This is a genomic window from Pseudomonas sp. B19125, assembly GCF_044218855.1.
GTDB lineage: Bacteria > Pseudomonadota > Gammaproteobacteria > Pseudomonadales > Pseudomonadaceae > Aquipseudomonas > Aquipseudomonas edaphica.
Map to the genome: position 1 here is coordinate 3,843,952 of NZ_CP162589.1, position 57,671 is coordinate 3,901,622.

The 57,671-nt window shown below is 58.5% G+C and carries 45 protein-coding genes (2 of these 45 only partly in view); 23 read left to right on the plus strand and 22 right to left on the minus strand.

Going from position 1 to position 57,671, the window contains the following annotated elements; genetic code table 11:
* From AB4P96_RS17410 to AB4P96_RS17425, 4 genes are all read right to left on the minus strand, one after another.
* Nucleotides 1-342 carry the 5' portion of a Rieske 2Fe-2S domain-containing protein gene (locus AB4P96_RS17410; RefSeq protein ID WP_236460695.1) on the minus strand. The gene continues 1,035 nt to the left of window position 1, outside the view, so the window shows 342 of its 1,377 coding nt (coding positions 1-342); its start codon is at nt 340-342; its stop codon lies off the left edge, out of view.
* Nucleotides 343-449: 107 nt separating this feature from the next.
* Entirely contained in the window at nt 450-1,397 is a 948-nt protein-coding gene (locus AB4P96_RS17415; protein ID WP_170038301.1) for an AraC family transcriptional regulator, read from the minus strand.
* Between the two features lie 216 nt (nt 1,398-1,613).
* Entirely contained in the window at nt 1,614-3,422 is a 1,809-nt protein-coding gene (locus AB4P96_RS17420) for an ABC transporter ATP-binding protein (protein ID WP_170038465.1), read from the minus strand.
* Nucleotides 3,423-3,611: 189 nt separating this feature from the next.
* A complete protein-coding gene (locus tag AB4P96_RS17425) occupies nt 3,612-4,112 on the minus strand; it encodes an Lrp/AsnC family transcriptional regulator (protein ID WP_017135565.1) in 501 nt (166 codons plus the stop codon).
* 119 nt (nt 4,113-4,231) lie between these two features.
* Between AB4P96_RS17425 and AB4P96_RS17430 the strand changes: the two genes are divergently transcribed.
* Together AB4P96_RS17430 and AB4P96_RS17435 are read left to right on the plus strand one after the other, a co-directional pair.
* Nucleotides 4,232-5,266: a histone deacetylase family protein gene (locus tag AB4P96_RS17430; protein ID WP_017135564.1), complete on the plus strand. Its 1,035-nt coding sequence runs from the start codon at nt 4,232-4,234 to the stop codon at nt 5,264-5,266.
* 216 nt (nt 5,267-5,482) lie between these two features.
* Nucleotides 5,483-6,898, plus strand: a complete 1,416-nt coding sequence (locus AB4P96_RS17435; RefSeq protein WP_017135563.1) for an amino acid permease — start codon at nt 5,483-5,485, stop codon at nt 6,896-6,898.
* Between the two features lie 187 nt (nt 6,899-7,085).
* On the opposite strand, the gene AB4P96_RS17440 is transcribed toward AB4P96_RS17435, so the two are convergent.
* The 3 genes from AB4P96_RS17440 to AB4P96_RS17450 all read right to left on the minus strand — a co-directional run bounded on the left by AB4P96_RS17440 (nt 7,086) and on the right by AB4P96_RS17450 (nt 10,369).
* On the minus strand, nt 7,086-7,451 hold the full coding sequence (locus AB4P96_RS17440) for a response regulator (protein ID WP_017135562.1): 366 nt from the start codon (nt 7,449-7,451) through the stop codon (nt 7,086-7,088).
* A gap of 23 nt (nt 7,452-7,474) precedes the next feature.
* Nucleotides 7,475-8,914: an ATPase domain-containing protein gene (locus AB4P96_RS17445; protein WP_099549820.1), complete on the minus strand. Its 1,440-nt coding sequence runs from the start codon at nt 8,912-8,914 to the stop codon at nt 7,475-7,477.
* A 204-nt stretch (nt 8,915-9,118) separates the two neighbouring features.
* Nucleotides 9,119-10,369: an MFS transporter gene (locus AB4P96_RS17450; protein WP_177034613.1), complete on the minus strand. Its 1,251-nt coding sequence runs from the start codon at nt 10,367-10,369 to the stop codon at nt 9,119-9,121.
* A 102-nt stretch (nt 10,370-10,471) separates the two neighbouring features.
* Between AB4P96_RS17450 and AB4P96_RS17455 the strand changes: the two genes are divergently transcribed.
* On the plus strand, nt 10,472-11,440 hold the full coding sequence (locus AB4P96_RS17455; RefSeq protein ID WP_017135559.1) for an AraC family transcriptional regulator: 969 nt from the start codon (nt 10,472-10,474) through the stop codon (nt 11,438-11,440).
* 36 nt (nt 11,441-11,476) lie between these two features.
* Here the strand turns inward: AB4P96_RS17455 and AB4P96_RS17460 are convergent, their stop codons facing one another.
* From AB4P96_RS17460 to AB4P96_RS17475, 4 genes are all read right to left on the minus strand, one after another.
* Nucleotides 11,477-12,238 carry an SDR family oxidoreductase gene (locus tag AB4P96_RS17460; RefSeq protein WP_395599863.1) on the minus strand — a complete coding sequence of 254 codons (762 nt, stop codon included), beginning with the start codon at nt 12,236-12,238 and terminating at the stop codon, nt 11,477-11,479.
* 29 nt (nt 12,239-12,267) lie between these two features.
* Entirely contained in the window at nt 12,268-13,095 is an 828-nt protein-coding gene (locus tag AB4P96_RS17465) for a DMT family transporter (protein ID WP_099549822.1), read from the minus strand.
* 82 nt (nt 13,096-13,177) lie between these two features.
* Complete coding sequence (gene gcvA / locus AB4P96_RS17470) at nt 13,178-14,074, minus strand: transcriptional regulator GcvA (RefSeq protein ID WP_017135556.1); 897 nt, start codon at nt 14,072-14,074, stop codon at nt 13,178-13,180.
* A 390-nt stretch (nt 14,075-14,464) separates the two neighbouring features.
* Entirely contained in the window at nt 14,465-15,991 is a 1,527-nt protein-coding gene (locus tag AB4P96_RS17475) for an alpha/beta hydrolase (protein WP_232626295.1), read from the minus strand.
* Nucleotides 15,992-16,205: 214 nt separating this feature from the next.
* Here AB4P96_RS17475 and AB4P96_RS17480 point away from each other — a divergent pair, with 214 nt between their 5' ends.
* Nucleotides 16,206-16,415, plus strand: coding sequence for a DUF3577 domain-containing protein (locus AB4P96_RS17480; RefSeq protein WP_100219272.1), 210 nt, complete (start codon nt 16,206-16,208; stop codon nt 16,413-16,415).
* A 55-nt stretch (nt 16,416-16,470) separates the two neighbouring features.
* On the opposite strand, the gene AB4P96_RS17485 is transcribed toward AB4P96_RS17480, so the two are convergent.
* Nucleotides 16,471-16,968 (minus strand): MarR family winged helix-turn-helix transcriptional regulator, encoded by a 498-nt coding sequence (locus AB4P96_RS17485; RefSeq protein WP_017135553.1) that lies wholly within the window; start codon nt 16,966-16,968, stop codon nt 16,471-16,473.
* A gap of 263 nt (nt 16,969-17,231) precedes the next feature.
* On the opposite strand from AB4P96_RS17485, the gene arsQ reads away from it, so the two are divergent.
* The 6 genes from arsQ (at nt 17,232) to AB4P96_RS17515 (ending at nt 23,159) form a co-directional block, all read left to right on the plus strand.
* Nucleotides 17,232-18,371, plus strand: coding sequence for an arsinothricin export permease ArsQ (arsQ, locus tag AB4P96_RS17490; protein ID WP_395599864.1), 1,140 nt, complete (start codon nt 17,232-17,234; stop codon nt 18,369-18,371).
* 72 nt (nt 18,372-18,443) lie between these two features.
* Nucleotides 18,444-19,718 (plus strand): arsinothricin biosynthesis radical SAM protein ArsL, encoded by a 1,275-nt coding sequence (arsL, locus tag AB4P96_RS17495; protein WP_017135551.1) that lies wholly within the window; start codon nt 18,444-18,446, stop codon nt 19,716-19,718.
* A gap of 11 nt (nt 19,719-19,729) precedes the next feature.
* Entirely contained in the window at nt 19,730-20,611 is an 882-nt protein-coding gene (locus AB4P96_RS17500; RefSeq protein ID WP_176992250.1) for a methyltransferase type 11, read from the plus strand.
* 16 nt (nt 20,612-20,627) lie between these two features.
* Nucleotides 20,628-21,677: an arsinothricin biosynthesis methyltransferase ArsM gene (gene arsM, locus AB4P96_RS17505; protein WP_017135549.1), complete on the plus strand. Its 1,050-nt coding sequence runs from the start codon at nt 20,628-20,630 to the stop codon at nt 21,675-21,677.
* A 90-nt stretch (nt 21,678-21,767) separates the two neighbouring features.
* Complete coding sequence (locus AB4P96_RS17510) at nt 21,768-22,457, plus strand: aquaporin (protein ID WP_232626294.1); 690 nt, start codon at nt 21,768-21,770, stop codon at nt 22,455-22,457.
* 147 nt (nt 22,458-22,604) lie between these two features.
* Entirely contained in the window at nt 22,605-23,159 is a 555-nt protein-coding gene (locus AB4P96_RS17515) for an arsinothricin resistance N-acetyltransferase ArsN1 family B (protein ID WP_017135547.1), read from the plus strand.
* A gap of 152 nt (nt 23,160-23,311) precedes the next feature.
* Here the strand turns inward: AB4P96_RS17515 and AB4P96_RS17520 are convergent, their stop codons facing one another.
* Genes AB4P96_RS17520 through AB4P96_RS17530 form a run of 3 tightly spaced genes read right to left on the minus strand, consistent with a single transcriptional unit; the run spans nt 23,312 to nt 27,213 of the window.
* Nucleotides 23,312-24,154, minus strand: a complete 843-nt coding sequence (locus AB4P96_RS17520) for a DUF1460 domain-containing protein (protein ID WP_099549830.1) — start codon at nt 24,152-24,154, stop codon at nt 23,312-23,314.
* A 50-nt stretch (nt 24,155-24,204) separates the two neighbouring features.
* Nucleotides 24,205-26,259, minus strand: coding sequence for a prolyl oligopeptidase family protein (locus AB4P96_RS17525; RefSeq protein ID WP_395599865.1), 2,055 nt, complete (start codon nt 26,257-26,259; stop codon nt 24,205-24,207).
* A 42-nt stretch (nt 26,260-26,301) separates the two neighbouring features.
* Nucleotides 26,302-27,213 (minus strand): LysR family transcriptional regulator, encoded by a 912-nt coding sequence (locus AB4P96_RS17530; RefSeq protein WP_395599866.1) that lies wholly within the window; start codon nt 27,211-27,213, stop codon nt 26,302-26,304.
* 114 nt (nt 27,214-27,327) lie between these two features.
* Between AB4P96_RS17530 and AB4P96_RS17535 the strand changes: the two genes are divergently transcribed.
* From AB4P96_RS17535 to AB4P96_RS17550, 4 genes are all read left to right on the plus strand, one after another.
* Nucleotides 27,328-28,533 carry an MFS transporter gene (locus AB4P96_RS17535; protein WP_177034617.1) on the plus strand — a complete coding sequence of 402 codons (1,206 nt, stop codon included), beginning with the start codon at nt 27,328-27,330 and terminating at the stop codon, nt 28,531-28,533.
* Nucleotides 28,534-28,786: 253 nt separating this feature from the next.
* A complete protein-coding gene (mexE, locus tag AB4P96_RS17540) occupies nt 28,787-30,028 on the plus strand; it encodes a multidrug efflux RND transporter periplasmic adaptor subunit MexE (protein ID WP_200432711.1) in 1,242 nt (413 codons plus the stop codon).
* A 15-nt stretch (nt 30,029-30,043) separates the two neighbouring features.
* On the plus strand, nt 30,044-33,223 hold the full coding sequence (locus AB4P96_RS17545) for an efflux RND transporter permease subunit (RefSeq protein WP_017135542.1): 3,180 nt from the start codon (nt 30,044-30,046) through the stop codon (nt 33,221-33,223).
* Complete coding sequence (locus AB4P96_RS17550) at nt 33,220-34,635, plus strand: efflux transporter outer membrane subunit (protein WP_099549834.1); 1,416 nt, start codon at nt 33,220-33,222, stop codon at nt 34,633-34,635. The genes AB4P96_RS17545 and AB4P96_RS17550 overlap by 4 nt, the downstream gene beginning before the upstream one ends.
* A 216-nt stretch (nt 34,636-34,851) precedes the next feature.
* Here AB4P96_RS17550 and AB4P96_RS17555 read toward each other — a convergent pair whose 3' ends face one another.
* Nucleotides 34,852-38,277 carry a hypothetical protein gene (locus tag AB4P96_RS17555; protein ID WP_395599867.1) on the minus strand — a complete coding sequence of 1,142 codons (3,426 nt, stop codon included), beginning with the start codon at nt 38,275-38,277 and terminating at the stop codon, nt 34,852-34,854.
* Nucleotides 38,278-38,408: 131 nt separating this feature from the next.
* Nucleotides 38,409-39,428: an AraC family transcriptional regulator gene (locus AB4P96_RS17560; RefSeq protein WP_017135539.1), complete on the minus strand. Its 1,020-nt coding sequence runs from the start codon at nt 39,426-39,428 to the stop codon at nt 38,409-38,411.
* Between the two features lie 167 nt (nt 39,429-39,595).
* On the opposite strand from AB4P96_RS17560, the gene efeU reads away from it, so the two are divergent.
* From efeU to efeO (AB4P96_RS17580), 4 genes are read left to right on the plus strand one after another with little or no spacing between them, the layout of a single operon-like run.
* The gene (gene efeU / locus AB4P96_RS17565) at nt 39,596-40,441 is read left to right on the plus strand and encodes an iron uptake transporter permease EfeU (RefSeq protein ID WP_099549836.1); all 846 of its coding nucleotides are present in this window, start codon (nt 39,596-39,598) and stop codon (nt 40,439-40,441) included.
* A 10-nt stretch (nt 40,442-40,451) separates the two neighbouring features.
* Nucleotides 40,452-41,654, plus strand: a complete 1,203-nt coding sequence (gene efeO, locus AB4P96_RS17570) for an iron uptake system protein EfeO (protein WP_177034621.1) — start codon at nt 40,452-40,454, stop codon at nt 41,652-41,654.
* Nucleotides 41,655-41,668: 14 nt separating this feature from the next.
* A complete protein-coding gene (gene efeB / locus AB4P96_RS17575) occupies nt 41,669-42,973 on the plus strand; it encodes an iron uptake transporter deferrochelatase/peroxidase subunit (RefSeq protein ID WP_017135536.1) in 1,305 nt (434 codons plus the stop codon).
* A 25-nt stretch (nt 42,974-42,998) separates the two neighbouring features.
* The gene (gene efeO, locus AB4P96_RS17580) at nt 42,999-43,817 is read left to right on the plus strand and encodes an iron uptake system protein EfeO (protein ID WP_017135535.1); all 819 of its coding nucleotides are present in this window, start codon (nt 42,999-43,001) and stop codon (nt 43,815-43,817) included.
* 58 nt (nt 43,818-43,875) lie between these two features.
* On the opposite strand, the gene AB4P96_RS17585 is transcribed toward efeO (AB4P96_RS17580), so the two are convergent.
* Nucleotides 43,876-47,733: a hypothetical protein gene (locus tag AB4P96_RS17585; RefSeq protein ID WP_395599868.1), complete on the minus strand. Its 3,858-nt coding sequence runs from the start codon at nt 47,731-47,733 to the stop codon at nt 43,876-43,878.
* Nucleotides 47,734-48,096: 363 nt separating this feature from the next.
* Entirely contained in the window at nt 48,097-49,440 is a 1,344-nt protein-coding gene (gene pssA, locus AB4P96_RS17590) for a CDP-diacylglycerol--serine O-phosphatidyltransferase (RefSeq protein WP_017135533.1), read from the minus strand.
* A gap of 125 nt (nt 49,441-49,565) precedes the next feature.
* Between pssA and AB4P96_RS17595 the strand changes: the two genes are divergently transcribed.
* Complete coding sequence (locus tag AB4P96_RS17595) at nt 49,566-50,129, plus strand: TetR/AcrR family transcriptional regulator (RefSeq protein ID WP_099549841.1); 564 nt, start codon at nt 49,566-49,568, stop codon at nt 50,127-50,129.
* Nucleotides 50,130-50,183: 54 nt separating this feature from the next.
* Nucleotides 50,184-50,663, plus strand: a complete 480-nt coding sequence (locus AB4P96_RS17600; RefSeq protein ID WP_017135531.1) for a nuclear transport factor 2 family protein — start codon at nt 50,184-50,186, stop codon at nt 50,661-50,663.
* Between the two features lie 219 nt (nt 50,664-50,882).
* Here AB4P96_RS17600 and AB4P96_RS17605 read toward each other — a convergent pair whose 3' ends face one another.
* Nucleotides 50,883-52,037 carry a PQQ-dependent sugar dehydrogenase gene (locus AB4P96_RS17605; RefSeq protein WP_170038323.1) on the minus strand — a complete coding sequence of 385 codons (1,155 nt, stop codon included), beginning with the start codon at nt 52,035-52,037 and terminating at the stop codon, nt 50,883-50,885.
* Between the two features lie 12 nt (nt 52,038-52,049).
* Nucleotides 52,050-52,367, minus strand: a complete 318-nt coding sequence (locus AB4P96_RS17610) for a hypothetical protein (RefSeq protein ID WP_099549844.1) — start codon at nt 52,365-52,367, stop codon at nt 52,050-52,052.
* Between the two features lie 184 nt (nt 52,368-52,551).
* Between AB4P96_RS17610 and AB4P96_RS17615 the strand changes: the two genes are divergently transcribed.
* Both AB4P96_RS17615 and ligD read left to right on the plus strand, forming a co-directional pair.
* The gene (locus tag AB4P96_RS17615) at nt 52,552-53,391 is read left to right on the plus strand and encodes a Ku protein (RefSeq protein WP_395599869.1); all 840 of its coding nucleotides are present in this window, start codon (nt 52,552-52,554) and stop codon (nt 53,389-53,391) included.
* Nucleotides 53,392-53,415: 24 nt separating this feature from the next.
* Nucleotides 53,416-55,896 (plus strand): DNA ligase D, encoded by a 2,481-nt coding sequence (gene ligD / locus AB4P96_RS17620; RefSeq protein ID WP_395599870.1) that lies wholly within the window; start codon nt 53,416-53,418, stop codon nt 55,894-55,896.
* 176 nt (nt 55,897-56,072) lie between these two features.
* Here ligD and AB4P96_RS17625 read toward each other — a convergent pair whose 3' ends face one another.
* Nucleotides 56,073-57,056, minus strand: coding sequence for an aldo/keto reductase (locus tag AB4P96_RS17625; RefSeq protein WP_099549847.1), 984 nt, complete (start codon nt 57,054-57,056; stop codon nt 56,073-56,075).
* 112 nt (nt 57,057-57,168) lie between these two features.
* Between AB4P96_RS17625 and AB4P96_RS17630 the strand changes: the two genes are divergently transcribed.
* Nucleotides 57,169-57,671 carry the 5' portion of a LysR family transcriptional regulator gene (locus AB4P96_RS17630; protein ID WP_017135525.1) on the plus strand. Its footprint extends 424 nt past the window's final position, so the window shows 503 of its 927 coding nt (coding positions 1-503); it begins with the start codon at nt 57,169-57,171; the stop codon falls past the right edge of the window.

Consider the following 57,671-nt stretch of genomic DNA (forward strand, 5'->3'; position numbering starts at 1 on the left):
GAAGGGGCAAGTGAATGAGCCCTTGTTGCCTTGTTTGCGCCGGCACAGCATGGCGCCGCGATGCGCGCAGGCGTTGACCAGGCCATGCAGCGCGGCGTGTTTGTCACGGGTGATGACCACCGGCTGGCGGCCGATCCAGGTGGTGAAGTAATCGTTGATCTCGGGCACCTGGCTTTCATGGGCCAGGTAGATCCAGCCGCCTTCGAAGATGTGTTTCATCTCCAGGGCAAACAGGTCGGGGTCGGTAAAGATGTCGCGGCGGCAGCGGAACACTCCGGTGGCGGGGTCTTCCTGTACGGACTCGCGCAATTGGCCGGCGAGTCGGTCGAGTGTACTGATCATGGGGCGGGCCCTCCGTTGTTCTTGTATCAGGCGCCCTCACCGTACGTGTTCGCCCTGCGCGTCAATATCCGCTGCCTGCACATCGTTATCCGCCCGGCGCACGTCGCTTAACGATGGCGTTTGAAGGTCTGCGACGGCAGTTCGCCGAAGCATTTGCGATAGGCCTCGGCAAACCGCCCCAGGTGCATGAAGCCATGGTCCAAAGCCACCTCGGTCACGCTGCGCGTGCTGCGCAGTTGCAAGTGTGCGTGTACCCGTTCGAGCTTGCAGCGGCGTACATAGTCGCGCGGCGACAGCCCCACCTGGCGCGCAAACAGGCTGTACAGCGAACGTTCGCTGACGTTGGCCACCGCCATCAACTGCTCGACGCTGATGTCATCGCCCAGGTGCTGCTGGATAAATTCGCGCACCGCTTCAAACCCACCGCCGTGGGCCGCCTGGGGGATCACCCGCAACACATTGCTGCCCAGCAATGCCAGCAGCTTGTTGGCCACGATGCGTTCATACAGACCCTGCGTGTGGGGCTCGGCAGCGTTTTCCGCCTCATGGCAGATCAGCCCGAGCAACGGCAGGAAGCCGCCCATTTCACTGAGCGCGTGGCGGGCCGTCGCGAAGCGGATACCCACCTGCGGCAGGCTCCAGTGCTGCTCCAGGCAGGCGTTTTCCAGCAGGCGCACCGGCAGTTTGATGATGAATTTCTCGCAGTCGGCGGAATAGGTCAGGTCTACCGGGTCGTCCGGGTTGATCAGCAGGATTTCCCCCGGCCCGAACACGTCATCCTCACCACGGGAGCTGGAGCGGCAATGCCCGCTCAACAGGATCTGCAGGTGATAGATGGTCTCCAGCGCCACCGATGTGACCCGTACCGGTGCGCCGTAGCTGATGCGGCACAGGTCCAGGCTGGCGAAGGTGCGATGGCTGATACTCGCCCGGGGCCGGCCCTTGGGAGGCAGGCGAATGCAGTGGCTGCCCACGTGCTGGTTGACGTAGTCCGACACCGCGTAGGCATCGGCGCCCCGAAAAATCTGGCTGCGCTCACTCAATAGCACGGTCATGGTTGCGCCTCTTTTATAGTTATTGGGCTCAGGCTGACGCGTGGGTACGGGGGCGTCCAATATGGATAAAGTCTGAAGGGATACCCTGGAGGTATTGTCGGGCGTTCTGCGCCAGGGTTTCAGCGGTGCGCCGGGGCGCGCAGGGCTTGCGGTGAGCATGGCGTGCTAAAACTTTGAAACAATACGCTTGGCCGGATTGGACGGCCGCTCGGGTACCTAGCGATACCCCCGCGCCTGAACATCGAACAACTCGGCATAGCGCCCACCCGCCGCCATCAATTGGTGATGGCTGCCCTCCTCCAGGATTCGCCCGCCGTCCAGCACGATGATGTGGTCGGCATTGCGCACGCTGGAGAATCGATGGGAAATCAACAACGTCATGCGGCCCTTGGCGTGTTCGCGAAAATGCTCGAACACCGCCGCCTCGGCGCCGGCGTCCAGCGCAGCCGTCGGCTCGTCAAGAATCAGCAGGTCCGCCTCCTGGCGCATATACGCGCGTGACAAGGCGACTTTCTGCCATTGCCCACCCGACAACTCCTGGCCGCCAAGCCAGCGCCCTAACTGTGTGCCGTAGGTTCTGCTCAGGCGCTCGATGAATTCGGCGGCCACCCCCTGGGTAGCGGCAGTGCGCCAGCGCGCCTCGTCGTTCAGCGCATCGACGTCACCCACGCCAAGGTTCTCGCCGACGGTCATCTGGTAGCGGATGTAATCCTGAAAAATCACCCCGATGCGCTGGCGCAGTGTCTGTTCATCCCAGTCTTGCAAGTCGCTGCCATCCAGCAGAATGCGCCCCGCGTGCGGTGTATACAGGCGCGTGAGCAGTTTGATCAGGCTGGTTTTGCCCGAGCCATTCTCGCCCACCAGGGCCAGGCTTTGCCCCGGCGCCAAGTGCAGGTTGATGTCAGTCAATGCCGGCCGCTCAGCGCCGGGGTAACTGAAGCCCACGTGCTCGCAGCGCAGACCGTCGCCGGGACGCGCGCCCTGGGTAAGCCGGCCACGCGGCACGACCACGGGGGTTAGCAGGTACTCATAAAGGTCCGACAGAAACAGACTGTCGTCATACAGGCCGGCAATCGCGCTGAGGCTGGCGGTGATCGCACTTTGCCCCTGCTTGAACAGCACGATGTACATGGTCATCTGGCCCAGGCTGGTCTGGCCGCGCACGGTGTCCAGCACCACCCAGGCGTAAGCCACATAAAACGCCGCGGTGCCCAGCAGGCCCAGGGCAAAGCCCCAGGCATCCCGGCGCACCGTCAACTGGCGGTCTTCGGTGTACAAGCGCCGGGCGTTGTCGCGGTAGCGCTTGAGGAACAGCGGCGCCAGGCCGAACAGTTTGACCTCTTTGGCGTGGGTTTCGTGGGACAGCAGCGATTCCAGGTAATTCTGCTGACGGGTCTCGGGCGCGCGCCGGTGGAACAGGCGAAACGCATTGCCCGAGAAATGCGTCTCGGCGAAGAACACCGGTAACGCGCCGACCACCAGAATCACCAGCGCCCACGGCGAAAAGTGCACCAACAGCACGGCAAAGCTGATCAGCGAGATCAGGTTCTGCACCAGCCCCAGGCCCTTGGTGACCAGGCTCAGCGGCCGTGTCGACGCGCCCTGGCGCACGCGCACCAGCTTGTCGTGGAACTCGGCGTCTTCAAATTGCAGGAGTGAGAGGGTCTGGGCTTTCTCCAGAATCATCAGGTTGACCTTCACCCCCAACTGCACCCGCAGCAACGATTGCTGCATGGACAACGCACGCTGGGCGGCGGCCAGCAGCGCCAACACGCCCGCCTCGGCCAGCACGTACTGCATCACCGGCCACACGGGCGCCTGGCTGCCGGCGGCATGAATCTGCATCGCGTGCACCACGCCATCGACAATGCGCTGGCCGATCCAGGCAGCCAGCGCAGGCAACAGACCGGCAATGATGGTGGCCAACAGCAGGCCTATGAATAAGGGCCGCGACGTGCCCCACACCAGCTTCAGTGCCCGGCGCGCCTGGATGGAAAACGCGCTCAATCGATTCAACAGCACCATGAATGGCATGGACTCCGTGTGGGGGGCTGGGGTGAGACGGGTGGATTATGGCAGGCGATGGCGTTGCGCACATCCAACAGCGAGGCAACGGGGGCAAGTGGTGGAGCAAGGGGCACCGCGGCAGATTCTCGGCGCGCCGCAGCATGACCACCCCGCAATCACCCATGCGCGGCCCAGAACCTGCGACATTCAATCCTTGCTCAATTTGGGTATGGCCATACGGCTGCCCGCTTTGATTTCACGCAACGCCAAACTCGACTGAATAGACGCAATACCGACCTGGCGCCGCAGCACTTGCTCGATAAAGTCGCTGTAGCTATCAAGGTCCTCCGCCAACACTTGGAGCACGTAGTCGGCATCTCCGGTGATCTTGTGGCAGGCCAGTACCTCTGGCAGTTGCACAATCACTGCCTCAAAGGCGTCCGGAGCGTGATCGGCATGCGTGGAAAAGCGGATGTGCACGAATGCCATGATATCCAGCCCCAGCATTCTTCGATCAAGCGTTGCCTGATAGCCCTTTATCACCCCCGCCTCCTCCATTCTCTTGCGCCGTCGCCAGCAAGGCGTAAGGCTCAATGAAAGCCGCTCACTGAGTTCGGCATTGGAAATGCTCGCGTCCTCCTGCAATAACTCAAGAATGGCCAGATCGGTCTCATCGAGGCTGATGCGCCTGGATATATTTTTCTTCATTACGCCATTCCTGAGTTAAATCGCCCGATAAATATACAAAATCACAAAAACAAAGCAAAGAAATCGCCTCCTGACCAGAACAGAATATTTGCACTGGCTCACATTAACGGATGCGCAGAATGTTTACAGTTTTCAGTGATTCCCATCGTCTGCACCATGGCACCGAGTTGAAGGATGGCGTGCTCAAGCCGTCGTTCGAGCAGCCCAGTCGGGCCGACACGGTTCACAACCGCGTCAAGCAAGTTGGCCTTGGCCAGATAGTCGAACCGCGCGCGTTCGACCGCTCGTGTTACGTCAACGCGCACAGCGAGCGCTACGTGAGCTTCCTGGAAAGCGCCTGGTCGCAATGGTGCGCCACAGGGCGCACCCATGATGCGCTGCCACTGGTGTGGCCTGTACGTGACTTGGCCAACGATCAGGTGCCCACGTTCATTGACGGCAAACTCGGCTTCTATGCGATGGATGCCGGCTCGCCGATCACTGCCACCACCTGGCAGGCGGTCAAGACCAGTGCCGATATCGCCCTGACGGGTCTGGCGCTTATCGATGAGGGCCATGACAGCGCCTTTGCCCTTTGTCGTCCGCCGGGCCATCACGCGGCGCGTGAATACATGGGGGGTTACTGCTATCTCAACAACGCGGCCATTGCTGCACAGCAGGCAATCACCCAGGGCGCCAAACGCGTCGCGGTGCTCGACGTCGATTTTCATCACGGTAACGGCACCCAGAACATTTTTTACCCGCGCAATGACGTGATGTTCATATCGCTGCACGGCGAGCCGGCCGTGTCCTATCCCTACTATTCGGGGTTCAGCGATGAAGTCGGCGCAGGTGTTGGCGAAGGGTTCAACCTCAACTACCCGCTGCCGAAAAACACCGCCTGGGATACCTACCGCGACGCCCTGCTGCATGCCTGCAGGAAACTCCATCAATTCTCGCCGCAGGTATTGGTGATCTCACTGGGGGTCGACACCTTCAAGGACGACCCGATCAGTCACTTCCTGCTGGAAAGCGAGGATTTCATCGGGATCGGCGAGCTGATAGCGAGTGTGGGTTGCCCCACCCTGTTTGTGATGGAAGGCGGCTATATGGTCGATGAAATCGGAATCAACGCGGTGAACGTACTGCATGGCTTCGAGAGCAAGCGCGCTTGAGCATCCGCCCGAAGACGGCGTGATCAACCTGAACATATAAAAAACCTGTTCCAGAGGCTTGATCAGCAGCCGACCAAAGCCGCCCCCAGGCATGTGCAAGGGGCCGGCGCTGTCCACCATAAACCAACACCGTCACCCGCCATTGCATCCTGACAATGGCGCTGACTATGCACTTTTCTGCCAAAACTCAAAAACATAAAATCAAGAGGTTTTGAAATGAAATCGAATCTATCAGAGCAGGTTGAGCAGCCTGCGCTGCAGCGCACGCTCAGCAATCGTCACATCCAGTTAATGGCAATGGGCGGAGCCATTGGTACAGGGTTGTTCATGGGCTCCGGAAAGATCATCGCCCTCTCCGGCACCTCGATCATTCTTATCTACATGATCATTGGCCTGTTCGTTTACTTCATCATGCGTGCCATGGGCGAAATGCTGCTTTCCAATTTGAATTTCAAGACCTTTGCGGATTTTGCCGGCGCCTACCTGGGGCCTCGCGCTGCATTTTTTCTCGGCTGGTCCTATTGGCTAAGCTGGAGCGTTGCAGTGATCGGCGATGCCGTCGTCGTCGGCGGTTTTTTCCAGTACTGGTTTCCCCATCTGCCTGCCTGGATACCGGCTATCGGGATGCTGGCGACACTGTTTGCCTTGAATGTGCTGACGGTCAGGCTTTTCGGTGAAGTCGAATTCTGGTTCGCGATCATTAAGATCATCGCCGTCGTAACGCTTATCGGGGTCAGCATCGTACTGATTGCCAGCTCGTTCGTTTCGCCCAATGGCGTCACCGCGTCGCTAAGCCATCTGGTGGATAAGCAGGCTGCATTCCCTAATGGCTTGCTGGGGTTTTTTGCCGGCTTTCAGATGGCGATATTCTCATTTGCCGGCACCGAGTTGATCGGCACCGCTGCAGCAGAAACCCGCGCTCCGCAGAGGACCTTACCCAAGGCAATCAACTCGATTCCGCTGCGAATCATCCTGTTCTACGTGTTGGCATTGGCCTGCATTATTGCCGTGACGTCCTGGCAACAGGTTTCACCGGTAAAAAGCCCTTTTGTCGAGCTTTTCCTCGTCGCAGGCTTTCCCGCAGCAGCCGGCATCGTTAACTTCGTGGTCCTGACATCCGCCGCGTCATCGGCCAACAGCGGCGTATTCTCCTCCAGCCGCATGCTGTTCGGGCTGGCGAATCAAGACAACGCTCCGGGTATTTTTCGGCGTCTATCGGGCAACAGCGTGCCTCTGTTGAGCCTGGCCTTCACGACACTGTTGATGCTGTCAGGTGTGCTCGTGCTGTTCATCGTTCCGCAAGTCATGACAGCTTTCACCATCGTTTCCACCGTGTCGGCGATCCTGGTGATCTTCACGTGGTCGACCATCCTCGCGTCTTACATTGCCTATCGCAAAAAACGTCCTGAGCTTCACGCCAAATCTGCTTACAAGATGCCAGGCGGCGTGCCAATGGCCTGGTTGTCACTGGCTTTTATGGGCTTCGTGCTCTGCCTGCTGGCATTGAGACCTGACACACGCGTGGCGTTGATGGTCATGCCGGGGTGGTTCATATGGCTGGCAATTGCCTATCAGCTGACACGTAGCAGGAAACCAAAAACCGCCGTTGAATCGGCAGGGCAATTCGGTTGAGTCAAAAGGCGTATTTCAACCGGCAACGACCACGGCAGAAAACCCCACACGTGCGCGTGTCAAAGGTTGATTAAAACAGAAGAAAATTGGACTCAAGGAAAACCTGATGACTACCGATCCAGGGCTGAGCTGCAGCCGGGCTAGCGGAGCCCGATCCCACGTGGCTCCGGGCAGGTAGAGGCAGTACTCACTGATCAGAGGCGAGTAGCCTTTTAACTTCGGCAATGATCAAGTCGATGTTGAATGGCTTCGCCAATACCGCATCAAACAGGTCCGATCTCTGCATACCGATGTGTGCCTGAGCACCGCTCATCAGGATGATCGGCAATTGATTAGCGCACGGGAGGGCTCGAACGGCTGTGGCAAATTCCAGGCCGTCCATCACGGGCATCATAAAATCGGTGATGATCAAGGCTGGCCGTTCTCTATCCAGCACTTCCAGTCCTTTTCGACCATTGCTGGCAGTCACCACCATGAACCCCTCATCCTCCAGCGCGAAGCTGAGAATGTCAGCGATCAAATACTCGTCATCGACGACCAGGATGGTGGTCATGTTAATTCAACCCACTCAAAAGCTTAAGAAAGTGAACCGGGCGATGTCCCAGTGGGGGCTGAAGGTTCATGTCTCGAAGCCTTTTTCAGGAAAACATCGCGATCTTGGATGACAACCTCAAATCTGGAGGGGTCATAAGAGCTATCTCGTACCTTAAGAATGGAAAGCGTCCTGCTTAGTTCAGAGTGATTCTCAGAGAAACGCATCAGCATCAAGTTATCGACGATGCTGGACAGGTCAGAGTTTGGCGCGCTGACCTCGGAGCCAAATAGATCACGCATTTCCCAGGACGCGAATACGGTTACGCCCCTGGAGCGCAGTTCATTCATCAGCGCACTCAAGAAGTCAGTAATTCGCGCCGGATTTGTAGAAACTCGTGTCATACCGCTAAGGCTATCGATGAACAGGCGCTTGATGCCCTTCTCTTCTACAAGACTCAACAAGCGTGCGCCCAACCCATCCAGCAACCCCTCAGTGGTAGGCTGCCAGGCAATGCTCAGGGCGCCGCTGTTCTCCATGCCCTGGATATCGATACCCAATGATTGGCCTTTGAGTCGCAACCGTTGCGGGCTTTCATAAAAGCCAAAATGCAGTCCCGGAGCCTCCACCGTCGACTCGGCCAGAAACTTCAGGCCCAGCGTCGTTTTACCAATGCCGGAGGGGCCCATGACCAGAGACACGCTGGAACTGTAAAGGCCGCCCCCCAATATGCCGTCCAGCGAACCAATGCCACTGGCAATACGCGTCATGTCGGCGCTGTCGGGGGCGGACGGGTGGCTATAAAGGCTTTCGAGACGAGGGTAAACCACCAAGCCATTGTCGGTAATCTCACACTCATGAAGGCCTGTCATGGCTCCACTGCCGCGAGTTTTACGCAGTTGAATACGACGTACCGAGCGGGTGCCAAACAGCTCTTCGCCCATTTCAATGACGCCATCAACCATGGTGTGCTCAGGGCTGCCGTCGTCGAGACGGGAGCTGGTCAGAAATAGCACCGTGCAACCCGCGAAAGCGGCGTGCCCTTGCAACTCGGAAATGAATTTCTTGGTGTCGATGTGCGAGTCGGCTTTTGAGCGAGCATTAAGCAAGCCGTCTACCACCATCACTGTAGCTTTTTGTCGACTTATCTCGCGCCGAAGCAGTTTTACCACCTCGTCCAGCCCTTCGTTTTCCAACGTATCAAACGCGCTGACAAACTGAATGTCGGCGCCCACTTTGGATGCGTCGAAAAAGCTCAGAGTAGAAAGAAATTGAAACAGACGGTCGTGTGACTCGGCCAGCAGTGTGGCGACCAGAACCCGGCCTCCATTGTTCGCATGATGGAACCCAAGTTGGTTGGCCAGGATCGTTTTGCCAGACCCTGGTCGCCCCTGGATTATGTAGGAGGCGCCCGCGACCAGCCCTCCCTTGAGCAGAGCGTCGAGCCCTTCGATTCCACTTTGGAGGCGTTTTAGCTTTTCCACAATGCGACCCTGATCTGAAAAACAGGCTGTTTAAGCCGAGTGATGGGAATGCTAACGCCATTTACGCTTTAGAGCCATTCAGACCTGGAGCGCGGTGGGTTAATCAACGGGAATGAAGTCCCAGATCATCTATCCCATGCGCGTATTGCGCAAGAAATGCTCAAGCACGTTACGAACGGGTTCGAAACGGTTTGGCTAACCGGATCAAAGATGCAACGCGGGCTTGGACTGGCGGATGCCATGGGCGGAGGGGACGCGAACACGCAGCGCGATCAGCAACGCGGCCAGCAGCATCAACACGGCCGCGGCTACAAATACGCCTGCGCTTCCACCGAGGCTGAACACCGCACCGCCAGCGGCGGCGCCCGTGGCAATGGCGGACTGCACCGAGGCCACCACCATGCCCCCGGCGCTTTCCGCCTGGTCAGGGACCGAGCTGGCGACCCAGTTCGACCACGCCACCGGCACGCCACCAAAGGCCAGGCCCCAGATCGCCAGCAGGACCGCCTGCCCCGGCACCGAGGCCGGCAACAGCACCAACGCCAGTGCGGCGACGCCGACCAGTGCGGGCATCAACACCAGCGTGGCCAGCGGGTGGCGCTCCAGCAGCCTCCCGGCCAACAGCGTGCCGACGAAGTTTGCGACACCGAACCCCAGCAGCATCAGTGACAGCCCTTGGGCGCCGATACCCGTAGTCCCCTCGAGGAAGGGCCGAACATAGGTGAACATCGCGAAGTGCCCGCTGTGCACCAGCACACAACCGAACATCCCCATGGCGATGCCCGGGCGCAGCAACACCTCAAGAACGGTGCGCAGGCGTGCCGGTCGGCGCGGCGCAAGGCGCGGCAGAGTGAACGCCTGGAAAGCCAGCGTGACCATGCCTACCGCCGCCGCCGCAAAGAACGCGCTGCGCCAGCCATACAGCCCACCCAAGTAGCTGCCCAGCGGTACCGCAACGACCGTGCCGATGGCGATGCCGCTGAAGATGATCGACAACGCCCGGGGCAACAAGGCACTCGGCACCAGGCGCATCGCTACTGCCGCCGCCATGCTCCAGAACCCGCCAAGGGCAATGCCCAGCAAGATACGCATCAACAACAGCACCGCGAAGCTGGAGGAAACGGCGACCAACAGATTGGAGGCGACCATCAACGTGGAAAAACCCAGCAACACCCACCGTCGGTCGATGCCACGGGTCAGGCCTGGTACCAACAAGCCGGCGAACAACGCCACCACGGCCGTCACCGTTACTGCCTGGCCAGCCAGCGCTTCGGACACGCCCAGGTCAGTCGCCATCAGCGTCAACAAACTGGCTGGAAGGTACTCAGCGGTCAGTAATCCGAACACCCCCATGGCCAGGGAAAATACTGCCATCCACGCGGGGGTTGCAGGTTCTAGGTCCGAGTCGACGCCGCACGGGCTATCGGAAACGGTATTACACACACAGTCAGTCATTGCACGGATCTCCCAATCTTCATTGCGAGCCGCAGTCTAGGCACGGGAATCCGGATGATCTATGATCTAAAGTCTCTACTTTTTGATCAAAACACCTGAACGATGCCTACAGATCAGTTTGCGCTTTCCTCAGATCTCATCAACGAGCTGTTACGCGGCATGCGCCTGCGTGGGGTCGAATACCGGCGTATCCAAACGGGCCCGACCTTTGGTTTGGGCTTCGCGGAAAAACCCGGGCACGCCTGGTTCCATTTCATGGCCGTCGGCACTGCAGTGTTGAAAATGGAGGACGGAACCACCTACGCGCTATCTGCCGGCAACGCCGTGTTTATTTCCCATGGCGCGGCCCATCAACTGTTTTCCCATACGGACGTGCCGGTTCAAGACATCGACCGTTTAGACGGCGCCCCTCTGGGCGACACCGTCAGCGCGGTGGATACCGGGACCGACGGCAGCCCTACGCCAAGAACTATTGTGTTCAGTGGCTGCATGGAGTTTGAACTGGGCAGCATCCATGGGCTTGGTCGGCTGATGCCGGGCCTGATGCTGATTGATGCCGGTGGCCAGCGTTACCCCGGACTGGTGCCGATCCTGACCACCATGGAACGCGAGGTCAGCGCCGCCCGTGTCGGCTTCGCTGGTATCCTCGCGCGGCTGGCCGACGTGGTGGCGGCCATGGTCGTTCGCGGCTGGGTGGAGTGCGCCTGCGGCAACGCCTCTGGGCTGGTCGCCGCCTTGCGCGATCCACGCCTGGCCGGTGCGCTGCTTGCGCTCCACCAACAACCGGGTCGCGAATGGACCGTTGCGCAGCTGGCCGAGCACTGTAATACCTCGCGCTCGGTGTTCGCCGAGCGCTTTCAAGTGACTATCGGCATGACCCCGCTGCGCTATGTCACCGAACTGCGAATGCGGCTTGCAAGCCAGTGGCTGACCCTCGAAAGGCTGCCGATTGAAGAGGTGGCGCAGCGCTTGGGCTATACCTCCCAGGCCGCCTTCAGTCGTGCATTCAAGCGCATTACGGGGCAGACACCGGGATTGAGTCGCAAGGTCAGGCAGCCCGCGCTGACTTGAACCGGGCGCAAGCAGCCGATGAGCCGTGGCGCCGGCTCATTTACCGCCCGTCACGTCGAGGAATGTACCGGTAACGAAGGATGCCTCCGCGCTCGCCAGCCATAGAATCGCGCGAGCCACCTCTTCGGGCTGACCACCGCGCCCCATGGGGATCGAATCCTTGACCCGATCGACCCGCCCCGGCTCACCGCCACTGGCGTGCATGTCGGTATAGATATGCCCGGGGCGGATACAGTTGACGCGTATGCCTTCGCGCGCCACCTCCTTTGCAAACCCAATGGTGAACGTCTCCAACGCGCCCTTTGACGCCGCATAGTCGACATACTCATTGGGGCTGCCGAGGCGCGCCGACGCCGAAGAGACATTGATCACCACACCGCCCGGGCCGTTGTGGCGGTAAGCCATGCGCTTCACCGCCTGTTGGGCACAGAGTATTGGCCCAATGGCATTGACCGCAAAGATGCGCTGCATCCGCTCCATGCCAAGGTCTTCCAGGCGAGACTGAGGCCCCAGCATCCCGGCGTTATTGACCAGCACGTCGATACGTCCGAACCTGCGGTCGATGGCCGCGAACAAGTCGGTCACCTGTTGCGGGTCGGCACTGTCGGCCCGCATCGCCAACGCCCGGCGCCCCAGTGCTTCTACATCCGCAGCCACGGCCAGCGCTGCGGATTCGTTGGCAACGTAGCTGATAGCCACGTCATAACCCCTTTCGGCGGCCAGCCGGGCGGTGGCGGCCCCCACTCCACGACTGCCACCCGTGATTAGAATCAGCGGTGCCTGCGAGACATTGACCATTGAACATAGCTCCTGAGCTGTTGGCTGTATCAGCCGATGATGAGCGTACCGCCGGCTATCACCACGCACGCCAGTATCCGGCGTGCAGTGAGCGTCTCGCCAAGAAACGCATAGCCGATCAACGCCGCGAACAGCACGCTGGTTTCGCGCAGTGCCGATACCGCGCCCAGGGGCGCTTCGTTCATGGCGTAGATGATCATTCCATACGCGAGCAATGAGACCAGGCCGCCGACCAACGCGGTCACTGTTCCGGGCCGGACGCAGAACAAGCTGCGGCTGTCGCGCAGGCCGATGTAGACCACCGGCATCAGCACGCCCCACAGGGCGCACATCCACACCGTGTAGGCAAGCGGCGCACCGGAGAGCCTCGCACCGATGCCGTCGACCACACTGTAGGCCGCGATAAAGCCGCCCGTTCCCAGCGCATAGGGCAAGCTGGGAACCGACAGACTGCGGCCTCTGAAAGCCAGCGAAATAATCCCGCCCGACACCAGCGCAATACCGACGAGCTCGCCGGGGGTGATGCTTTCTCCGGCAAACACGGCGGCACCAAAAGTGATCAGCACCGGCGACGATCCACGTGAAATCGGATAGACCTGCCCCAGGTCGCCAACCCGGTAACTGCGCACCAGAAACAGGTTGTAGCCCACATGCAGCAACCCCGACACCACCGCGTAGCCCCAACTTTCAATCGCCGGGGACGCCATGAATGTCGCAGCAACCACACTGGTGATGGCGATGGCGACGCACATCACCGTCATCGACCACAGCCGATCGGCGCCGCTACGCAGCAGCGCGTTCCAACTGGCATGCAGGAGCGCGGCGAACAGCACGAGGAACACGAGATGAATAGGCATGCGCCACTGTAGGCAATGCGGCGCCGGAGCTAAAGCGAAGTCTCCTCATTGCGCCATGAGCAGATGCTCATAACTCGCTTGTCTACGCCTGTACTTTCAGCGCCTCACTGACCAGCCATTGGCGAAAGCTGGCGATGTGCGGCTGCGATTCGATGCCCTTGGGGCAGACGAAGTAGTAAGCCAGCGGCGATGGCAGCGGTATGTCGAACAGCCGCACCAAACGGCCATCGCTGATTTCCTTCTCGACATGCCCGCTGCGCACCAATGCAACGCCCTGGCCGAGCAAGGCCGCCTCGACCGTCATGTTGGTATCGCCAAACCTGACGCTCTCCTTGAGCGGCAAATAGGCCAGGCCGACGGTTTGAAACCACACCTCCCACTTTGGCACCAACTCGGCGCCATCGCGCGTCAGCAGCGGGAAGTGCAACAAGTCTGCGGGGCTCTGCGGCGTCCCCACGCGTCGCAGCAGTTCGGGGCTGGCCACAGGGAATACCTGCTCCCCAAACAGGAACTCCGAATGCAGACCTGGGTAATTGCCCTTGCCCAGCCTGATCGCAACATCCGCCTGGCCGTGCGAGAAGTGGATGATTTTATCCGTGGTGTCCAGCGAGACCAACAGCTCGGGGTGCTGACGAGCCAGACGTGGCAAGCGTGGCAGCAACCATTTGAGCGCGAAGGAATAGGTGGTGCTGACGCTGAGTCGCACCCTGCCCTTTTGCTCGCGCAAGTCACCCAACGTCGCCTCCAGGCTGATGAAAAACTCCCGCACGATGGGCGCCAGCGTAGCCCCCGCCGCCGTGAGGCGTAACGCCTTGCCACGCTCAAACAACTGCACGCCCCAAAGCGCCTCCAGGTGCTTGAGCTGGTGACTGACCGCGCTTTGAGTCACATGCAACTCCTGTGCGGCGGCTGTAAACGTCGGGTGGCGGGTCGCAACTTCAAAAGCACGCAAGGTCGCGGTGGGCGGCAGATCTCTCATAGGGGCGGTATCCAGCGAGTTATCGGAAAAGCGTAGGCATGAACGTTAGCTCATGCAGCGGCGAAGTTCACTGTAAACGTCGCCTCCGTGACAGTACCGTGGCTCAATTCAAACTGAATACTCAAAAAGCATTTTCGGTTTTAACTTTCCTTCTCGCATTTGCCTGTGCCACCCAAAGCATACTAAGGCCCGCCATATGGAAAACAAACAGCCCTCCTCTTATCGAGCCAAGCAATTTTATTACTGCTCTAGCGCTACTGACTCAATCACCTTAGCGATTCAAGATCGCAACCGTATAACTTCTAGCAAACGTTAAAAAGACCAGGCAGGCAAAGCCTGCCTTACAGCTCTCAAAAAAATCGACGATACCAACCTCGCTCATAAGAACCATCATTTATTTACGGCATATTCCTCTATCAACTTCCACAGTAGACGCCCCATGGGCACGCGATAAATATCGCTATGCGCACCACCTCCTGATCCCGGAGAATTAAATTGGGTGATGCCGTCCGACACGTTTATATAAGAGACCTTCCGGACTTGCCGATTGCCATCGAATGGATCATTACAAGCTTGCCCCCCATGCTTGCAGATACTGAAGCTGCCTGCCGACGCTGCCGAAGTATCAGACGCGGTCATACAATTAAATATATCCTTATAAGGCGAATCGGGCGAGTCGCAAGCTTTATGATAAGAACTGATCGACCCTGCTGGTGACGTCCAAATGATAAATGGAGAGCCCACCGCACTGTCATTAGCCGCGGCAGTAAGTACCAACTGAGTGTTTTTTAACTTCGCATAATCACGGTAAGGAGCGCCCTCACTGCTCAAGCCAGCTACAAACCGATTGATGCTCATTGCACCTTGTAAAGCGACGGCGAGATCAACGGAGCTAGTCACCATCTTCTGATCAGGGAAATGGTTATCTATAGGTACCAGCGCAGGCGAACTGAAAACAGCCCTCGTCATTGCCCGAGCCCCAAAGCTATGCCCTAGTGCAACCACACGTGCGGGGCTACCTGAAGCGGCCAGGCTCTTGGGAATTGTCTCGTTCAGAATTTTATTGAGCCAAGACAATCCGACTTCATCTGCGTCGCCTGCCTTATTTGAGTAGCTCAATACGTTACCGGCAGAGTTCGACCAATAGGAAGGCCAGGTGACGCCAATCACTAGTGGCCTGAATGGTCCATTGATAGCTTTCTGTGTATCCAGTGCCTCCTTGCGATTGATCTCGTTTTCCTGGAGGCCTCGTTTGTCCTCAAGCGAGGCCGCAATTACGTTGCCGGTGAGGTCATTAAAGTTTCGGATTGCCTCTTGCTGAGAGGTATTCCAGCCCATAACAATAACCAGAATGTGCGTATAACTACCGTCGAGCAGGTCTTGCGTAAGGTTGGTTTCCAACGAGGCCAACGCGTACTTTCCATAGTCATACAATTGGTAGGCTTTCGCGTCCACCTTATCCAGGTTCGTGGAGATTCTGCAGGCGTGCCAATCGCTGATTTTAGCGAGGTCATAATCCTCTTTTATGAGTGCCAATGGTTTAGCGGCATAAGCGTTGTAAACAAAACAATGTGAGGTGGAAACGTAGGGCTTGGACAACACCGCAACGTTCTGGGTATAGCGATTCTGAACGATATGTGAGATGAACATTGCCTTCGGATCGTTGCGCTGAAATCTGCTGATAATATTGGACGTATCACCCGCACTCGTTTGCTCGCTGTTTATGTACTGACCACTTCTTACAAAACTTACCTGTGGGTAGGGCTTGGGACCACCCACTATCGATTGTGGGCTTTTTTCGAGCGCAACCACGTAACCTGGGTAATGCAAGGCGGTTCCGGACGGAAAATGCAAAACAGAATGGAAGTTCTTGGCATTGGAACTACCAACCTTCAGGCTCGTTTCGTACGGTTCCATAACTGATCGCTGGTCTGAACACGCAAAAAGTCCGATGCACCCCGTCAGAACACACACCCATTCAAGTTTTTGCATAGTATTCCCCAGGCTCGTAAGTGGTCTGCAATCGTTGAACTATGTAAATGCCCTTATGCCGTGAGTGTGGTTAATCACCGCATAGCAGGATGACTATAGTTCGCAGAATTCAAGAACGCTCATCGCTCTTAGAGGGTGAATGCCCTCTCCTATCTGGATCTCACGATCCACAACCCCAACGGGACTGGGTGGCTTGGCTGGGGATCTGGTTCATCGTTGCGCTGAAGCCGAGGCCGCTGCACGCAACGTATTGATCGGTTTTCGCCTGGGCGATGTGTGGGCGGATGTTTTCACTGATGCCAAATACAAGCTTTGGATCATGTACAGGGATAGAACCACTACCCTTTGATAGTTACTGCCTAGCTAGACCTACCTACAACCGGTTGCATTACTGAACCTGTAAATCAGCAGCATTTGCTTGGCAGGTACTCGTCACGACTGAAGTCTTTCAAGCCGCAGCGTTGTTCTGTGGCGTTGGCGAAACGGCGAAGCATTTGTATCGCCCCGTCACGTGCTTCTTTCGACAAATCACAGGCAAGATCGCGAGCTTCTCCCACCAAATCCGACCGAATACTTTCATAGATGGCCGTGCCTTCTGGTGTAACTGTAATGGCTAACGCTCGGCCGTCCGTTTCGTCGGGTACGCGGCGCACCAGCCCTTGTTTGGCAAGTGAGTCCACCAGCCGGCTGGCATTGCTCTTGTCTAGATAAAGCTCACTCGCCAGCGATTGAACGCGAACAGGCCCAGCCTTTATCACGTGCTCCAGCGCGTAGCATTGAGTTACGGATAACCCTTCGCAGCAGCTGCGGTCTCTGTCACGAAACTGGTAGACGCGAACCAAGTGACTAAGCGCTTCGTAAAGCTGTTCGGCATCCTGGTCGATCTGATCAATCTTTGTCATAGCACTCGGCTCGCAATTCCGGGGAAACGCTAATAACACCTTAGCACCCGAAGCGACACATTTTTTTGGGTATAAGCCCTAGCAAAATTGTTCCAATATATTAGTTGCGACTCGCAACGTATTTTGCGATTGTGGACTGAAGGCAAGGCCTGCGGCCCTATCAAACGGCAATTCCGGTAGCTTTCGGAGACACAAGGATGTTGGTAGAAGCGCTTAGGACGAAAACAGGTTCCCGTTTACGGAACCTATGGAGCAGCGTTTCCATGCCTCTCCCTGTCGCAATGCTACTGGGCGCGATTCTAATCCCTCTTCTTGCCGGCACTAGCAGCGGTGACGTATTTCAATCGCTGAGCGAAGGCTTCGCAAACAACCTCGGCTATTTCGCCATCGTCATCCTGAGCGCGTTTTTCATTGCCGGATGGATCTCGACGCAAGGCAGTGTGTCTTTTGGAAAATTCGGTATCTCTCTATCACCCCTTTTGGGTTCTGGGATGGTTTGTCCCGATACGGCCTACGCCTCTCTTGCTCCCATTGCGGGGCAACACAGGAAATACATCGCCATAGGATGCTACTCAGGGTTCAAGCTGCTGATGCCCGCAGGCCCGCTGATCATCGGGATTGGGCTGGGAGCCAACACTCATGACCCAAAGTTTCTGTATCTAGGGTTGCTGCTCACCGTCGTCACGTGGATAACTGGAACGATCTGGACGTACTGGACGACTCGCACAGACTTTTCATTCCCCCAGAATTCGACGGCCCCGACCGTGCCTCAGGACTCGGTTTTCAAAGTAATTCTGCCTCTGGCAGTATTTTTCGCGCTCCTGGTCGCCGGGTACACCCTCACAAAGAACCAGCACTCTGTAATCGAGTTCTTTACTACGCCCGCCGGTGCGCTGATCGCCACATCGTTATTGATCGCGATTAGCTGCAAACCTGGTGAGGTTCAAGATCTGCTCTCCAAAGCGATGCGTAGAACCAGCTCGCTACTGTTCACCATCGGCTGTGCATCTGCGTTGGGGCAGGCCCTTGGTAGGGTGCTTCCCAAGGATCTGATTCAGCAGGCATTCAGCGCGTCGGGCAGCACCACGCATATTCTGGTTGCGGTGTTCCTGTTGGCAGCGGTATTCAAAACACTGAATGGTTCTTCGCTTGCGACCTTCGCTGCCATCCCTCCTGTTCTCTCGCCGATCCTGGCGTCCAGCGGGGTGGACTTGATGAGCGTCACATTCGCCGTGTGTCTCGGATCCTTTGTCGCCATTCTCCCTAACGACAGCTATTACTGGCTGGTCAAATCGGACGCTTTTCCCGAATACAGCACCGGCAGATACATGCGCTTGGTGACAGCAGGCTCAGTTCTACAAGCATTCATAGGGCTGGCAGTTCTTCTGCTGATATCGCCTTAACTTCGAATTCCTACAAAACCAACAGTGACTCCAGTCACCGAATTGTCGTGCCTGAACTCAAGGAGAAAGAGAATGAATTATCTGGTCGCCAGTACATTCGAAGGGGGGTATCAACCGCTCAACGCGATATCTGCAACCACAGCCCTACTCGATGCAGATATCGACGCGCAGCTCATCGATATCTACGTCGAGGGACTTTCCCTGGAGAGATTCAGCGACGCAGATGTGGTCTTCATCTGCGTACCGCTTTTTGACTCTCTGACTGCGGGAACGCAGTTGGCCAAGCAGCTTAAAGAAGCGAAGCCCTCCCAAAAAGTTTGCTTCTTCGGTCAATACGCGACCATCAATGCAAAAAGCCTGGCCTCCAAATACGGTGACTATGCAATCGCAGGCGAGTGGGAAAAACCTATTGTCAGCTTGGCCAAACATCTGAGTGGCGAACAGGACCAAGATCTGCGCGGAGTGATCGATCGGACTCGCGGCCTTTCCAGTGAGATCGTTGTGCCTCAGTTGATCCGTGACGGATTCCGCCTGCCGCGCAGGGACCTGGCACCGCCTCTACACAAATATCCGCAACCTCAGCTGGAGAAGTTGCTCGGCGAAAAGAAAGTTGTGGGTGGGGTCGAAGGGTCGCGCGGATGTCACCATAAGTGTTCCTACTGTTCGGTGTATGCGGCCTATGACGGCAAGGTGCTTTTGGTCTCCGACGATCTCGTTGAGCGCGACGTGGCGAACCTCGTTGCACAGGGCATGACTCACCTCACGTTCACGGATGCCGATTTTTTCAATGCCAAGAAGCATGGTTTGAAAATCATCCGGACTCTGCATTCGCAGTTCCCTGATCTCACTTATGACTTCACCACTCGCGTGGATCATATTCTGGAGAACAAGGACGCCATCACAGAAATGGGGCAGCTCGGGCTTGCCTTCATCACCACCGCGCTGGAGTTCCCCAAGCAGGAAGTTCTCGACCAGGTCTTCAAGGAAATGAACGTGCCCATGATCGAGGAGGCGTTGGCGTTTCTGAAAGAGGCCAGCGTCAAGGTTAACCCGACCTTCATCACGTTCAACCCTTGGGTGAGCCTTGAGGACATGGCCGAGCTGCACGATTTCATTGCTCGCAACGAGCTGGAGAACATCGTCGACCCCATTCAGTTTGAAACTCGGCTGCATCTCTACAAGGGCTCACCGCTGCTCAACAACGACACGGTGAAGGAACTGCAGTTGGAGGAGCACGAGTTTCACTTCGACTGGCAGCATTCGGATTCCCGCCTGGACAAGCTCTTCATGGACTCGGTCACACCGCCAGAAGCAGGTGTGTTCAAACGTTGCTGCCTGAAATGCTAAGGAGATAATAGATGTCGTCACTTACTTTGTTGCAGGCGGCTCTCAGGCTGGCCAACCAAACCGATGGTCTTCAGGTGCCGGGCCATATTGCTTGGCGCGCTCATAACGAGTCGTTGAGCAGGTCGCTCAAGAACGGCAAAGACACTCTTTTCATCTGCTCCGCGAGCCGCAATGACGAACTCACAGCCCAGTATGGGCAAGCTCAGGGCGTAGTGTTCAGTCCGAGTTCGGACGAAGCCAACTCCACTGCGGCCGTGTTCGCGAACATTTACTGGGAAGGGTTCAATGCCGAGCCCGAGTTTGGCCGAATCGCGCAATCGCTCTGTGAGCGACTGCAACGTCATGGTCGACTGGTATTTCCGGCGATTCTGTCTGATGAGGAAGCCGTAGCGCTCCGGGCCTTCACTGTTGAGGGGTTGGAGTGTAATAACGCACTCACCGAGTCTGCTGTTGCCGAGCAGCTCTGCGAGGCGGGCTTCCATGGCATCACCTATGAGCTGGCATCCGAGGTGCCTGTCTCCATTCAGGACGGCATTGAGTTCCGCCTGTTCACCGTGAGCGCATACAAGGGTAAGGCCGGCGTGTGCCTCGACCAAGGGCATGCCGTTATCTACAAAGGTCCTTGGAAACATACGGTCGACGACGACGGCCATACCTACCAGCGCGGCGTCCGTACCGCGGTGTGCGAGAAGACCTTCAATCTGCTGATGTCAGCGCCTTACCAAGGCCAATTCATACCAGTGCGCTGCTATGTCGAGCCAGACTTGGACAAGAGCGGCTTCTTCGACTGCAACACGCCTTCAGTTCGAGACCCCAAGGTCACCAAAGGGCTTGTGCCCATCGCAGGCTCAGCCGAGGAATCGTGCTGCGCTGATGGTAGTTCGTGCTGCTGAACGGGAGATGTGAGCAATGACTTCTGCAATTGAAAACACAATCATCGCGGACTACACCGAAGCGTTGAGCAACGGCAACGTTGTCCTTGAATCGCAGCTGACTGAGAGCTGCTGCAGCGACGCTTATGGTGCCCAGTACCTGAAGAACATTCCAAAGCGAATCATCGAAGCCAACTTCGGTTGCGGTAACCCGACCAAGTATGTGCGCGAAGGTGATGTCGTCCTGGACTTGGGCTCAGGGGCCGGTCTGAATTGCTACGTCGCTGCCCAAATCGCCGGTAGTAACGGTGCTGTCTTTGGTATCGACATCAACCCAAGCATGTTGCAGATCGCTCGTGAAGAAGCGAAGGCGTTTCAGAAGGCAACGGATAGCGCACCTTTGCGTTTCTACCAGGCCTCCGCGAGCAACTTGAAAATCGATCAGGAGCTGGCCGAGGAACGCCTGCGTACAGAGCCTTGTGCTGATTGGGCATCGTGGAAAAACTTCGAGCAGTTCATCAGCGATAGCTCCCAGTCCAAGCCTCTTATCGACAGCCAGTCTGTCGATCTGGTGATCTCGAACTGCGTGATCAATCTAGTTGGTGAGACCGAAAAGCAGAATGTTTTCGCCGAAATTTATCGGGTACTGAAACCAGGTGGCCGTTTTGCAATTTCTGACAACGTCTCAGATATCGCCATTCCTGACGAATTGAAACGAGACACCAAGCTGTGGTCGGCCTGCTACTCAGGCGTACTTCAGGAGCAGGAGTTCTACAAGCAGCTTCAGGAAGTCGGTCTCACGGGAATAAAGATTGAGGCCCGGAACGACGCCTCAACCAAGCGAATTGGCTCTGTCCGGTTCTACTCCGTCACTGTCACCGGTACCAAACCCGAAGTTCAGAATGGGACACCTGCAACGGTGATCTACCGAGGGCCTGGCCGCGAACTCACCGGAGATAGCGGCAGAGTTTACAAGCGTGGCGTGCCCACGGAGTTAGCCTCACAGGATGCCTACCTTTCCGCAGGCGATGCGCTGTATGTCGTGGAGGGAAGTCAGCCCGTTAAGCCCAAGTCCTGCTGCTCGTAACAGCGTCTGCGGCTACGAGCCATCTCAGTAGCCGCTACCCCTAAAATCTCTCCTCATAGAGCCTATCCAATGAGTACTTCACGGAAGATCTTGGCTGAGTTTCTCGGTACAGCAGTTCTGCTGTGCACCGTAGTTGGTTCTGGAATCATGGGTCAGCGCCTGGCCAACGGTAACGATGCGCTAGCGCTTCTTGCCAATGCGCTGGCAACTGGCACGAGCTTGTATGTACTGATCGTGTGCTTCTCCACTTTTTCGGGTGCGCACTTCAACCCGGTAGTCTCTGTAGTCGACTATTTGCGCGGAGGACTGAGCAGCAAGCAACTGGGCCCCTACGTGGTAGCTCAAACGATGGGTGCGATTTTCGGTGTATTCGCCGCGCACTTGATGTTTGAGCTGCCCTTGGTCGAGTTCTCCCACCACGCTCGCACAGGACCCTCGCAGTGGTTCAGTGAGTACCTGGCAACGTCGGGATTGGTACTGACAATTCTGCTGTGCGATAAATATCACAAAGCAAAAGTGCCTCAGGTAGTTGCCGCGTATGTTGTCGCAGCCTACTGGTTCACGTCCTCCACGAGCTTTGCGAATCCGGCAGTGACCATTGCTCGCGGGTTCACCGATACATTCTCGGGAATACGTATTTCAGATGCTGCACCCTTCATTATTTCGCAGTTCTTTGGCGGGCTGACTGCACTATTCCTGGCGAAGGTTCTTGGGGGGAAAGAAGTGATCGTGGACATCCCGCAGCCAGGCCTGCAGGAGCAGAAGCTCCCTATACAGTGATCGAGCCTCGCTTCGATTCGCGGATGTGATGAAGCTTTTCAAAAGGGTGATATACGAATCCAGCGCGATATTCTGATCCCGGTTGATGCCTTGCATGGTTCAGCCCGGACCAGCCACGGTTCATTATGGCAAACAGCAAGGAAAAACATGAATTACAACGTTAGGGTTGCAACACCCGCTGATGCCTCTGCCATCCAGGCTATCTATGCGCCTATGGTGTTGGACACCGTCATCTCGTTTGAGCTGGCACCACCGACAATCGACGAGATGGCGGAGCGAATTGCAGTAACCCTGCGGACGTACCCCTATCTGGTTGCAGAGATGGGCGGCAAGGTCGTTGGATACGCTTACGCAAGCCAGCATCGAACTCGAGAGGCCTATCGCTGGTCGGTAGACGTCACCGTCTACGTTGACCCCGCCGTGCACCGACGAGGGATAGCTCGTGCGCTTTATCAGCAGCTACTTCCCCTTCTTGAGAAGCAGGGGTTCCATGCGGCCTATGCTGGCATCGCATTACCCAATGCGGGGAGCATAGGCCTCCATGAAGCGCTCGGTTTTACTCATATTGGTACTTACCCTGAAGTTGGGTACAAACACGGTCAATGGCACAGCGTGGGCTATTGGCGGGCGCCACTTTGTGCGCAGACGCCCCCACTGGAAATCACCCCGTTTCGCGATATGAAGAACTGCGCACCTGCTTGAGCTTGGTTGCTCGATTGCATTGCCGGGAAGCTTCTCTTCGTCAATTTTTTTGGAACCCCGATAGCCTGTAACAAAACCCATAGAGACCCAAGTTCAAGGTTGCCGATCCACCGCGTTTGCGGCCTCGCGCGCTAAAGCCCTACTTCGCCCACCTACTCCTTCGCCCTCAGCACAACAATCCCCGGCGTGTTGGCCACATACGCCAGAAACGGCGAATCCACCACCTTCTGGCTGCCTGAATGTGAGGACGCATTGCGCAGTACGGGGCCTTTGTCCGTCATGATAAAGAACCCCACATGGGTCACATCCAGCCCGGCCAAGGGCGTATAGATGCCAATAAAATCGCCCTCGTGCAGGCGATTGATGACCTTCTTATCGATAAAACCGGCAGGAATGTAGGTGACCGTACGCTGGACCACCGGCAGGCCAGGCAAGTAGGTACTGCCGTCGGCTTTTTGGTTGAGGCGTTTTTCGCGGCGAACGGCATGGGCACTTATCTGCGCGGTGATGTCTTGCGCCGGCTTATACGTGCCGCTGTAGGCCCAATCCGTGTAGAAGTGCTTACGGCTCAGAAAGTCGAGATCGCCATCAACATAACGCGTGCGCAGCAGGTTTTTCATAAAGTCGGGTTGTGCTGCCGATTGTCGCAGGGCCTCGACGTAATCCAGGTAGGTAAAGCAATCCAGGCCTCGAAAATCGACCACCAACTGTTCGGGCGTGCTCAGTGAGCCCTGTAACTTGTTGGCAACATAGGGCGTGCCTAAAAAGGCCTCCGAGATCAGGCCGATCTGTTGGCCCGCGGGAAGCAACCGGTAGTTTGGACGCTCTTGGAGAATCGCATTGAGCTTCTCAACGGTGTAAGGATCCAGCGTCGCACCGGACGTCAGCGCTGCATTTTGCTGACGTTCGAGCGCATGATTTCCAGTGGTTGCGCCCGACGAGCCGCAACCCGCCAACAGCATCGACATCAAGATAAAAACATAGGGTGTGCGCATCTGACTCTTCACTTATCCAAGGGGCATCCGATCATACCTGCCAGCGCAAGTCAGCCGTGGCCGGCGCTCAAGCGCTCCCACAGAAAGCCATAGACCAGCGCTTTCATGTACGCACTCTGGGCATTATCCGCCGCGCCGCCGTGGCCGCCTTCGATGTTTTCGTAGTACGTCACGTCCTGGCCGGCATCGATCATTTTGGCCGCAAGTTTACGGGCATGGGCCGGGTGTACGCGGTCATCGCGGGTCGAGGTGGTGAACAGCACCGGCGGGTAGGTCTTGGCCGGGTCGAACAAGTGGTAGGGTGAAAACGTCTGGATGTAGGCCCATTCTTCAGGCACGTCCGGGTTGCCGTACTCTTCCATCCATGAGGCGCCCGCCAGCAAGTGGTGATAGCGCTGCATGTCGAGCAAAGGCACCTGGACGACCACGGCCGCGAACAACTCGGGGTATTGGGTGAGCATATTGCCGGTCAACAGGCCGCCGTTGCTGCCACCTTGCACGGCCAGGTGCCGGGGCGAGGTGATGTTGCGTTCGATCAGGTCTTGCGCCACGGCGGCAAAATCCTCATAGGCGCGCGCACGCTTGTGCTTGAGCGCCGCCTGATGCCAACGCGGGCCGTATTCGCCGCCGCCGCGAATATTCGCCACGGCATACACACCGCCTTTGGACAGCCAGGCGCGGCCCAGCCCGCCGGAATACTCCGGGCACAGCGACACTTCAAAACCGCCATAACCGTAGAGCAAGGTCGGCGCGTTGGCGTTGTACTGCAAGCCCTGTTCGTGCACCAGGAAATACGGCACGCGGGTGCCGTCCTTGGACACGGCAAAATGCTGTTCAACCTCATGCCGGCTCGCATCGAAGAACGCCGGCATGGCTTTGAGCACTTCAGGTTGCGCGTCAAGGTCGGCCAGTGACAGCGTGACCGGCGTGAGAAAACCTCGGGTGACCATCCACACGGCGTCGCTGTCATCGCTGTCGACGGCGCTCACATCCACGGTCGCCATCGCCGGCGCGCCGATAAATGCGCTGCGTGCCCAGCCTTGTGGGCCCGGCGTCAGCACGCTGAGGCGGTTTCTGACGTCCTCCAGCACGTTGAGTACCAAGTGGTTGCGGGTCCAGTCCATGCCGGCCAGCGAGGTGCTGTCCGATGGTTCGAACAACAGGTCGAAATCCCGCGCGCCGGCCATGAAGCGTGCAAAGTTGATCGCCAGCAACGAGCCAGCCACATAGCCATCACCCACTGCCCAATCATCACGCAATTGCAGGAGCAACCAGTCTTTGTGCACCGACTTGTCGGCCGAGTTCGGCGCGTCGATTTTGCTCAGCGTGCCATCCGGGGCGCGCAGGTACAGCTCGTTGTTGTAGAACGCCAGGGTGCGGCTGACGAAATCACGCTCGTAACCCGGCGTGCTGTCGTGCATCGCCGCGATATACATATCGTCGTGCCGGCCTTCGTAGACGATCGTCGCGGCACTCAGGGGTGTACCGCGCTGCCACTGCTTGACGATGCGCGGGTAACCCGAGCGGGTCATGCTGTCTGCACCGAAGTCGGTAAACACATACACGTTGTCGTGGTCGATCCAACCCAGCCCGCCCTTGGATTCGGGCAACTCGAAGCCGTCATTGACCCAGGCTTTTTCGACCAGGTCGAATTCGCGCGTGACACTCGCGTCCGCACCACCGCGGGACAGTGCAACCAAGGCGCGTTGATAACCAGGGTGCAGGCAGTCGGCGCCGTGCCATACCCAATTCTCACCTTCCCGGGCATTCAACGCGTCGATGTCCAGCACGGTTTCCCAGGCCGGTTGCGCCTTGCGATATTGCGCCAGCGTGGTCCGCCGCCACAGGCCGCGAGGGTGGGCGGCGTCGACCCAGAAGTTGTAATAGTGGGCGCCGATTTTTTCCACGTAAGGGATATTGCTGTCCGAATCGAGCACCGCCAGCAGGTCGGCCTGCATCGCCTTGAAAGGCGCGGATTCGGCGAGTCGGGCGTGGGCCTTGAGGTTTTGTGCGCGCACCCAATCCAGCGCCTGCGTGCTGTCGACGTCTTCCAGCCAAAGGTAAGGATCGTCGCCCGTGGAAGGCGGTGTCGGGAGGTTTGGCATCTGCGCATCCTGTGGAAAATTTGTTCGGAAAATCAAGGAGTGTCACTCAACCGCGCCCAACCCTGCAACCAGCACCTCCACCACCGCACGCACCTTGGGCAGCGCGTGGCGGCTTTTGATCCAGGCCACACTGATGCCCATCCCTTCACTTGCCCATTGCGGCAAGACTTGCACCAGCGACCCGTCCTGCAAGTGTTGCTCAATCAGCCACGACGGCAGTTGTGCAATACCGCAGCCGGCCAGCGCAGCCATCTTCAGGCCGTTGCCATGGCCGATCACCAGTTGCGGCTGCACGTGGCTGTGCAGTGTCGCGCCATGTTCGCCGGCGTGCTGCCAGTGGCTGACGCGACCATCGACCCAGCCGTAGGCAATGCACGGATGCTGTTCAAGGTCACGCTCGGACTGTGGCGTGCCGTGGCGAGTGAGATACGCAGGGGACGCACATAAAACATGCCACTCTCGGGTAAGTAACTGGTGCCCTACCGTCTCCGGCCAGGCCGGGGCGTCGCCGATGTGCACGACGATATCCACGCCTTCCTTGAACGGATCGACAAAGCCATCAGAGAAGGAGATGTGCGGGGTCAGCAATGGATGAGTGTTCAGCCACGGCAGCAGGATCGGCAGCACCTGCGCCTGGCCAAAGGCGCCGGGCAGGTCAATGCGCACACGCCCGCGCAGTTCGGTGTTTTCAGCCTGCAATGCCCATTCGGCTTCTTCCAAGTCGGTTAATACGCCGGTGCAGGTGCGCAGGTAGGCAACGCCGGCATCGGTCAGCGACAACCTGCGCGTGGTGCGTTGGAACAGTCGGGCACCCAGACGGGCTTCCAGGCGCGCAATGCTTTTACTCACGGCCGAGGCGGTCAGGTTCATTTTCCCGGCGGTCGCCGTAAAGCTGCCGTACTGCGCGACACAGACGAATACATCGATGCCCTTCAGGCGCTCTGAAGAAAACATGCACAGCCCTTATTCATGAATTGAGTTCCTGTGTCTGGATAAAAACCATCCTAAATCAGAACTCGGTTCAAAGGTAAGCTGCTTGTACTCTGATAAATGGACTCTGAGGCTCGAATGCTGGCCACGCTGAAAAACTACCCCGCCACCCTCAACCTGCTATTGAGCGCCTCGCTGATACTGACGCTCGCCCGCGCAATCACCCTGCCCTACCTGGTCATCTATTTGTCGAGCCACTTTGGCTTGAGCATCGCCGATATCGGCTTGGTGATCGGCAGCACACTGATCATTGGCTCGCTGCTGAGCCTGTATGGCGGCTTTCTGGTGGATCGGATGAGCAGTTACCGGCTTATCCTGCTCTTCTGCGGTGTGTTCACGCTGGGCTTTCTCGGCGCCCCTATCGCGCCTGCGCTCTGGCTGTTTTACCTGTGCCTGGTGTTGGTGAACCTGGCGTATGCGGTGATTGATATCGCGGTAAAAGCCGGGTTTGGCAGCCTGCTCCCCGTTGAACAGCGCAGTGAAGCGTTTTCGATCAAATACACGCTGACCAATATCGGTTATGCCGTCGGGCCGTTCCTGGGCGCGGGGTTGGCCGCCGTGGATGCCAGCCTGCCGTTTCTGATGTCAGCCGGGCTGGGTGCCGGGTTCTTGTTTATTTACTTCGTGTGGGGCGACAGGCGTTTGGAGACGGCCCAAGCAAACCAGCCACCCGTAGCGTTCCTGGCGGTCGCCACACTGCTGCTGCGCGATTACCGCCTGGTGTGCTTTACCCTCGGCGGACTTCTCAGTGCCGTGGTATTCGGCCAGTTCACGGCCTACCTCTCGCAGTACCTGATCGTCACCACTACACCTCAGGAGACCTACCGGATCATCAGCACAATCGTGGCCACCAATGCCCTGACAGTTATCAGCTTGCAATACAGCCTCGGCAAACGGATTTCCCCGCGCTACCTGAGTCGGTGGCTTGCCGCTGGCCTGAGCCTGTTTATTGTCGGGCTGGGCGGGTTTGCGCTGTCGACCACGCTGCTGATGTGGGTGCTGTCGATGGCGATTTTCACCCTTGGCGAAATTATCGTGTTCCCGGCCGAATACATGTTCATCGATAACATCGCGCCCAATCACCTGCGCGGCATGTACTACGCCGCGCAGAACCTGGGCAATGTCGGCGCGGCGTTGGGGCCGGTGTTGTGTGGGTGGGTGTTGGCTACGCAGCCGGCGTACAGCATGTTTTATATGTTGGTGGTTTTTGTTGTGGCGGGCGGGTTGATGTACTTTTTGGGAGGGCTGACTGCTAGTAAGCGTGTCAGCCTGACGCCACCGTAAGACGTTTGAAGGAGTGGATTCATCTTGTTGCGAGGCAACGACAGCGGGTTGTGAGCCTCGTTCCTTGCACGCTACGCAATACACCTTTGTCATCACGCCTATTGATAGCTCCCTAACGAAAACGCCATTCTAGAGGGCTCGCATCTCGCTTATATCATTCCGAATGATAGTTACCTTTGTTTCATTCGATTCGTGACATAGCACCTCGCCGCGCATGATCCGCCCATCTCAAATACATTGGCGGATGCACCTCATGGAACAGTCACTCAAACACTTGCGCTTCCCCTTGGCGATTTTGGCCGTGGTGGTGATGAGCGCCTGCGGCAAGACCCCGGATCAAGCGGCCGCCATGCCCCCGGCGAAAATCAGTGTGGCCAAAGTGCTGGAACAACCGGTCAACGAGTGGGACGAATTCACCGGTCGCCTGGAAGCGCCAGAAACCGTGCAGATTCGTCCGCGCGTGTCCGGCCAGATCGACCAGGTGGCTTTCACCGAAGGCGCGCTGGTGAAGAAAGGCGACCTGCTGTTCCAGATCGACCCGCGCCCGTTCCAATCTGAAGTGCGCCGCCTCGAAGCCCAGCTCGCACAAACCAAAGCCGCCGCCAGCCGTAGCGATAATGAAGCGCAACGTGGCGAACGCCTGCGCCAGAGCAATGCGATCTCCGCTGAACTGGCCGACTCGCGCACCACTGCCGCCCAGGAGGCTCGCGCGGCTGTCGCCGGGATCCAGGCGCAGTTGGACCTGGCCAAGCTGAACCTGAGCTTCACCCGCGTGACCTCGCCGATCAGTGGCCGCGTCAGCCGTGCCGAAATCACTGCCGGTAACCTGGTGACCGCCGACACCACGCCGCTGACCAGCGTGGTTTCCACCGACAAGGTTTACGCCTACTTCGACGCCGATGAGCGCGTGTACCTCAAGTACACCGAGCTGGCCCGTGAAGGCCGCCGTGGCGCGACCACTCCTGTGTACCTGGGCCTGTCCAACGAAACCGGCAACCCGCACCTGGGCCAGATGAACTTCGTCGACAACCAGGTCAACCCGGCCACTGGCACCATCCGTGGTCGCGCCGTGTTCGATAACAGCAAGGGCGAATACACCCCGGGCCTGTATGCCCGCTTGAAGTTGGTCGGCAGCGGCACCTACTCCGCCGTGCTGATCAACGACGAAGCGGTGGGCACCGACCTTGGCAAGAAGTTCGTGCTGGTGATGGACGGCGACAAGCCGGCTTATCGCTCGGTGGAACTGGGGCCGAAGATCGAAGGCCTGCGCATTGTGCGCAGCGGTTTGAACAAGGACGACACCATCGTCGTGAAGGGCTTGCAGCGCATTCGCCCGGGTTCGCCGGTTGCGCCGGAAACGATCCCGATGGCCAGCAAGGAAACCCTCGCCGCCTTGGCACAACAACGACAAGCGCTTGAAGCCAGCAACCTGGAGCAAGTGGCGCCGGATAAAGCCGCGCCCAAGCTCGCAGCCGTCGCGACTCCACGCGGTTAAGGGATACAACTCAAGATGAATTTTTCCAAGTTCTTCATTTCGCGGCCGATCTTCGCAGCGGTGCTGTCGCTGTTGATTTTGATCGCCGGTGCGATCTCGCTGTTCCAACTGCCGATCAGCGAATACCCGGAAGTGGTGCCGCCCACCGTGGTGGTACGTGCCAACTTCCCGGGCGCCAACCCCAAAGTCATCGGTGAAACCGTGGCCGCTCCGTTGGAGCAAGCCATTACCGGCGTCGAGAACATGCTGTACATGTCCTCGCAGTCGACTGCCGATGGCAAGCTGACCCTGACCATCACCTTCGCCCTGGGCACCGACCTGGATAACGCGCAGGTGCAGGTGCAGAACCGTGTGACGCGCACGCAGCCCAAGCTGCCTGAGGAAGTGACGCGCATCGGTATTACGGTCGACAAGGCTTCCCCTGACCTGACCATGGTTGTGCACTTGACCTCGCCGGACAAGCGTTACGACATGCTCTACCTGTCCAACTATGCCTTGCTCAACGTAAAGGATGAGTTGGCCCGTTTGGGCGGTGTGGGTGACGTGCAGTTGTTCGGCATGGGCGACTACTCCCTGCGTGTATGGCTGGACCCGAACAAAACCGCTTCGCGCAACCTGACCGCCACCGATGTGGTCAACGCCATTCGCGAGCAGAACCGTCAAGTGGCCGCCGGTGCCCTGGGTGCGCAACCTGCACCGAATGCCACCAGCTTCCAGTTGTCGGTGAACACTCAGGGCCGCCTGGTGACGGAGGAGGAGTTCGAGAACATCATTATCCGCTCCGGCGCCAACGGTGAAATCACCCGCCTTAAAGACATTGCACGGGTAGAGCTGGGTTCCAGCCAGTATGCGCTGCGCTCGTTGCTCAACAACCAGCCGGCGGTGGCGATCCCGATCTTCCAGCGCCCAGGTTCCAACGCCATCGAGATCTCCAACGAAGTACGCGCCAAGATGGCGGAGCTGAAAAAGAGCTTCCCGGAAGGCATGGATTTCAGCATCGTCTATGACCCTACCATCTTCGTGCGTGGCTCTATTGAGGCGGTGGTTCACACCCTGTTCGAAGCACTGATTCTGGTGGTGCTGGTGGTGATCCTGTTCCTGCAAACCTGGCGCGCCTCGATTATTCCATTGGTGGCGGTGCCGGTATCGTTGATCGGTACCTTTGCGGTGATGCACTTGTTTGGCTTCTCGCTCAACGCACTGTCGCTGTTCGGCCTGGTACTGGCCATCGGTATCGTGGTGGACGACGCCATCGTGGTGGTGGAGAACGTCGAGCGAAATATCGAGTTGGGACTCGAACCGTTCCCGGCCACCGAAAAGGCCATGAGCGAAGTAACCGGCCCGATCATCGCGACCGCGTTGGTGCTGTGTGCGGTGTTCATTCCAGCGGCCTTTATCAGCGGCTTGACCGGTCAGTTCTATAAGCAGTTCGCGTTGACCATTGCCATTTCCACGGTGATCTCGGCATTCAACTCGCTGACCTTGTCCCCTGCCCTGGCCGCCGTGTTGCTGCGCAGCCATGACGCGCCGAAGGATCGCTTCTCCAAGGTGCTCGACAAGCTGTTGGGTGGCTGGTTGTTCCGCCCATTCAACCGCTTCTTCGAGAAAGCCAGCCATGGGTATGTGGGCACCGTACGCCGGGTGATTCGCGGCAGTGGTATCGCGCTGTTCCTGTACGCCGGCCTGATGGTCCTGACCTGGCTGGGCTTTGCCCACACGCCAACCGGTTTCGTACCGGCCCAGGACAAGCAGTACCTGGTGGCTTTTGCGCAATTGCCGGACGCCGCGAGCCTGGACCGTACCGAAGACGTGATCAAGCGCATGTCTGACATCGCGCTGAAACAACCCGGCGTGGAAGCCGCCGTCGCCTTCCCGGGCCTGTCGATCAACGGCTTCACCAACAGTCCGAACAGCGGCATCGTGTTCGTGACCTTGAAGCCCTTCGATGAGCGTAAAGACCCGAGCATGTCTGCTGGCGCAATTGCCGGTGCATTGAACGGCAAATACAGCAGCATCGAGGAAGCCTACATGGCGATCTTCCCACCGCCGCCGGTACAGGGCCTGGGTACGATCGGCGGGTTCCGCCTGCAAATCGAAGACCGTGGCAACCTGGGTTACGACGAGCTGTACAAGGAAGTGCAGAACATCATCACCAAGAGCCGCACCACGCCTGAATTGTTCGGCCTGTTCACCAGCTACACGGTCAACGTACCGCAGGTCGATGCTGCCATCGACCGCGAAAAAGCCAAGACCCATGGCGTGGCGATCAGCGACATCTTCGACACCCTGCAGATCTACCTGGGTTCGTTGTATGCCAACGACTTCAACCGCTTTGGCCGTACTTACCAGGTCAACGTGCAGGCAGACCAGCAGTTCCGCCTGGATGAAGACCAGATCGGCCAGCTGAAAGTGCGTAACAACAAGGGCGAGATGATCCCTCTGGCGACCTTTATCAAGGTCAGCGACACCTCGGGGCCGGACCGCGTGATGCACTACAACGGCTTTATCACCGCCGAAATCAACGGCAACGCCGCACCGGGCTACAGCTCCGGCCAGGCTCAGGCGGCGATTGAGAAACTGCTCAAAGATGAATTGCCCAACGGCATGACCTACGAGTGGACCGACCTGACCTATCAGCAAATCCTCTCGGGCAATACCGCGCTGTTCGTGTTCCCGCTCTGCGTACTGCTGGCGTTCCTGGTGCTCGCCGCCCAATACGAAAGCTGGAGCCTGCCACTGGCGGTGATCCTGATCGTACCGATGACCCTGCTGTCGGCCATCACCGGGGTGATTATCTCCGGTGGCGACAACAACATCTTCACCCAGATCGGCCTGATCGTATTGGTGGGCCTGGCGTGTAAGAACGCGATTCTGATCGTCGAGTTTGCCAAGGATAAACAGCAGGAAGGTCTCGATCCGCTGGCCGCGGTACTGGAAGCTTGCCGCTTGCGTCTGCGGCCGATCCTGATGACCTCGTTCGCCTTCATCATGGGTGTGGTGCCTCTGGTGTTGTCCAGCGGTGCCGGTGCCGAGATGCGTCATGCCATGGGTGTGGCGGTGTTCTCCGGGATGATCGGGGTGACCTTCTTCGGTCTGTTGCTGACCCCAGTGTTCTACGTACTGATCCGTCGTTATGTGGAGCGCGGCGAAGCACGCAAAGCGGCCAAGGCCTTGAAGCTGGAGACACAGCAATGAGCGTGAAAGTATTTTTGCCGAGCTTGCTGGTACTGGCGCTGAGCGCCTGTGCCGTAGGCCCGGACTACAAAACCGAAAAATTGGAGGCGGCCAATATCACGGCCGCCGCCGACACCAAAAGCTATGACCACGCCAAGTACGAAGGCATCTGGTGGCAGCAGTTCGAGGACCCGACCCTCAACCAACTGGTCACCCAGTCGTTGAGCGGTAACCGCGACCTGCGTGTGGCGTTCGCCCGTCTTCGGGCGGCACGCGCCATCCGTGATGACGTGGCCACCGACATCATGCCGGTCGTCACCTCTCGCGCCAGCAGCGACGTGGGCAAAGGCCAGATCCCGGGCCAGACCACCAAGCGCGTCAACAGTGAGCGCTACGACCTGGGCCTGGACATGGCCTGGGAAGTCGACTTGTTCGGCCGCATCCGCCGCAACCTGGAAGCCAGCGATGCTGACCAACAGGTCGCCGAAGCCGACCTGTACCAACTGCAAGTCACCATGATTGCCGAACTGGTAGACGCCTACGGCCAACTGCGCGGCGCTCAATTGCGTGAACGCATTGCTCTGGACAACCTGAAGAACCAGCAGGAATCTCGCACCATTACCGTGAGCCTGCGTGATGCCGGTGTGGGCGATCAGCTCGATGTGGAACGCGCCGACGCACGCCTGGCCGCCGTTGAAGCCAGCGTGCCGCAACTGCAAGCCGAGCAAGTGCGCGAGCGTAACCGCATCGCCACCCTCCTCGGCCAGCGCCCCGACAAGCTGAGCGTGGACCTGAGCCCCAAAGACCTGCCGGCGATTGCCAAGGCCTTGCCGATCGGCGACCCCGGCCAGTTGCTGCAACGTCGCCCGGACATTCTCAGCGCCGAACGCAAACTGGCCGCCGCCACCGCGCGTATCGGCGTGGCCAAGGCCGACCTGTTCCCACGGGTCAGCCTCAGCGGCTTCCTCGGCTTTACCGCCGGGCGTGGTTCGCAGATCGGTTCGGCTGCCGCCAATGCCTGGTCCCTTGGCCCTAGCATCACCTGGGCCGCCTTTGACCTGGGCAGCGTGCGTGCACGGTTGCGCGGTGCGAATGCCGAAGCCGATGGCGCCCTGGCGACCTATGAGCAGCAAGTGTTGCTGGCGTTGGAAGAATCGGAGAATGCCTTCAGTGATTACGGCAAACGCCAGCAGCGCCTGGTCTCGCTGATTCGTCAAAGTGAATCCAGCCGCGCTGCCGCAGACCTCGCCGCGATTCGTTATCGCGAAGGCACCGTGGACTTCCTGGTGCTGCTCGATGCGCAGCGTGAGCGCTTGGCGGCTGAAGACTCCCAGGCCCAGGCCGAAGTGGACTTGTATCGCGGCATCGTCGCGATCTACAAGGCCCTGGGCGGTGGCTGGCAGCCGGACACGGTCGTCGCCAGCAGCAAGTGATGTAACGAGCTCCTTTGGTTGGTCGCATCCAGCCAATTTTTAGCCCTGCGGCTCATTCGGTCGCGGGGCTTTTTTTTGCTGATGATTTGAGGTGAGGCTTTCAGCTCGGTCGTGCAGGAGGGCGACAGTTGTCGGGGCGCGCGCAGAGTCGGGGTCAAACCAGCGAGAGATGAGCATCCCTGCTCGAAACAACAGTGGTTACGTTTTAGAAACGATTCAGCCTTCAGACGCCTTGGGCGGTGATTGCTGGGCAAAATCTATCGTGCCGTTAACCGTATTTGGCAATCCGATGTTTCCCACTAAGTTAGTGACTTCTTTGCCCGTACGCTCGCGTGGCGATAGCCTGATTAATGTCGCGGTTTTTTTGCTACCACACACCAGTTTTCTGAAATCAGAGAGTCCTTTCCCTAATGATTTAGGGACGTTCACCCCCACGCTTCTGACGCCCATTGCGGTGAGACGAAACAAGGATTTCGCCGTGCCGGCCACTGCCCCCGGTAGATTAAACATCGACAGCACTGCTTTACCCGCAACGGCTAACTTGGCAGCTATCGACCCTGCCTTTGCGACCGCGCTGACGGCACTGGCGGCCACAAACAGAGCACCTACAATTTCCAAGCCCAGCCCAATAGCGCCCACGGCAACACGACGGCGATCGCCTGAGGCGAGCTCTTCGATATTGCCTTTGAACGGAATCAGGGTATTGATGACGAAATTATCAATAGCATCCAAACGCTGCTGAACGGCTTCGTTATACGTCGTGCCTGCAGCTTGCTTCATCAGCAGCAAGGGGTCGACGAGCAAATTTTCCAGTTGCAGGGCTCTAAGAATTTCAGCCGTTCGTGTCGATGAATAGGTATTGGGCAAGCCCGCTGATGCGTCCTGACGCTTAGGCGGCGCGGGAAAGTGCGCGACGACCTCAATATCAACCGGCAGTGTCGGGCTTAGGCGCCGGCGCATGATTTTCCCGAAGGAATCGGTACCCGAATCACTCATAAACGTCATGGCGTCGACCAGTTCCGCGCGTTCTGCGTAGCGGTTAGAGCCAGGGAGAAACTCATAACACTTGGCGCCCGACGCATCTCTGAGAAATAGAACAGGCCCGATTTTTTGCTGAGCCTCTTCTTGATTGAGGTCGCCCTCTTGAGTCGAAGCGCCATAGACGGTGACTTCGCCAGACTCTAACCTTCGCCTGTCTTCAACAGGCAATTCGCTCATCAGCATTTTCGTGGCAATGCCCTGATAGGTTGCCAAGCTTGTAATGCCCTGCACGACGGGCAATAGAAACACGCTTTCGATCGGCTTCAACTTTACAAGTTGATTCTTCAATGCCTCGAACGCGGTTTTATCTGAAGGGTTGATAAAGTTCCATTCTTTCGTGTTTATATTTTCAGCCGTCAACTCGCCTGACAAGTATAAATCCTTGATTGAACAAGGCCCCGCTGCAAGCCCAAGGACAGTGGTATCAGGTTTCCACGCGTTGATGGCTGAGTTCGCAATGTTGCTCAAGGGTACAGCGTTAACAACTGAAGAACTGGGCTTGAACAGTACCGTCCTTTTACTAAAGAACTCACTCTGGCCAGGGCAAACACGCTCCAATTCCTGTTCACCTACATGCGTGCGGGCTTTAAGTAATGAGCTGGCCTTATCAAGGCTGGCGGCCACTAGCCCAGTGTCCTCCACGCGCTTGTTGTAAGCAATTGCCGCGGCATTCAGCGCTGTGGGTGAGTAATCATCCTCCTCGGTCACGACCCCCTGGGCCAAGGCCCAATCGTATATCGGTCCGGCACAGTGCATTGCTTCCAATTGTTCGTGTTCAGGCGAGACCGGCCTCAGTAAGGCACGAGAGCCAAGTTGTTCTACACTCATCAGCCGCGAACTGCCTTGAGATGCCATTTCCGCCAGTGCCGTGTGGACGCGCAGGCTGACCAGTGGCAACGTCCCCACACGTACAGTATCCGCGCCCTTCACCAGAAACTCGGGGGCGACGGTCGACAACAATGCATGCGTGACCAGTATGGCTTGCTCGAGGGGCAGTTGTTTTTCTCTGGCCAGGTGTTGTTCAAGCTCAGTACGCACCTCGAACAGGGTTTTTCCTGCGTTTGATGCCGAGTACAGGTTGTAGCCGCCGATATGATTGCGCTGCGTACCCAGCGTTGGATCTATGATCAGCAGATCACGGGTAAGGATCAGCTGTTTGCGATAGCTTGGCGAAGCCTTCCCGCGCACCTCTGCCCCGTCGTCTTTAAGTGCAGCAAGAATGGGCTCACAGCGCCTCAGTCCTGCACCTTGAGTCAACGCTTGGCTAATGAGTTCGTCGGCATTCTGGCGGATGGATACCGGGCTCTGGCCTGCCCAGGGTTTGGGTGAGCAATCAAGCAGTGTCAACTGTGGGGGTATGTTGTTGCCGGGTGCTGAGCGGCGGACTCTGATACGTTGCCCCTCGGTCAGGGAATCAGGTGATTGCTGATCTTCCAGAAAATTACGGGCATAGCTGCCAAGTGGTGGTTCTGGTGGTAGCGGGTTGAGTTTCCAATTCACAATGTTGCGCAAGTCGCTGGCAGTCATGACGGCCGGTAATTCGCTCGACGTTGCATAGCGCAGCAATTGCCATACATCGCCGATTGAATGTGATCTGATTATTTTTCCAGTTGCTTCCGATTGCTGAATGGCACTGTCGAGCAGTTGCGCGAGCGTGGGATGGGCCAGAACTTGCTCCGTCACGTTGCGCCACGGTCCAGATGTGCCGTTGGCGCTGACCATAAACTGCCCATTCTCCAGCCGAACCTGGGCATTCACGCCTGTGCGGTTTGCGCTCAAGATGGGTGCCATCAGAGGATCGCGCATCAAGCGCTTCACTATTCTGAGCCCCGAGCGATTGGCAATCCCAAGTGACGACCCCGGTGCAATGTCCTGGGAAATCGCTCTGAGGTCGATGTCCTCGTTGTCTGGTTTGTCCTTGAGCTTACTGAGCAGCGTATTTATCAATGCGCTTTCATTTTCTACATCCATGAACTCACGCTCTGCCAGCTTGCGCATTTCAGGCGACCGCAGGGGGTCTTCCTCAACAGGCTTTACCGGAAAACCGGTGGCTTTGAGAGCGTCGGCATCGGTACTGTTGATGGGCCAGCGAACGCCGTAGAACGCCGCAATCTCAGCGGGCAAAAGCCTGGTTCCGGGGTTGCTCAGGCCATTTGCTTGCGGATCAAGCATGGCAGCACTGGCAATCACCTGCCGTCCGATCGGCCACCAACCGCTGCCATCAGACGGGGTAAATGTAGTGATTTTACCGGTATCTTGCGCTTGTACCGTCAGGGTGGACCCCACTATGTGAAACCTAGGCATCACGAAATTTTGCGCCCTTACCCAAGCCTGCAGGGACGGCGCGTTCCACGCGTCAACAAAGTGGCCCATCCATTTGCCAATCGACGTCTCTGGCGACAAATCTTGAAAGCGCCAATCGTCTTGGTGCCCGCTACTCAGCAGGGTGGCCAGTTCAGCGTCAGCTTCAGCGGTTGGTTTAACGGCAACCGCCAGCTTGTCCGTTTGGCCGGTTGACGTCGCCAGGTTCAGCTCACCGGGTGACGGATTTGATTGGTGTGAGAGCGCACTGTTGCCTGTATCAACACGGGATAAGCTCATTAGACGTACTCCAGAGAAAGGAGCCTAATAATCTGAGAGCCGCCCCTTCGAAACGGATCGGCTTATTCTGAAGCGCAGTGCAGCAAGTGTATGTACACATTACCTCCTGCTAATCAACGCATGAGCCTGCGTCACAAAGACGGCAACGCGTCACTCAGAATCAGGCTGCGGTAGTGCCCTGGGTTTGAGCCGGACCATTTGCGGAAGGCTTTGTAGAATGAGCTGACATCAGCAAAACCAAGGCGCACGGCAATTTCAACAAAACTGATATCGGCCTCGGCAAGCCAGACAATCGCCAGTTCCTTGCGCACGCTATCCTTGAGCCCCTGATAAGTCTGCCCTTCATCTGCCAGGCGGCGACGCAAGGTTGACGCCGATATACACAGGTTGGCCGCCAAGCCTTCGGTTTCGGGCCAGGTATTGGCAGGCATATGGCGCAGATCATTTTTGATGCGATTGGCCAGGCTCGCCGGGTCGCGGTACTTGACCAGTATGTTGGCCGGCGCATGCGCCAGGAACCGCTTGAGTTCTTCCGGGCTACGCTTGATCGGCAGGTCGAGACAGTCGGCAGAAAAGATCATGCGCGTGCGTGGCCGATCAAAGCGCAGGTTGTCGGAGAACATCACGCGGTAGTCATCACAGAATTGCGGCTGCGGGCAACGCAGCTCAATGGCGAGTATCGGGATACGCCGACCCGCCAGCCAACAGGCCACGCCGTGGACGATCATCCAATAGGTGAAATAGGTAAACGCGCGTTTGGGTTCGGGTTCGAGCAAGACGATTTCTGCCAGGCTCTGTTGGCGCACCAGCTGTGCAGGCATCTGCTCGAACATCAGCGACAAAAAACCCAGGCCGGTTTCCAGGCCGGCATCCAGGCTCGGTTGCGCCATCGCGGCGCGGCACAGGAACGCCAGGCTGCCAGACTTGAGTTGGCGCGGGTCCATGCCAAAAAACTCATCGTCCATGCGCCGCGCCAGCAAGCGCCACAGGCGTGCGTAGGCCGTGGCGGGCACGCGAGCGTCGGGCTGCTCGAGCAGCGCCGGGTCTATTCCGACCTTGCTCAAGGCTTCAACCGTGGCCGTGCCGGGCGCGCAGCTCTGCAGCAAGGCTTCGCGCACAAGATGGATAGAGATGGTGTCTTTTTCCGCCATGGGAATCGGGCTATTCAATGCTGCAAAAGATGGGATGCATCATAAGGGCGGTTGCGATTCGCCACCACCGTTCAGCCGCAGTTCAGCAAAGGTCAATATTGGCTGTTTAGTAATGAGTATCATTATGTTACAAATTAGCATCCTATCCAGCCTTGATGCGGTGCCGAATGCTCGTTCCCTTTCTAATCATGCTGCGCGAAGGCATTGAAGCCGCATTGATCGTTGGCATTATTGCCAGTTACCTGCAACAGACCGGCCGTGGCCAGTGGATGCCCGCCGTGTGGATCGGCGTGTTCCTGGCCGCTGCGTTGGCCCTGCTGGTAGGTGGCGGCCTGGAACTGGTCAGTGCGGAGTTCCCGCAGAAACAACAGGAATTGTTCGAAGGTATCGTCGGCTTGGTAGCCGTCGGCATCCTCAGCTCCATGGTGTTCTGGATGCGCAAGGTGGCGCGCTCCATCAAGCATTCCCTGCACGAATCCCTGGATCATGCACTGGCCGGCTCCAAGCACCAAGTCATCGCGCTGATCGCCATGGTGTTCTTTGCCGTGGCCCGTGAAGGTCTGGAAACCGTGTTCTTCCTGCTCGCCGTGTTCCAGCAAAGCGAAGGTCCGGGCGCCCCGATTGGCGCCCTGCTCGGCTTGATCCTGGCGATTATCGTCGGCTTCCTGATCTACACCGGCAGCATGCGCCTGAACCTCGGCGCGTTTTTCCGCTGGACCGGCCTGTTCATCCTGGTGGTGGCCGCCGGCATTCTTGCCAACTCGGTGCAGGCGCTGCATGAAGCCGGGGTGTGGAACCACCTGCAAACCGTGTTGTTCGACTTCAGCGCCGTGCTGCCGATGGACAGCCCGTTGGGTTCGGTGCTCGCCGGGATGTTCGGCTACCAGGAAGCGCCGACCGTGAGCACCCTGGGTGCCTATCTAATTTATCTGGTAGTGGCGCTGGTGATGTTCTTCCTGCCCTCGGCCCCTGCCAAGCCTGTCGCCAAACCTTCTTCCGTTTCCAGCCATTAAGGACCGTCTCTTGTCCAACCCAACCCTTCAACCGGCACCGCCGTCGCGCGCCCTGCGCTGGGCAGTGGCCGGCTCGGTGGTGGTGATGATCGCCGCCGGTGCGCTGTTTTATTACGCCGCGCAATTGGCTGCCGCCAAGCGTCAGACCAACCACAATGAAATCGCCGTGACGATTCACGCTCACGCTTGCGAGCCGAATGAAATCAGCGTGCCCGCCGGGCGCGCGAGTTTTCGCATCATCAACCGCTCCGACCGCGCGGTGGAATGGGAAATCCTCGACGGCGTGCTGGTGATTGAAGAACGCGAAAATATCGCGCCGGGCCTAAGCCAGGTGATCAACGCCAACCTGTTGCCCGGCGACTATGCGATCACCTGCGGCTTGCTGAGCAACCCGCGCGGCACCTTACATGTCACGCCAACCGCCGAGTCCGATGCCCAGGCCAAGGCCAAACCGTCGATGGTGGCGTTTATCGGCCCGCTGTCGGAGTTCCGGGTGTACCTGAGCGGCCAAGGCAGTGCACTGGTCAAGGCCGTGACCGCGATGCAGCAAGCCATTGCCGCCGGTGACCTGGCCCAGGCGCAGGCGCTGTATGTGCCGGCACGTGAAGCGTATCAGCGCCTGGCTCCCGCCGCGCAACGTCTGGCCGAGCTGGACAACGCGATCAACGCCCGCGCCGATTACTTCGAAAAACGCGAGCAAGACCCTGCGTTCAGCGGCTTCCACCGCCTCGAATACAGCCTGTTCCAGCAGCGCAGCCTCGATGGCCTCGGCCCGATCGCCGAGCGCCTGGTCACTGACGTCACCACCCTCAAGCAACAGCTGCTTGCGCAATCACTGCCGCCGGAACAACTGGTCAGCATTGTGGTGCGCAACCTCAACAGCCTGGCGGATGTGCGTGCCGCCAGCGGTGAAGAGGAACGCTACAGCCATATCGACTTGAACGGTTTTGCTGCCAACCTGGAGGCTGCCCGCAAGGTGGTCGACCTGATGCGCCCATTGCTGACCAAATCGGCGGCGGACCTGTTGCCAAAAATCGACAGCGCGCTCGATGCCTTCGATGCCCAACTCAACAGTTTTAAAGTCGACGGCCAGTACAGCCGCTACGACAGCGTCACGGCCGATCAGCGCAAGCAGATCGCCGACAAGGCCAAGGCTCTGGCCGTTGCACTCGATGGAATCGACCCCGCCCTTGGCCTTTCCGGCCTGCAGTGAAGACGACCTAATAGATGAGTGATTCAGAACAGTTTTCCGCGCAACGTCGCCGTGTCCTGCTGGGCATGGCCGCCACCGGTGCCGCGATTGCCGGCAGCACCCTGACCTGCCCGGCCATGGCCGCCGCAGCCGAGCAAGTCACCACCGCACCACGCAGTGACAAGACCCAGGACCACCACGACTTTTTCGGCCAGCACCAGACCGGCATCGTCACCCCGCGCCCGGCCTGCGGCATGCTCGTCGCCTTCGACGTGCTGGCCAGCGATCGCGAAGACCTGGAGCGCCTGTTCCGCACATTGAATGAGCGCATTGCGTTTCTGATGACCGGCGGCACCGTGCCGCAAGTCGACCCGAAACTGCCGCCCACCGACTCCGGAATCCTCGGCCCGGTGGTCACGCCGGATAACCTGACCATCACCGTCTCGGTCGGCGAATCGCTGTTCGATGAGCGCTTCGGCCTGGCGGCAGCCAAACCCAAGCGCCTGAGCCGCATGGTCGGCTTCCCCAACGATGCGCTGGAACCCGCGCAGTGTCACGGCGACCTGAGCCTGCAATTCAGCTCGAACACCCCGGACACCAATATCCACGCCCTGCGCGACATCGTGAAGAACCTGCCCGACCTGCTGCTGGTGCGCTGGAAACAGGAAGGCAGCGTACCGCCCCAGGCACCGGCCAAACCCGGTGAACCGGCGCAGAGCGCACGCAACTTCCTCGGTTTCCGTGACGGCTCGGCCAACCCGAACTCCAACGATGCCAAGGCGATGGACCAGATCGTCTGGGTGCAGCCCGGCAGCGACGAACCGGCGTGGGCCGCCCACGGCAGCTACCAGGCCGTGCGCATCATCCGCAACTTCGTCGAGCGTTGGGACCGCACGCCGCTGCAGGAACAGGAAAGCATCATCGGCCGTATCAAACCGACTGGCGCGCCCATGGATGGCGACAAAGAAACCCAAGTACCTGACTACAGCAAAGACCCGCAAGGCAAGTTGACCAAGCTCGATGCGCACATCCGCCTGGCCAACCCGCGCACCCCGCAGACACAGGCCAACCTGATCCTGCGTCGGCCGTTCAACTACTCCAACGGCGTCAACAAAAACGGTCAGCTGGACATGGGGCTGTTGTTCATCTGCTACCAGGCTGACCTGGAGAAAGGCTTTATCAGTGTGCAAACCCGGCTCAACGGCGAGCCCCTGGAGGAATACCTCAAGCCGGTTGGCGGCGGGTACTTCTTCACCTTGCCTGGGGTGACGGGGCCTAAGGACTTCCTTGGCCGCACGCTGCTCGCTGCAACGCACTCTCAAACCACTGCCAAGACCTAAAACAAACCCAGAGCGGAAAAGCCCCATGAAGAAGTCGACTATCGCGTTGTCGTTGCTAATGACCCTTTCACCGTTGGCAGCCTTCGCCGCCACCGCGCCTCTGGACCTGGTAGGCCCGGTGTCGGACTACAAGATCTACGTCACCGAAGAAATCGGCGAATTGGTCACCCAGACCAAGGCGTTCACCGATGCCATCAACAAAGGCGACCTGGCCACTGCGCAGAAGCTCTACGCACCGACCCGCGTGCACTATGAGTCCATCGAGCCGATCGCCGAGCTGTTCAGCGACCTCGACGCTTCGATCGACTCGCGTGTTGACGACCACGAGAAAGGCGTGACCGCTGAAGACTTCACCGGTTTCCACCGCATCGAATACGTGCTGTTCTCCGAAAAGACCACCAAAGGTCTGGAAGCGCTGACCGCCAAACTCAACACCGACGTCAACGACCTCAAAACCCGCGTGGATGGCCTGACCTTCCCGCCGGAAAAAGTCGTCGGCGGCGCAGCAGCACTGTTGGAAGAAGTGGCTGCCACCAAGATCTCCGGTGAAGAAGACCGTTACAGCCACACCGACCTGTATGACTTCCAGGGCAACATCGACGGCGCGAAGAAAATCGTCGACCTGTTCCGTGGCCAGATCGAGAAGCAGGACAAAGTCTTCCTGGCCAAAGTCGACAAGAACTTTGCCGCCGTGGACAAGATCCTGGCCAAGTACAAAACCAAGGACGGCGGTTATGAGACCTACGACAAGGTCAAGGAAACCGACCGCAAGGCCCTGGTGGGCCCGGTCAACACCTTGGCTGAGGACCTGTCGACCTTGCGCGGCAAGTTGGGTCTGAACTGATTAAAAGCCCCGAGCCATGCATTCATACCGCAAGGCACGGCTCGGGGCTTATCGGTGCTTAGTTCACCGGTGCGTCGGGCTTGAAGTCTTCAATTGGCGCTCCAGTGGGTGTCTGCGTTACCGGATCAATCGCATACCATTTAGTGTCTATTTGTACCGCATATGTCGGGCAACTTCGACTCACGCCCAGCTGGCTTCCTGGGTAAGCGCCGGCCTCCTGCCGTGGGGCTAACGCGTCATACGCCCCAAGCCCCCAACGGCATTTCTCAAAGGCGGTGGTCGTCAGAAAAAAGCCTGGCCCCACACAAACCAATTCGCCTCTGAGCACCTGCCTGGCTGCCCCCAGGGCTTTGGGGCCAATCCTGAGCACATCAAAAACCCCGTCCAGCGGGTTGAACAAACCGCGCAACGTTTTCGATCCACCCTTCAGCGCGGTCATCGTAAACGCACGACTGCCGAACGGCACAACCGTTTTGAACCCACTGAAAAAGCCACGTAACCCACCGGTAAACGCAAAGGAAGTAAAGTCGATCACCAGCCCCTTCAAGCCTGCGCCAATGTTGCCGTCGGCGATATCGGCAATCGCCCCCACAAATGGGATCAGGCTTAATACCATCCTGAGGTTTTCACGGGTAAAGACCTTTCCGGAATCAAACGGATAACTGCGTCTTCTCTGTAGCGTTGTCGGCGCGTTGGCGTATTCCAACAGCGTCTCGCGCTTCACATCGAACGTAGCGTTGACGATGGCCCTGGCTATATCGTTGGTTTTTTTCGACGCCCAACTGTTAGGCACAGCACCTGGCGTGCTGCTGGCCCACCTCGACGAATTCTGCCCCGGCAACGTCTCTCCGAACTTTTCGATAATGGCCTTGGTTCGCACGCCGGGACGCAGCTCGCTGCCTGTCTGATAGGCCTGAAGGTCAAAATCTACTTGTGTTGCCTTGCGATAGTCCGCAGGTACATTGGCAAAAGGACCATACGGGACCGTCCCCTTTTCAATCACCCCGTCCAACTTTAGCGTAGAGAACAGCAAGTTACGCTTGCACACTTTCATGGACCCCGGGAACATTTCGAGACAGGTATAATCTCCCTCTGGCCCCTTGTTCTTGTAGCGCAACAACACACCCTGCTTGGCCCTCTTTTCGACCACCTTCGAGTCGCTCCCCTGATCCTGGGCCAGGGATTCCCCGGTTTCCTCACGCAACGTGAAAATCTCCACATCGCCGGACTCCAACCCTGTGCGTACATCCAGCGGTGCATTGGCGATCATCAGTTTGATCACCGTTTCCTGTGCGCGACGACTGTCGGCCAGGTATTGGTCCACTGCCGGCGCTACCAGCGGCTTGATACGTGGAAGCTTCTTGATTCTTTCTTCAAAGGTTTCCTGGGAGATAGTGGGGTGCGTGAATGCGTATTTCTTCTCGCCAAAAAGTCGCGTATTCACCCACTGCTGAGCCACGAAAAAAGGGTCCTCCTCAGGTTCTCCGGCAAGGATCAACTCGGTCAACAACGGGGTACGTGTTTCCAGGTGGCCCTCGTTTCTGGCGTCATACGGTTTGTCGGTCACCAGCGTCAACTTGATCTTGGCGATCTCATCCCGCGTCATTTCGGGAAACAACAGAACCAATTGATCAATCAATAGGCTCGTCTGCGAAGGTGGCTCACTTGTCAGGCTCTGGAAGGCCGCGACAGTACTGCTCTGGCGGTCAGCAAACGCTTGCGCGGCCGCCCGATAATCCCCTGCGGAATAAGTCCCATCGCTGGTTTTGGGAAACACACCGGCCATCACCGCCCAATCCAACAGAGGCGCAGCCCCCAGGCATTTGATCAGCGTCTCGTGCTCCGGCCCCATGGGTTCGAGTCGGGTAAGGGCTTGCGCCTCCGAGATGTTCAATGCGCGCGAACTGCCTGCCCCACTGAGTTTTTCCGCCATGGCGCAACCCAGGCGCAGGCTCATCCAAGCGGTCGAGCCCACGCTGACTTGGCCAGGAGACAGCTTGAGCGCCTCAGGTGCCTGTGGCGATAACCCAGGATCCGGTTTGATCAGAAACTCGGGGGCCGCCTGTGCCAACAACATATGGGCGATCAAGGGCGCGGTATTGACGTCGGCACCCTTTTTTCTCAATAAGCCTTCAATGTCAGCACGTACTTCGTCCAAGGTACGACCAAGGTTGTTGGGCTGATAAATGTCGTAGCCCGCAACCATCCCAGGCTTGCCAGGCATCTGTGCATTGACGCTGGCCTTGATGGTGGCCGCCAGGAGTTGATGGCGGGTAGCCTTTGACAGCTGTTTGCCGCCGGTAACCTCAGCCATATTCAACTGCTGCGCCAATGCCTGAGCCTTGATGATCGCCTCGTGCGAGTCGAAAAACTGCTGCAGTTGCAGGTCAGGGTCGCGGGGCAAATTTGTCCGGGCCATATGGCTGGCGAACAGTTCGGACACCGAGCCAGGCCCGCTGGACGCTGCCTTCAACACGTTCAGGTCAGCGGGCGACAGCGCGCCAGGGGCCCATGTATAAGGTGACAAACGGGCATAGTCACCCTGCGTTGGCGCGGGTGGCAGCTTGGCGGTCAGCCAACTGATGGCCGAATTGATCTGCGTAACCGTTTCGGGGCTTCCCAGCCCGGAAAACGCCAGTACTTGCCGCACGTCATAAACGGCCTGGGAGTACAGGGCATTCCCGGTCGCCTTGCTCATCTCTACCAGTTGATGGAGGTCGTTATTGAGCGCGTGGATAGCGGCTTTTTCGGCCGGGCTGCCACCTATCGAAACGTTGTAGATCTCTTGGTCAAGAATGACTTGAACACTGATCCATTGATTGGCCGAGTCACGTATCTCAAGGCTTCCATTGGATATCCTGTAAACGCTCTCAGCACCACCCAGACCGGACCTCTCGATGAAAGCCTTGAACGCCGGCCTGCCCAGCCACTCAACAAAACGTTCACGGGGCGCATGACTTTTGTGTGCCAGCGTCGATTCAGGATAAACGGTGGCGTACTGCGCGCTCAGAGTGGGCGTATCACCCTCCCCACGGTCCTTGACCAACCCTCGCAACTGAGAGGTGAGGTGCGTTCGCACATCAATGTCACTGTTGTGCTGCATGAGCTGCTCATACTGCCGGCGCCACTGGTCGCGATGCTGGTCGGATATCGGCGGCCAGCCGTGTTTTTTCAGGCGTTTCCCAAGCGCCTTTGCATCTATTTGAGGGGCCGGATATTCCACACCGTAGAATTCAAGCACCGCATTAAAATCGCGAAATTTGACCGTGTGCTGGCCCGGCAGCAATACACCCATATCACTCGGCTTCAACTGCTTCACTGCCGCACTCACTTTCGCGCTGACCTCCCACCAGCCGGAGCCGTCGGTGGTCGTGAAGGTTCGCGCGACTGTTTTGCCGTCAACCACCACTGTGCCTTCGACCCTGTCGCTGAAAACAAGCGCAGTTGATAGATCCAGGCCTTTGGATGTGAGCCAGGCCTGCACCTGTGGCTCGTTCACCGCCTCAGTGTAGGCATCAATGAAGGGCCTTATCGAGGCACCTGGAGGAAACGGGTCGGCGTTCAGTTTGTGGGTAGTCAGCAGATGAGTGAGGGTTTTCTGCAGGCTGCTGTCGGCTTTTTTTGCTTGCGCCAATGCGGGATAAACCGCTGTTTTGCGCTCAGCGTCGGGGGCGTGCGCGTCACTTTCAGACGCAACCTCGCGCGTCTTGCGTATCGATGCGGGTTCAAACTTGAATTGCGTCAGCTGTCCGCGTACCGGGCGGGGTGCGCCTGCAGGCGGCCCGTTTTCAATCATTGGCAAAACAGCGGGGTCAGGCGTTGCAGGCTTTACAGCAGGCCCCGTGGGGAGCTGCATCTGAGACAGGTGGGGATGACTGACAACTGTAACGCTACCCTTGGCAAGGCTTGTCGACATTCAAAAATTCTCTCTACCGGTTGGGTTGATGAGAGTTCTCGTCCCTAAAAACAGTCGGTTAAGAAAATATTAAGAATTCTTGAGATGCAGAGTAGGAAATTTCTCGATTGACTGAGGAATAGTGTGAAAACCTGAGCGCTTGAACCGGCACCGAAAGGATGTGCCCGTTGTGGGCCACCATCTGGCGACCAAGCCCTTGCGGGTGGGAGATCCACTCAATGAGCGCAGGTATGTGCGCACAAGCGAGTGGCAGCGTGCACGTCCCTTAGATCTGTTCCACAGAGAAATGTACGAACCTGGGTGTAGGCAAACTCTCAAGATGGCGAAGACCTTCTGAGAGTTTGCGGTAACGCGTCCGCTTTCCTACAAGATCCGGTAAAGCAACCGCTCAATCCGCACCCGGCTGACCCGGCGCAAAAACTTGCCGACTGCTGGCGGATACTCCACCAGGGTCTGCAATTGCTGATACCGCTCGATGCGCGTGGTGTGCTGGAAGATCTGCGCGAGCTCTGTGCGCCGCGGCGCCAGCCACTCGCCCTTGGGATCATCGATCAGCAAGGCATTTTCCAGATCGAGGCGGAATGCCCGTGGGTTGAGGTTGTTGCCCGTGAGCAAGGTGTAACGCTGGTCGACCCACATACCCTTAAGGTGATAAGTGTTGTCGCCGTCACGCCATAAGTGCAGGTTCAACTGGCCGCTGTCGATCATCGGCTGATGGCGTTTGGCGAAGCGGCGCAGGCTGATTTCATACAGGTAAGGCAAGGCCGAGATCACCTTGAACGGCTCGCTGGGCGGGATGTAGAAATCGTTGGCGGTTTTGTCGCCGACGATAATGTCGACCTTCACCCCACGCGCCAGGGCGCGGTTTATTTCGCGGGTCACCGGCAGCGGCAGGTTGAAATACGGCGTGCAGATGGTCAGTTGATGCTGGGCACTGGCAATGAGTTCGAGGATCACCCGGTTCAACGGATTGTTCTTGCCCACACCCAGCAACGGGCTGACCGACAAGTGCCCATTGGGCAGCAAACCTGTGGTGGTGTCGTAGGTCGCGTGCTTCAAGCGGCTGCGCAAGTCACCGATGTCATTGCGCAGGCTGCGGGTGGTCGGCAGGTTTGGCAGGTCCAGGCGATGCACGGCTTTGGACGCGACCAGGCCGTGTTCCACCAGGTGTTGCATCGAATCAGCCAAGGACTTGCTGTGGATCAGGTGATAGCGGTCAAAGCGGTATTTGTCGAACTTGTGCAAGTACACATTGTTCAGGCTGGCGCCGCTGTACAGCACGCTGTCATCGATCACAAAGCCCTTGAGGTGCAACACGCCGAACAGTTCGCGGGTTTGCACCGGCACGCCGTACACCGGTACTTCGCTGGCGTGGGAGTGGGTCATGGCCTGGTACCAGGCGCTGTTGCCCGGCTGCTTGCCGGCGCCGATCAGGCCGCGCTGGGCGCGCAACCAGTCAACCACCACCACGATATCCAACTCGGGCCGTGCCGCCTTGGCGGCGTGTAAGGCGTCGTAGATTTCCTGCCCCGCTTCGTCCTGCTGCAAGTACAGCGCGACGATGTAGATGCGTTGTGTGGCCTGGGCGATTTTTTCCAGCAGGCACAGACGGTACGCAGCGGCACCGGACAGCACGTCGATGGCATCGGGAGACAGCGGGAAACCACGCAGTTTGGGCAACAGGGAGCGTTTGAAGAACGACGGCATAAGGCTCGCAATGGGTCGAATCCGAAGAGGCACAGAGCTTACACCATGGGGCTGCTCAGGTCTCGTCGTGGCCAATGGAAAAAATTTAATTGACCATGAAGAACGATCGTTCTACTGTTTGTTGCATGAACGATATTAACAGCAACGAAACCCGCGACATTATCCTCGACGTCACCCAGAAGTTGATCTATCGGCACGGCATCGCCGCCACCGGCATGGAGTTACTGGTGAAAACCGCCGGCGTCTCACGCAAAAGTATTTACCGTTACTTTGCCAATAAAGACGAGCTGGTCATCGCCGCCCTGCAACGCCGCGACGCACGCTGGATGCAGTGGCTACGCACTGAAGTGGAACGCAGCGAAGGCAGCGGCGAGCGCCTGCTGGCGCTGTTCAGCGCACTCAAGGCCTGGTTTGGCTCGGCAGACTTTCGCGGCTGCGCCTTTATCAACACCAGTGGCGAAACCGGCGATGCGCAAGACCCGGTGCGCCTGCTGGCCAAGGCGCATAAACAAAAACTGTTCGAGTACGCCCTCGAACTGTGTAAAGCACATGGCACCCCCGACCCCGAACGGCAGGCAGCGCACCTGCTGATTCTGATCGATGGCGCCATTACCGTTGCCCTGGTCATGGGCGATTCAACAGCAGCTGATAATGCGCAATGCATGGCGCGAACGTTATTAGGACTTTGAACGCACAGGCTGAGCAACTTTCGACAACACCTTGGTATTGATAGGAGCTGCCCCATGTCATCGACAGCAGAACAACGTCCGCCGCTGCCACCGTTCACGCGTGAATCGGCCATTGAAAAAGTGCGCCTGGCCGAAGACGGCTGGAACTCCCGCGACCCGCAACGCGTGTCGCTGGCGTATACCCTGGACACGCAGTGGCGAAACCGTGCCGAATTCGCGCATAACCGCGAAGAGGCCAAGGGTTTTCTCACGCGCAAATGGGCCAAGGAACTGGACTATCGTCTGATCAAGGAGTTGTGGGCATTCACCGACAACCGTATCGCCGTGCGCTATGCCTATGAGTGGCATGACGACTCCGGCAACTGGTTCCGTTCCTATGGCAACGAAAACTGGGAATTCGACGAAAACGGCCTGATGGCCAACCGTTTTGCCTGCATCAACGATCTGCCGATCAAAGCAACCGAGCGCAAGTTCCACTGGCCGTTGGGCCGGCGCCCGGATGATCATCCGGGGTTATCCGACCTCGGCCTGTAAGCCACACGCATAGGTATCTACACAACCGGTTATTGTGGCGAGCAGGCTTGTCCTGCGTTGGGCTGCGAAGCGGCCCGAGTGAAGGCACTGCAATTTTCCTGAAAAAACTCGGCGTCCGGGTTAGGGGCTGCTTCGCAGCCCAACGCAGGACAAGCCTGCTCGCCACAGGAGAAATTGGCGGCCTTCAAGCCAGCTCCCACATTGGACCATCAGCCTCTGTCAGTCCTGATTCAAGCCGACGCGATACAGTACGCCCTTGTCCTCATCGGTCAGCACATACAGGAAGCCGTCCGGCCCCTGACGCACATCGCGAATCCGTGCCTTCAACCCGCCCAGCAGGCGCTCCTCGTGGATCACCTTGTCGCCATCGAACTGCAGGCGAATCAACTCCTGGCTGGCCAACGCGCCGATAAACAGGTTGTGGTCCCAGGCTTTGAAACGCTCGGCGTCATAGAACGCCATGCCACTGATGCCGGGTGATTTTTCCCAGACGTGGTGGGGTTCCACAGTGCCCTCCACAGCCTTGCCCTTGGCTTCCGGAATCGGCGTCAGCGAATAATTGATGCCGTGGGTTGCCAGGGGCCAGCCATAGTTTTTGCCGCGCTCGATGATGTTTATTTCATCGCCACCGCGCGGGCCATGTTCGTTTTCCCAGATCGTTCCGCTCCAGGGGTTCAACGCCAACCCCTGCGGGTTACGCTGGCCGTAGGACCAGATCTCCGGGCGCACGCCCTGCTGGCCCACAAAGGGGTTGTCGTCCGGCACACGGCCATCCGGGTAAATGCGCACGACTTTGCCTTGCAACTTGTCCAGGTCCTGGGCCGTCGGCCGGTCATTGTTCTCGCCCAGGGTCACAAACAGGTAGCCGTCCCGGTCGAACGCCAGTCGCGAGCCGAAGTGATTGCCGGTCGACAGTTTGGGCTCCTGGCGCAATATCACTTTGAAGTCTTTGAGCCCGCTCAAATCATCGGCCAAACGCCCACGCCCCACGGCAGTGCCGGCCTTGCCACCCTCGCCGCCGCCTTCGGCATACGACAGGTAGACCAGGCGGTCTTGCTTGAAGTCTGGCGACAGCACCACGTCGAGCAAACCGCCCTGCCCTTTGGCCCACACCTGCGGCACGCCGGTCAGCGGCGCAGAGAGCTTGCCGTCCGGGCTGACAAAGCGCAGGTGGCCGGGGCGCTCGGTCACCAGGAAGCCTTGTTTGTCCGGCAGAAACGCCACGGCCCACGGGTGATCGAGGCCTTTGGCAATGGGGGTGGCAGTGATGCTGCCTTGCTCACTGGGGAACTGCTGGGCATCCGCCGCCATGACGGCCGTCACGGGCAGCAGGGTTGCGCAGATAGCGGCTAACAGGGTTTTGCGTAAAAACATAAGACAGAGTCCTTACCGGCGATTGCCGTTGGCATCGTAAGTGGGCGCTTTGGGTGCAGTGGCAGGACGGCTCGGGGCCGCGTTACGCGTCGGGTAACGATTGCCGATACCGCCGTTTTCCACGGTCGGTGCAGGGCCGGTCGGCGCGGGTTGAACCCCGCGGGTGGCGGCCGGCGCATTGGGCTGGGTGCCCTGCATGCTGTTGGGGTTAGCCCGATGGATTGGGCTGTTATTGGTGTTGTAGCTGCCGGGCAGGTTCTGCGCCTGGGCCAACGGCGCGAGGGCCAGGCCCAGCGCGACTACGGCGAGGTAACGCACACAGCTGTTCATGACAAAGCCTCATTGGGGCGAGTAGTACGTGCTTTCGATAACACGCTACGCCTTGGGTTCGGCTTTCGACATTAAATAGTTTCTCATCAGATGTAACACGATCTGTCCGCGCATCCGTCCGCCGAAACTTTTGCGCCAGCCTGCGAGTCACCAGAACACCGACTCTTCTCAAGGAACCGCAGCCATGCCAAGGGCAATCTGGAAAGGCGCCATCAGTTTCGGCTTGGTCCATATCCCGGTCTCGCTGGTCTCGGCCACGTCCTCCCAGGGCGTTGACTTTGACTGGCTGGACAAACGCAGCATGGACCCGGTGGGCTACAAGCGCATCAACAAGACGACTGGCAAGGAAGTCACCAAAGACAATATCGTCAAGGGCGTGGCCTTTGAGAAAGGCCGCTATGTGGTGCTCAGCGAAGACGAGATTCGCTCGGCCCACCCCAAGTCGACCCAGACCATCGAAATCATTGCCTTTGTTGCCGCCGACCAGATCCCGCTGCAAAACATCGACACGCCCTACTTCCTGGCCCCGGACAAACGCGGCGGCAAAGTTTACGCGCTGCTGCGTGAGACCCTGAAAAAAACCGCCAAGGTCGCCCTGGCCAATGTGGTGCTGCACACCAAACAGCACCTGGCAGCGCTGATGCCGCTGGAATCAGCGCTGGTATTGGTGATGCTGCGCTGGCCCGCCGAAGTGCGCAGCCTCGACGAACTGGAACTGGGCAGTGACGTCACCAAACCGAGCCTGGCCAAGGGCGAATTGGACATGGCCAAGCGCCTGGTCGAAGACATGAGCGCCGACTGGCAGCCGGACGAATACCGCGACAGCTTCCAGGAAAAGATCATGGCGCTGGTGGCGAAGAAGGCCAAGGCCGGCAAAATAGAAGACGTCGAAAGCCAGCCAGGCAGCGAAGAACGCAAATCTGCCGATGTAATCGATCTGACCGAACTGCTCAAGCGCAGCCTGGCCGGCAAGCCCGCAGCAAAAAAAACGACCGCGAAAAAAACCAGCAAAAAGGCCTCTTGAGCCCGCCATCAGCAGGAGAACGCCATGGCCAAGCCCCTGAGCGAATACACGCGCAAACGCGACTTCGAGATCACCGCAGAGCCCGCAGGCGATGCACCTGCCAGCAAATCCAAAGCCTCGGCATTGTCATTCGTGATTCAAAAACACGACGCGCGCAACCTGCACTATGACTTTCGCCTGGAACTTGATGGCGTACTCAAAAGCTGGGCGGTGCCCAAAGGCCCGAGCCTGGACCCCAGCCAGAAACGCCTGGCGGTCCACGTTGAAGACCACCCACTGAGTTACGGCAACTTCGAAGGCAATATCGCCGCCGGGCAGTATGGCGCCGGCGATGTGATCGTGTGGGATCGGGGGGTCTGGCAGCCTCACGACGATCCGCACAAGGCGTATGCAGCCGGCAAACTCAAATTCACCCTGGTCGGTGAAAAACTCTCCGGCGATTGGGCGCTGGTACGCACCCGCCTCAAGGGCAGCGGCGACAAGGAGCAGTGGTTGCTGATCAAGGAAAAGGATCAGCAAGCCCGCCCGGCCACAGACTACGACATCGTAAAGGCCCAGCCCAAAAGCGTGCTCAGCGATGCCACCGTGGGCAAGCCCGCGCCTGCACCGCGTGCAAAGCGCCAGAAAGCCAAGACCGCCCTGCCCGATCAATTCGCGCCACAACTGGCCACCCTGGTCGACCGCGCCCCGCCCGGCGATTGGCAATACGAGATCAAATTCGACGGCTACCGCATGCTGGCGCGTATCCGCGACGGCGATGTGCGCCTGTTCACCCGCAACGGTCATGACTGGACCGAGCGTTTGCCGCGCCAGGTCAAGGCCCTTCAAGCCCTCAAGCTCAAGGACAGCTGGCTGGATGGCGAAGTGGTCAGCCTTAACGCCGATGGTTTACCGGACTTCCAGGCGTTGCAAAATGCGTTCGATATCGGCCGCAGCCTGGACATCGTTTACTACCTGTTCGATGCACCTTTTTTACACGGAAAAGACCTGCGTGAAGCGCCCGTGGAACAGCGCCGTGCTGCGCTTAAATCCGCGCTGTCGGGCAGCCGCAGCAAATTGCTGCGGTTTTCCGAAACCTTCGCCGCCAACCAACGCGACATCTTCGAAAGCGCCTGCGACCTGGCGCTCGAAGGCGTGATCGGCAAGCGCGTCGGCAGCCCGTATGTGTCCAGCCGCAGTGCCGACTGGATCAAACTCAAATGCCGCCTGCGTCAGGAGTTTGTGATTGTCGGTTACACCCGCCCGCAAGGTTCGCGCACCGGCTTCGGCGCGTTGCTGCTGGCGGTCAATGACGACAACGGCTTGGTGTATGCCGGGCGTGTCGGCACCGGGTTTGATCAGCACGCGCTCAAAGCGATTTACGCCCAGCTCACGCCTTTGGCGCGCAAAACTTCGCCACTGCAAAACCCGCTGACCAGCAGCCAGGCACGCGGCGTGCACTGGGTGGAGCCCGAGCTGGTCGGCGAAGTCAATTTCGCCGAATGGACCCGCGAAGGCGTGGTACGCCAAGCCTCATTCGTGGCGATGCGCAGCGACAAGCCTGTGGCGCAGATCATCCATGAGCAACCGCGCGCGGCCAAATCTCTCAAGCAGGCCTCAGTGCCGAAAAAAGCCGGCAACGGCGTGAACATCACGCACCCCGATCGCGTGATCGATCCACGAAGTGGCACGCAAAAGCAGCAGTTGGCAGACTTTTACGCCAGCATCAGCGAATGGCTCCTGCCGTTTCTGCGCCACCGGCCGGTCTCGCTACTGCGCGCGCCGGATGGCATCGAAGGCGAGCAATTCTTCCAAAAACATGCAGAGCGCCTGGCCATTCCCCATATCAAACAACTGGATCAGAACCCCGACCCTGGCCATGCACGGCTGATGGAAATCGACACCACCAAAGCCCTGCTCGGCGCCGTGCAGATGGGCACCATTGAGCTGCACACCTGGGGCGCGACTGCCGACAAAATCGAAACCCCGGACCGGTTTGTGCTCGATCTCGACCCGGACCCGGCGCTGCCCTGGAAAAGCATGCTGGAGGCCGCGCAATTGACCCTGTCGGTACTGGATGAGTTGGGCCTTGAGGCGTTCGTCAAAACCAGCGGTGGCAAAGGCCTGCACGTGGTCATCCCGCTGGCGCGCCGGGACGGCTGGGAGACAGTAAAGGCCTTTGCCAAGGCCATCGCACAGTTTATGGCACAGCAACTGCCTGAACGCTTTACCGCTACCAGCGGCCCGAAGAACCGCATTGGCAAGATCTTTATCGACTACCTGCGCAATGCCCGCGGCGCGAGTACGGTGGCGGCCTATTCGGTACGGGCACGCCCGGGCCTGCCGGTCTCGGTGCCGGTGAGCAAGGACGAACTGAACGGGTTACGCGGTGCGCAGCAATGGACGGTGGCTAATCTGCATGAGCGTTTGAGCACGCTCAAGGATGACCCCTGGGCCGGTTACGCCAACCGGCAGAAGATCAGCAAGAAGATGTGGGACAAGCTGGGGGCGCAGCCGCCACAGTGATTGGCATCCAGCGTCCGCCGCCGATACGAAAGCGTCGGGGATCGCTTTGGCCAGGCCCCCAGCAAAGCCAACACAGCAAGCAAACCACCAGCGTTCTTGAATACGGTACCGCGCTTCATGCAAAAACCTCTACGAACAGGGATGGTGTTTGTGTGCCGACATCCCTGTCGTTAAGGCTAACGTTTGGCGGGGGCCATAAATTCCGGCCCGATTGGATCTTTTATCGTGCTGGCAAGAATACGGTCGATATGTGTCAGGTCATCGGCGGTCAGGTGCCAGCCAAACACCTCTTCAAAACCCTTCAATTGTTCCGGGCGGCGCGCGCCCCACAGTGCAATGGTCGGGCCTTGGTCCAACACCCAGCGCATGGCCAGGGCCAGCACCGACTTGCCATGGCATTCGCGCGCATAGCTGTCCAGCGCCGCCACAGCCGCCAGGTATTGCTCGAAACGCGGTGCCTTGAATTTGGGATCAAGCTTGCGCACATCATCCCCGGCAAAGCGGGTGGCCGAGTGCATGCTGCCGGTCAGCAAGCCACGGCACAGCGGGCCATAGGCCAACAGCACCAGCGAGCGCTGGCGGGCATAGGGCAGGATGTCGCTGTCGATGGCGCGCTCGAACAGGTTGTAGGGCGGCTGCACGGTGGCCAGCGCCGTGTGCCGACTGAAGTCGTCCATTTGCGCGCAGGAATAGTTGCTCACGCCAACGGCGAGGATCTTGCCCTCGCGGCGCAGGCGCTCGAGCTCTTCGGCGGTTTCTTCCTGGGCCACCAGCGGGTCGGGCCAGTGCACCTGGTACAGGTCGATATAGTCGGTGTCCAGGCGCACCAAAGAGTCTTCGACTTCTTTGCGGATGCGCCGCGCCGTGGCATTGCGCCGGGTGGTGCCGTCGTCCCATTGCAGGCCGGCCTTGGTGGCAATCACCGCGCTGTGGCGCATGCCGCGCACGGCCTTGCCGATCAGTTCTTCGGACAGCCCAAGGCCATACACCGGCGCAGTGTCGATCAGGTTGATGCCGCAGTTCAATGCATGACGAATGGTCTTGATCGACTGCTCGTTGTCCGCACCGCCCCACAAATGCCCCCCCATGGACCAGGTGCCGAGGGCAATCCGCGAGACGGCCTTGTCGATGCCGGCAATCCGGAGGGTCTCGATGCGCATAAAAAACTCCTCGAAGAGCAAAAATACGTAGGAAAACAATTACTCTAGATCATCCGATGTTGAATAGGGCTCAACGCCCCATGCAACCGAACTCCTAGTAAAGAGGCTTGATATGGCGGCTTTTAATCGTTCCGAATTGGCCGATCTGAATGTGTTCATGGCGATCATCCGGCGCCGCAGTTTTCGCCATGCCGCCCATGAGCTGGGCGTGACCACCTCGGCGCTGAGCCACACCATGCGCAACCTCGAAACGCGCCTGGGGGTCAAGCTGCTGTACCGCACCAGCCGCGCGGTGGAACCGACTGACGCCGGCACCCTGCTGGCGGAAAAACTCACCCAGGGCTTTGCCGTCATCCAGGACGGTCTCGATACCCTGGAGCTGCACCGCGAAGCGCCGATTGGCCGCTTGCGCATCAATGTGCCACGGGATGCAGCCGTGCTGCTGTTGGCGCCGATCCTCGGCGACTTCACCGACGCCTACCCGCAGTTGCGCCTGGACTTGATCGTCGAAGACCACATGCTCGACATCATTGCCGAAGGCTACGACGCGGGTATCCGCTACGGTGCGACCGTGCCACAGGACATGGTCGCGGTGCCGCTGACCGGCGCACTGCG

What these genes read in the sequence shown, in the direction of transcription:
- AB4P96_RS17425 (WP_017135565.1), bottom strand. Translation starts at nt 4,112, where the DNA reads ATGAAGAAAAATATATCCAGGCGCATCAGCCTCGATGAGACCGATCTG.
- AB4P96_RS17450 (WP_177034613.1), bottom strand. Translation starts at nt 10,369, where the DNA reads ATGACTGACTGTGTGTGTAATACCGTTTCCGATAGCCCGTGCGGCGTC.
- AB4P96_RS17415 (WP_170038301.1), bottom strand. Translation starts at nt 1,397, where the DNA reads ATGACCGTGCTATTGAGTGAGCGCAGCCAGATTTTTCGGGGCGCCGAT.
- mexE (WP_200432711.1), top strand. Translation starts at nt 28,787, where the DNA reads ATGGAACAGTCACTCAAACACTTGCGCTTCCCCTTGGCGATTTTGGCC.
- AB4P96_RS17485 (WP_017135553.1), bottom strand. Translation starts at nt 16,968, where the DNA reads ATGACAAAGATTGATCAGATCGACCAGGATGCCGAACAGCTTTACGAA.
- AB4P96_RS17555 (WP_395599867.1), bottom strand. Translation starts at nt 38,277, where the DNA reads ATGAGCTTATCCCGTGTTGATACAGGCAACAGTGCGCTCTCACACCAA.
- ligD (WP_395599870.1), top strand. Translation starts at nt 53,416, where the DNA reads ATGGCCAAGCCCCTGAGCGAATACACGCGCAAACGCGACTTCGAGATC.
- AB4P96_RS17530 (WP_395599866.1), bottom strand. Translation starts at nt 27,213, where the DNA reads ATGTTTTCTTCAGAGCGCCTGAAGGGCATCGATGTATTCGTCTGTGTC.
- AB4P96_RS17600 (WP_017135531.1), top strand. Translation starts at nt 50,184, where the DNA reads ATGTCATCGACAGCAGAACAACGTCCGCCGCTGCCACCGTTCACGCGT.
- efeU (WP_099549836.1), top strand. Translation starts at nt 39,596, where the DNA reads ATGCTCGTTCCCTTTCTAATCATGCTGCGCGAAGGCATTGAAGCCGCA.
- AB4P96_RS17455 (WP_017135559.1), top strand. Translation starts at nt 10,472, where the DNA reads ATGCCTACAGATCAGTTTGCGCTTTCCTCAGATCTCATCAACGAGCTG.
- AB4P96_RS17525 (WP_395599865.1), bottom strand. Translation starts at nt 26,259, where the DNA reads ATGCCAAACCTCCCGACACCGCCTTCCACGGGCGACGATCCTTACCTT.
- AB4P96_RS17460 (WP_395599863.1), bottom strand. Translation starts at nt 12,238, where the DNA reads ATGGTCAATGTCTCGCAGGCACCGCTGATTCTAATCACGGGTGGCAGT.
- efeO (WP_017135535.1), top strand. Translation starts at nt 42,999, where the DNA reads ATGAAGAAGTCGACTATCGCGTTGTCGTTGCTAATGACCCTTTCACCG.
- AB4P96_RS17615 (WP_395599869.1), top strand. Translation starts at nt 52,552, where the DNA reads ATGCCAAGGGCAATCTGGAAAGGCGCCATCAGTTTCGGCTTGGTCCAT.
- arsM (WP_017135549.1), top strand. Translation starts at nt 20,628, where the DNA reads ATGACTTCTGCAATTGAAAACACAATCATCGCGGACTACACCGAAGCG.
- AB4P96_RS17440 (WP_017135562.1), bottom strand. Translation starts at nt 7,451, where the DNA reads ATGACCACCATCCTGGTCGTCGATGACGAGTATTTGATCGCTGACATT.
- AB4P96_RS17515 (WP_017135547.1), top strand. Translation starts at nt 22,605, where the DNA reads ATGAATTACAACGTTAGGGTTGCAACACCCGCTGATGCCTCTGCCATC.
- AB4P96_RS17545 (WP_017135542.1), top strand. Translation starts at nt 30,044, where the DNA reads ATGAATTTTTCCAAGTTCTTCATTTCGCGGCCGATCTTCGCAGCGGTG.
- AB4P96_RS17605 (WP_170038323.1), bottom strand. Translation starts at nt 52,037, where the DNA reads ATGTTTTTACGCAAAACCCTGTTAGCCGCTATCTGCGCAACCCTGCTG.
- AB4P96_RS17535 (WP_177034617.1), top strand. Translation starts at nt 27,328, where the DNA reads ATGCTGGCCACGCTGAAAAACTACCCCGCCACCCTCAACCTGCTATTG.
- pssA (WP_017135533.1), bottom strand. Translation starts at nt 49,440, where the DNA reads ATGCCGTCGTTCTTCAAACGCTCCCTGTTGCCCAAACTGCGTGGTTTC.
- AB4P96_RS17625 (WP_099549847.1), bottom strand. Translation starts at nt 57,056, where the DNA reads ATGCGCATCGAGACCCTCCGGATTGCCGGCATCGACAAGGCCGTCTCG.
- AB4P96_RS17480 (WP_100219272.1), top strand. Translation starts at nt 16,206, where the DNA reads ATGCCCTCTCCTATCTGGATCTCACGATCCACAACCCCAACGGGACTG.
- arsQ (WP_395599864.1), top strand. Translation starts at nt 17,232, where the DNA reads ATGCCTCTCCCTGTCGCAATGCTACTGGGCGCGATTCTAATCCCTCTT.
- AB4P96_RS17595 (WP_099549841.1), top strand. Translation starts at nt 49,566, where the DNA reads ATGAACGATATTAACAGCAACGAAACCCGCGACATTATCCTCGACGTC.
- AB4P96_RS17585 (WP_395599868.1), bottom strand. Translation starts at nt 47,733, where the DNA reads ATGTCGACAAGCCTTGCCAAGGGTAGCGTTACAGTTGTCAGTCATCCC.
- AB4P96_RS17475 (WP_232626295.1), bottom strand. Translation starts at nt 15,991, where the DNA reads ATGGAACCGTACGAAACGAGCCTGAAGGTTGGTAGTTCCAATGCCAAG.
- AB4P96_RS17520 (WP_099549830.1), bottom strand. Translation starts at nt 24,154, where the DNA reads ATGCGCACACCCTATGTTTTTATCTTGATGTCGATGCTGTTGGCGGGT.
- arsL (WP_017135551.1), top strand. Translation starts at nt 18,444, where the DNA reads ATGAATTATCTGGTCGCCAGTACATTCGAAGGGGGGTATCAACCGCTC.
- AB4P96_RS17610 (WP_099549844.1), bottom strand. Translation starts at nt 52,367, where the DNA reads ATGAACAGCTGTGTGCGTTACCTCGCCGTAGTCGCGCTGGGCCTGGCC.
- AB4P96_RS17560 (WP_017135539.1), bottom strand. Translation starts at nt 39,428, where the DNA reads ATGGCGGAAAAAGACACCATCTCTATCCATCTTGTGCGCGAAGCCTTG.
- AB4P96_RS17435 (WP_017135563.1), top strand. Translation starts at nt 5,483, where the DNA reads ATGAAATCGAATCTATCAGAGCAGGTTGAGCAGCCTGCGCTGCAGCGC.
- gcvA (WP_017135556.1), bottom strand. Translation starts at nt 14,074, where the DNA reads ATGAGAGATCTGCCGCCCACCGCGACCTTGCGTGCTTTTGAAGTTGCG.
- AB4P96_RS17430 (WP_017135564.1), top strand. Translation starts at nt 4,232, where the DNA reads ATGTTTACAGTTTTCAGTGATTCCCATCGTCTGCACCATGGCACCGAG.
- AB4P96_RS17500 (WP_176992250.1), top strand. Translation starts at nt 19,730, where the DNA reads ATGTCGTCACTTACTTTGTTGCAGGCGGCTCTCAGGCTGGCCAACCAA.
- AB4P96_RS17420 (WP_170038465.1), bottom strand. Translation starts at nt 3,422, where the DNA reads ATGGTGCTGTTGAATCGATTGAGCGCGTTTTCCATCCAGGCGCGCCGG.
- efeB (WP_017135536.1), top strand. Translation starts at nt 41,669, where the DNA reads ATGAGTGATTCAGAACAGTTTTCCGCGCAACGTCGCCGTGTCCTGCTG.
- AB4P96_RS17550 (WP_099549834.1), top strand. Translation starts at nt 33,220, where the DNA reads ATGAGCGTGAAAGTATTTTTGCCGAGCTTGCTGGTACTGGCGCTGAGC.
- AB4P96_RS17465 (WP_099549822.1), bottom strand. Translation starts at nt 13,095, where the DNA reads ATGCCTATTCATCTCGTGTTCCTCGTGCTGTTCGCCGCGCTCCTGCAT.